At 73.6% G+C, this 41,972-nt stretch carries 36 protein-coding genes and 1 pseudogene; 18 read left to right on the top strand and 19 right to left on the bottom strand.

Annotated elements, in window-relative coordinates; genetic code table 11:
- Positions 1 to 53: 53 nt before the first annotated feature.
- Complete coding sequence (locus I6A81_RS24105) at positions 54 to 1,634, bottom strand: alpha/beta hydrolase domain-containing protein (RefSeq protein ID WP_203005172.1); 1,581 nt, start codon at positions 1,632 to 1,634, stop codon at positions 54 to 56.
- 226 nt (positions 1,635 to 1,860) lie between these two features.
- On the opposite strand from I6A81_RS24105, the gene I6A81_RS24100 reads away from it, so the two are divergent.
- Positions 1,861 to 3,066: a GAF domain-containing sensor histidine kinase gene (locus I6A81_RS24100; protein WP_203005171.1), complete on the top strand. Its 1,206-nt coding sequence runs from the start codon at positions 1,861 to 1,863 to the stop codon at positions 3,064 to 3,066.
- Positions 3,063 to 3,704, top strand: coding sequence for a response regulator transcription factor (locus tag I6A81_RS24095; protein ID WP_203005170.1), 642 nt, complete (start codon positions 3,063 to 3,065; stop codon positions 3,702 to 3,704). The genes I6A81_RS24100 and I6A81_RS24095 overlap by 4 nt, the downstream gene beginning before the upstream one ends.
- 243 nt (positions 3,705 to 3,947) lie before the next feature.
- On the opposite strand, the gene I6A81_RS24090 is transcribed toward I6A81_RS24095, so the two are convergent.
- Positions 3,948 to 6,662 (bottom strand): ABC transporter permease subunit, encoded by a 2,715-nt coding sequence (locus I6A81_RS24090; protein ID WP_203005169.1) that lies wholly within the window; start codon positions 6,660 to 6,662, stop codon positions 3,948 to 3,950.
- A gap of 149 nt (positions 6,663 to 6,811) precedes the next feature.
- On the opposite strand from I6A81_RS24090, the gene I6A81_RS24085 reads away from it, so the two are divergent.
- From I6A81_RS24085 to I6A81_RS24075, 3 genes are all read left to right on the top strand, one after another.
- A complete protein-coding gene (locus I6A81_RS24085) occupies positions 6,812 to 7,504 on the top strand; it encodes an ABC transporter ATP-binding protein (protein ID WP_203005168.1) in 693 nt (230 codons plus the stop codon).
- Positions 7,505 to 7,583: 79 nt separating this feature from the next.
- Positions 7,584 to 8,810 carry an ABC transporter substrate-binding protein gene (locus I6A81_RS24080; protein WP_203005167.1) on the top strand — a complete coding sequence of 409 codons (1,227 nt, stop codon included), beginning with the start codon at positions 7,584 to 7,586 and terminating at the stop codon, positions 8,808 to 8,810.
- Between the two features lie 259 nt (positions 8,811 to 9,069).
- Positions 9,070 to 9,630, top strand: coding sequence for a GNAT family N-acetyltransferase (locus I6A81_RS24075; protein WP_203005166.1), 561 nt, complete (start codon positions 9,070 to 9,072; stop codon positions 9,628 to 9,630).
- 19 nt (positions 9,631 to 9,649) lie between these two features.
- On the opposite strand, the gene I6A81_RS24070 is transcribed toward I6A81_RS24075, so the two are convergent.
- Together I6A81_RS24070 and I6A81_RS24065 are read right to left on the bottom strand one after the other, a co-directional pair.
- Entirely contained in the window at positions 9,650 to 10,228 is a 579-nt protein-coding gene (locus tag I6A81_RS24070) for a hypothetical protein (RefSeq protein WP_307874874.1), read from the bottom strand.
- A gap of 216 nt (positions 10,229 to 10,444) precedes the next feature.
- Complete coding sequence (locus I6A81_RS24065; RefSeq protein WP_307874873.1) at positions 10,445 to 11,686, bottom strand: aromatic ring-hydroxylating dioxygenase subunit alpha; 1,242 nt, start codon at positions 11,684 to 11,686, stop codon at positions 10,445 to 10,447.
- A 294-nt stretch (positions 11,687 to 11,980) separates the two neighbouring features.
- Between I6A81_RS24065 and I6A81_RS24060 the strand changes: the two genes are divergently transcribed.
- Both I6A81_RS24060 and I6A81_RS24055 read left to right on the top strand, forming a co-directional pair.
- Complete coding sequence (locus I6A81_RS24060) at positions 11,981 to 13,219, top strand: acyl-CoA dehydrogenase family protein (protein ID WP_238429794.1); 1,239 nt, start codon at positions 11,981 to 11,983, stop codon at positions 13,217 to 13,219.
- 14 nt (positions 13,220 to 13,233) lie between these two features.
- A complete protein-coding gene (locus tag I6A81_RS24055; protein WP_203005165.1) occupies positions 13,234 to 14,262 on the top strand; it encodes a phosphotransferase family protein in 1,029 nt (342 codons plus the stop codon).
- Positions 14,263 to 14,358: 96 nt separating this feature from the next.
- Here the strand turns inward: I6A81_RS24055 and I6A81_RS24050 are convergent, their stop codons facing one another.
- The 8 genes from I6A81_RS24050 to I6A81_RS24015 all read right to left on the bottom strand — a co-directional run bounded on the left by I6A81_RS24050 (position 14,359) and on the right by I6A81_RS24015 (position 25,481).
- Entirely contained in the window at positions 14,359 to 15,879 is a 1,521-nt protein-coding gene (locus I6A81_RS24050; protein WP_203005164.1) for an MFS transporter, read from the bottom strand.
- Between the two features lie 93 nt (positions 15,880 to 15,972).
- Complete coding sequence (locus I6A81_RS24045) at positions 15,973 to 17,499, bottom strand: toll/interleukin-1 receptor domain-containing protein (RefSeq protein WP_307874872.1); 1,527 nt, start codon at positions 17,497 to 17,499, stop codon at positions 15,973 to 15,975.
- Between the two features lie 169 nt (positions 17,500 to 17,668).
- Positions 17,669 to 18,802: an acyl-CoA dehydrogenase family protein gene (locus I6A81_RS24040; RefSeq protein ID WP_203005163.1), complete on the bottom strand. Its 1,134-nt coding sequence runs from the start codon at positions 18,800 to 18,802 to the stop codon at positions 17,669 to 17,671.
- A complete protein-coding gene (locus I6A81_RS24035; protein ID WP_238429795.1) occupies positions 18,799 to 20,643 on the bottom strand; it encodes an AMP-dependent synthetase/ligase in 1,845 nt (614 codons plus the stop codon). The genes I6A81_RS24040 and I6A81_RS24035 overlap by 4 nt, the downstream gene beginning before the upstream one ends.
- A gap of 2 nt (positions 20,644 to 20,645) precedes the next feature.
- A complete protein-coding gene (locus I6A81_RS24030) occupies positions 20,646 to 21,398 on the bottom strand; it encodes an ABC transporter ATP-binding protein (protein ID WP_203005162.1) in 753 nt (250 codons plus the stop codon).
- Positions 21,395 to 22,150 carry an ABC transporter ATP-binding protein gene (locus I6A81_RS24025; RefSeq protein ID WP_203005161.1) on the bottom strand — a complete coding sequence of 252 codons (756 nt, stop codon included), beginning with the start codon at positions 22,148 to 22,150 and terminating at the stop codon, positions 21,395 to 21,397. The genes I6A81_RS24030 and I6A81_RS24025 overlap by 4 nt, the downstream gene beginning before the upstream one ends.
- Complete coding sequence (locus I6A81_RS24020) at positions 22,140 to 24,170, bottom strand: ABC transporter permease (RefSeq protein ID WP_203005160.1); 2,031 nt, start codon at positions 24,168 to 24,170, stop codon at positions 22,140 to 22,142. The genes I6A81_RS24025 and I6A81_RS24020 overlap by 11 nt, the downstream gene beginning before the upstream one ends.
- A gap of 54 nt (positions 24,171 to 24,224) precedes the next feature.
- Complete coding sequence (locus I6A81_RS24015; RefSeq protein ID WP_203003671.1) at positions 24,225 to 25,481, bottom strand: ABC transporter substrate-binding protein; 1,257 nt, start codon at positions 25,479 to 25,481, stop codon at positions 24,225 to 24,227.
- Between the two features lie 252 nt (positions 25,482 to 25,733).
- Here I6A81_RS24015 and I6A81_RS24010 point away from each other — a divergent pair, with 252 nt between their 5' ends.
- From I6A81_RS24010 to I6A81_RS23995, 4 genes are all read left to right on the top strand, one after another.
- Entirely contained in the window at positions 25,734 to 26,444 is a 711-nt protein-coding gene (locus I6A81_RS24010; RefSeq protein ID WP_203003672.1) for a TetR/AcrR family transcriptional regulator, read from the top strand.
- Positions 26,445 to 26,745: 301 nt separating this feature from the next.
- On the top strand, positions 26,746 to 27,630 hold the full coding sequence (locus tag I6A81_RS24005; RefSeq protein ID WP_203003673.1) for a sigma-70 family RNA polymerase sigma factor: 885 nt from the start codon (positions 26,746 to 26,748) through the stop codon (positions 27,628 to 27,630).
- A 99-nt stretch (positions 27,631 to 27,729) separates the two neighbouring features.
- The gene (locus I6A81_RS24000) at positions 27,730 to 28,701 is read left to right on the top strand and encodes an LLM class flavin-dependent oxidoreductase (RefSeq protein ID WP_203003674.1); all 972 of its coding nucleotides are present in this window, start codon (positions 27,730 to 27,732) and stop codon (positions 28,699 to 28,701) included.
- Positions 28,702 to 28,899: 198 nt separating this feature from the next.
- Positions 28,900 to 29,679 carry a Clp protease N-terminal domain-containing protein gene (locus tag I6A81_RS23995; RefSeq protein ID WP_203003675.1) on the top strand — a complete coding sequence of 260 codons (780 nt, stop codon included), beginning with the start codon at positions 28,900 to 28,902 and terminating at the stop codon, positions 29,677 to 29,679.
- A gap of 10 nt (positions 29,680 to 29,689) precedes the next feature.
- Here the strand turns inward: I6A81_RS23995 and I6A81_RS23990 are convergent, their stop codons facing one another.
- Positions 29,690 to 30,868: a benzoate/H(+) symporter BenE family transporter gene (locus I6A81_RS23990; protein ID WP_203003676.1), complete on the bottom strand. Its 1,179-nt coding sequence runs from the start codon at positions 30,866 to 30,868 to the stop codon at positions 29,690 to 29,692.
- Positions 30,869 to 30,942: 74 nt separating this feature from the next.
- Between I6A81_RS23990 and I6A81_RS23985 the strand changes: the two genes are divergently transcribed.
- The 3 genes from I6A81_RS23985 (at position 30,943) to I6A81_RS23975 (ending at position 32,769) form a co-directional block, all read left to right on the top strand.
- Positions 30,943 to 31,491 carry a helix-turn-helix domain-containing protein gene (locus I6A81_RS23985; RefSeq protein WP_203003677.1) on the top strand — a complete coding sequence of 183 codons (549 nt, stop codon included), beginning with the start codon at positions 30,943 to 30,945 and terminating at the stop codon, positions 31,489 to 31,491.
- Between the two features lie 263 nt (positions 31,492 to 31,754).
- Complete coding sequence (locus tag I6A81_RS23980) at positions 31,755 to 32,243, top strand: DoxX family protein (RefSeq protein WP_203003678.1); 489 nt, start codon at positions 31,755 to 31,757, stop codon at positions 32,241 to 32,243.
- A gap of 103 nt (positions 32,244 to 32,346) precedes the next feature.
- Entirely contained in the window at positions 32,347 to 32,769 is a 423-nt protein-coding gene (locus I6A81_RS23975) for a GNAT family N-acetyltransferase (protein ID WP_203003679.1), read from the top strand.
- Between the two features lie 86 nt (positions 32,770 to 32,855).
- Here I6A81_RS23975 and I6A81_RS23970 read toward each other — a convergent pair whose 3' ends face one another.
- The 3 genes from I6A81_RS23970 to I6A81_RS23960 form a co-directional block, all read right to left on the bottom strand.
- A complete protein-coding gene (locus I6A81_RS23970) occupies positions 32,856 to 33,437 on the bottom strand; it encodes a 3'-5' exonuclease family protein (RefSeq protein ID WP_203003680.1) in 582 nt (193 codons plus the stop codon).
- A gap of 339 nt (positions 33,438 to 33,776) precedes the next feature.
- A complete protein-coding gene (locus tag I6A81_RS23965; protein WP_203003681.1) occupies positions 33,777 to 34,016 on the bottom strand; it encodes a DUF397 domain-containing protein in 240 nt (79 codons plus the stop codon).
- 1 nt (position 34,017) lies between these two features.
- Positions 34,018 to 34,878: a helix-turn-helix domain-containing protein gene (locus tag I6A81_RS23960; RefSeq protein ID WP_203003682.1), complete on the bottom strand. Its 861-nt coding sequence runs from the start codon at positions 34,876 to 34,878 to the stop codon at positions 34,018 to 34,020.
- Here I6A81_RS23960 and I6A81_RS23955 point away from each other — a divergent pair.
- The 3 genes from I6A81_RS23955 (at position 34,868) to I6A81_RS23945 (ending at position 37,643) form a co-directional block, all read left to right on the top strand.
- Complete coding sequence (locus I6A81_RS23955; RefSeq protein WP_203003683.1) at positions 34,868 to 35,461, top strand: hypothetical protein; 594 nt, start codon at positions 34,868 to 34,870, stop codon at positions 35,459 to 35,461. The two genes, I6A81_RS23960 and I6A81_RS23955, sit on opposite strands and share 11 nt — an antisense overlap.
- Positions 35,462 to 35,914: 453 nt before the next feature.
- Positions 35,915 to 36,670, top strand: a complete 756-nt coding sequence (locus tag I6A81_RS23950; RefSeq protein WP_307874869.1) for a TetR/AcrR family transcriptional regulator — start codon at positions 35,915 to 35,917, stop codon at positions 36,668 to 36,670.
- Positions 36,671 to 36,791: 121 nt separating this feature from the next.
- On the top strand, positions 36,792 to 37,643 hold the full coding sequence (locus tag I6A81_RS23945) for a VOC family protein (protein ID WP_307874868.1): 852 nt from the start codon (positions 36,792 to 36,794) through the stop codon (positions 37,641 to 37,643).
- Positions 37,644 to 37,703: 60 nt separating this feature from the next.
- On the opposite strand, the gene I6A81_RS45055 is transcribed toward I6A81_RS23945, so the two are convergent.
- The 3 genes from I6A81_RS45055 to I6A81_RS23930 all read right to left on the bottom strand — a co-directional run bounded on the left by I6A81_RS45055 (position 37,704) and on the right by I6A81_RS23930 (position 41,840).
- On the bottom strand, positions 37,704 to 39,323 hold the full coding sequence (locus I6A81_RS45055) for a serine/threonine-protein kinase (protein WP_203003685.1): 1,620 nt from the start codon (positions 39,321 to 39,323) through the stop codon (positions 37,704 to 37,706).
- Positions 39,324 to 39,480: 157 nt separating this feature from the next.
- On the bottom strand, positions 39,481 to 41,040 hold the full coding sequence (locus tag I6A81_RS23935) for a serine/threonine-protein kinase (RefSeq protein WP_203003686.1): 1,560 nt from the start codon (positions 41,038 to 41,040) through the stop codon (positions 39,481 to 39,483).
- 179 nt (positions 41,041 to 41,219) lie between these two features.
- Complete coding sequence (locus I6A81_RS23930; protein ID WP_238438824.1) at positions 41,220 to 41,840, bottom strand: alpha/beta fold hydrolase; 621 nt, start codon at positions 41,838 to 41,840, stop codon at positions 41,220 to 41,222.
- A gap of 48 nt (positions 41,841 to 41,888) precedes the next feature.
- Between I6A81_RS23930 and I6A81_RS43815 the strand changes: the two are divergent.
- Positions 41,889 to 41,972, top strand: a pseudogene (locus I6A81_RS43815) (LuxR C-terminal-related transcriptional regulator); the annotation flags it as partial.

Below are 41,972 nucleotides of genomic sequence, written 5' to 3'. Positions count from 1 at the left end.
GTATGCCCCGCCGCGTTCCCCAGCTGGTCGGCAGGTCGCCGGCGGCGGTGCCGTCAGCCGGCGACGAGCTCCGGCCTGGCGTAGCCCAGCAGGGCCGCGCGGTCCTCGGCGAGGACGAACCCCGCCGTGATCGCGGCGGCGGTGCCGGCGGTGTAGCGCTGCTCGTAGTCCGCCCGGGACGGGTAGAGCTGGGCGAGGCGCGCCGCGGGAAGCGGCTTGGTCGAGCCGATGAGCAGGCAGATCGCCGACAGGGCCGGCCCTGGCTCGCCGGACAGCGCGACGGCCGGGACGTCGACCGGCGGCGTCCGGACCCCGCCGAGGGCGATGCCGTCGGCGTCGCGGCGGACCGACGGGAACAGCCCCTCGTTCACGGTGACGCGCGCGGCGCTCGCCGGCGGCTGACCGGTGTCGAGCCAGGTCGTGAGCCCACGCAGCGCGGCCTTGGCGACCACGTGCATCGGCCCGTCGTTGATCGGGACACCGCAGTCGATGTTCGCCGCGTTCGCGCCGAGCAGGTGCTTGTCGGCGTGCGCGGTGCCGGCGATCTCCCACAGCCGGAAGCGGTCACTGTCGGGCTGCCGCGCCTTCGCGGAGCCGAGGATGCTGGTGAGATCCGACTCGGCCTGCACGTCCATCACCGGCGCGCGCTGATCGGTCCGGAAGGTGGTCGTGGTGCCGCCAAGCAGCGCGCCGGTCAGGTCCGCGTTCTGGCCGGGCCCGACCAGGGGCAGACCGGCCGCTCCCCGGCTGAGCACGTAGAAGCCGTCGAACGCGCCGGTCAGCGGCTGGACACCGTTGTAGTAGGTCGTCATCGCGAACGCCGACTGCGACTGGCCGGAGGCGATCAGCTTGCGCGGCGCCAGCCCGCCGATCCCCGCTCCGCCGCGCACGCCGCGGGCCACCTGGGTCAGGATGTCGTACGCGAAGCCGTCGCCGGGATGGTCCAGCGACCCGTAGCGGGCCGGGTCGATGGCCTTCAGGCCCTTGCCGGCCAGCTCGGAGCCCGGAGCGGGCACCGTGACGAGCACCTGCCCGCCGAGGACGCCGAGCCGCTGGGCCGACACGCCGACCCAGATGTGGCCCGCCCGGATGATCTCCTCGTGCAGCGTCGCCCACTCGGGATCGGCGTCGACGCCTCCGCTGACGTTGAGCCACTCGACGATGACCGTGCCGCTGAACCGCTCGGCGTCCGCCGGCTGGCGTACCAGCACCCGCGTGCGGTACGGCGCGGTCCCGTCCGGCTCGAACCTCCACCGGCCGTCGCCGCTGAGCCCGCCGACCGCCTTGTAGGAGGTCGCGGTACCCGCCGCGGCGTACTCGTGCTGCACGTAGCCCGCCGCCGGCAGGTCCACCGGGATCGCGGTGCCGATGAACGGCCCGCCTCCGCCCGTCAGCTCCTGGGACAGGTCCGCGGTGGGTCCCGGCACGGGCGTCGGCGCGGGGGTGGGGCCGCCGCCGGGGCCGCCGGGGCCACCCGGCATGCCTGGGCCGACGCAGGCCGTGAGCGGCAGCACCACGGCGCAGGCGATGGCGGCCACCGTCCGCCGGCGCCAGCGCGGCGCCCGCCGAGGCCGTGCGCCGCCGGCGCCAGGTAAGCCGGGTAAGACGCCTGGTTTGGATCCGGGAAGTTTCATGGACAACCGCTTTCTACTGGGACAAACCCACACGGGCTGGGCGCCGGTAGTCTGCCGCCGTTTTGGCGGTCGCACCATCCGCATCCGGAGACGCCAGATCGGGGGTCTCCATCTGGAGACCTCCGGACGTTTCACTCGGAAAGATGGCGGGTGACACTCTCCCCGTGGAGAATGCACCCCCGATGTCCGGACGGAGGACACAGGACCGGGTGGAGGAAAAGGCGTGGTGAGCGGCGGGCAGGCGCATCCGCCCACGTTCCGCGCCGACCCGCTGGCCGCTCTCCGCAAGAAGTACACCGAGATCGTCGCGTCGCTGGACCGTGACACGGCGATTCGCGGACTGGTCACGACCGTTCCGGGGGCGACCGGAGTCGATGTGGCATGGGTGGGCCTGCCCGCGGAGGCGGACGTGCTCGCGCTCGGGAACCCGGTGAATCTCGAAACGGATGTCCTGCGCGGCCTGGTCGTGCCGCGCGGGGTGGGCCTCGGCGGCCTGGTGATGGCGGCCCGCCGGCCGATGTGGGTCAGTGACTACCTCGGCGCGCAGGAGATCACGCATGATTTCGCGTGGCACGTCTCCCAGGAGCGCATCGTCTCGATGATCGCCGTTCCGGTCGTGTCCGACGGCAGGCTGCTCGGCGTCCTTTACGGGGCCAACCGCCAGAAGACCGAGTACAGCGATGTCATGGTCGGCGGATTGGAGACCGCCGCGAGCGCGCTGGCGACCGCGCAGATCGTCGCGGAACGTGCCCGGCACGCCGCCGAGGTGGCGGTCCATGAGGAGCGGCACCGGCTCGCGCTGGAACTGCACGACGGGGTCGGCGCGATGCTGTTCACGATCGGCGCCGGCATTCGGACGCTTTCCGCCGAACCCGACCTCGAGGCGGGCGTTCGCTCCCGGCTCGCCACCCTCGAGGCCCAGACCGCGCAGGCCGCGGCCGCCCTGCGCGGGTCCATGCGGGTGCTGTCCACCACGCCGCGGCGCCTCGCCCTGGGCGTCGCGCTGCGCGAGCACTGCCGCGCCTTCAGCGAGCGAACAGGAGTTCCCGCGCGCGTCCTCACCCTGACCGCCCTACCCGACCTGCCCGCCGCCTCGGCCCAGACCCTGGTGGACGTGACCCGAGAGGCCCTGGTGAACGTGGAGAAGCACGCCAGGGCGAGCTCCGTGGTCGTGTCCGTGTTCGCGATGGCCGACGGCGTCGCCGTCGCGGTCTCCGACGACGGCCTCGGTATCGACCCCTCGGTCGCCGCCGCGGCGACGGGCGCGGAACCAGCCACGGGCCCGGACGCGGGTCCGGGCATGGGGCACGGCCGGGGCCTGGGACTGGGCCTGGCGAGCATGACCGAACGCCTGGGACGGGTCGGCGGGACGCTGAAGATCGAGCAGAACGAGGACGGCGGCACGACGGTGCGCGCCTGGCTGCCGGCGTGAACGCGGCGTCGCCCCGGACGGTGCGGGTGCTCGTCGCCGACGACCACCCGATCGTCCTCGACGGCGTCACCCTCGCGCTGCGGCGCACCCCGTGGCTGGAGATCGTCGGCTACGCCCGCACCGGCCGGCACGCGATCGAGGCCGCGGCGCGGCTACAGCCCGACGTCGTCCTGCTCGACCTGCGCCTGCCGGACATGCTCGGCCCGGAGGCGACGGCCGGCCTGCTCGCCGAGGCGCCGTCTCTCAAGGTCATCCTGTTCACGGCCTACCCGGACCACGTCGCGATCGAGGCCGCGCTCGCCGCCGGGGCGCGGGGCGTCGTCGTGAAGGACACCGAACGGGCCGACCTGGTGGAGGTGATCCGCAAGGTCGTGGGTGGCGAGCGGGTCGTCGCCGCCGACCTCGGAGCCGACGGCGCCGCCGCGCCCCGCCGCGCCCTCGACGACCGCGGGATCACCCGCCGGGAGTACGACATCCTCCGCCGGGTCGCGATGGGCCAGACCAACCCCGAGATCGCCGACGCCCTCGGCCTGACCCGCAACACCGTGAAGACCTACCTGCAGCGCCTGCTGGAGAAACTCGGCGCCCGCAACCGCGTCGAGGCGCTCGCCCGCGCGAACGAACTCGGCATCCTCTGACCAGCCGAGGGGCCGCGACCAGCCGAGGGGGGTCGCGCCCTCCTGTCCAGGCAGGTCATCTTTGGAGGGCTGCCCCTGGACACCAGGGCGCGGCTGGCGGCCAGCGCCGCTCCGCCTGCCACGCATGATCGCCGTTTGTGCCCTGGGGAGGTCGTGGACAAGGGGCGGGGCGCGACCTCCGCGGGGCACAAACGGCGATCATGTTCGGTGCCGAGACAGGGCGGGCCTCGGGTGGGGTCGGGGTTAGTCGTTGGTGGCCTCGGTGAGCCGTGGGGTCGCCGGCTCGCTGGCCGTGGCCGGCGCGGTGGCCGGCGAACCTGCCGGCGCGGTGGCGAGTTCGGTCGGTTCGCCGAGGTAGGCCTCGCGGACGGCCGGGTTGGCCTGGATCTCGGCGGGGGTGCCGTCGGCGAGCACCTGGCCTTGGTGGAGGACGACGATGCGGTCGCAGGCCGACATGACCAGCGCCATGTCGTGGTCGACGACGAGCACGGTCAGGCCGGTGCCGTGGGCGAGGTCGCGCAGGCCGGCGGCGAGCTCGGTGATCTCCGTGATCGACAGGCCGGCGCCGGGCTCGTCGAGCAGGACGGCCGCCGGGTTGGCGGCCAGGGCGCGCGCGATGCCGACGAGCCGCCGCTTGGCCATCGGCAGCTCGGTGGGCAGGCGCAACAGGTCGTCGGCGAGGCCGAACCGCTCGAGCGCCGCCCGCGCCGGCTCGGGGAGCCGGCCGTCGGTGCGGCCGGCGTTCTCGGCCGCCACCCGCAGGTTCTGCGCGACGGTGAGGTCCTCGAACAGCTCGCCGGCCTGGAAGACGCGGCCGAGGCCGTGGCGCGCCCTGGCGTCGGGCGCCCGGCCGTGCAGCGGCCACTCGCCGAGCAGCACCTGGCCGCCCGTCGTCGGCGCGAAGCCGCCGATCGCGTCGAGCAGCGTCGTCTTGCCGGCGCCGTTGGGCCCGACGAGCCCGGTCACCTCGCCGGGCGCGGCCCGCAGCCGGGCGCCCGACACGGCGGTGACCCCGCCGAAGCGCACCGTCACGTCGTCGGCGACGAGCGGCTCGCCGGCCCGGGCCGGCACGTCGCCGGTGGGCAGCGGCGCCGGGTCGTACTGGGAGCGCTTGCGCCAGGCGACGCCGTTCTCGTGGACGATCACGGTGAGCACCAGGGCGGCGCCGAAGATCGTCGCGTAGTTCTCGGCGATGAAGCCGACGTGCAGCTCGGAGATCGCCAGGTAGACCAGGCCGCCGAACGCGAGGACGCCGCCGAGCAGGCCGCCGGAGATCGACGTCACGCCGGCGATCACGGCCAGGCTGACCAGGTTGATCGACTCGATGAACGAGAACTGCGTGAACGTGACCGACGAGCTGCGAAACGCCAGCAGCACGCCGGCCATGCCGGCGAGCGCCGACGAGATCACGAACGCGGACAGCTTGGCCCGCGCGACGCTGATGCCGACCGAGGCCGCGGCCCGCTCGTTCGTGCGCACGACGAGCAGCCGCCGCCCGAGACCCGAGCGCCGGACCGCGGCGACCGCGGCCCCCGCCAGCAGCAGCCAGAACAGGCAGTAGTACCCGTACCGGTCGGGATGGGTGGCCGCGTCGACGTCGAGGCCGAACACGGCGGGCAGCCGCGGCTGCATGCCGGTGATGCCGCCCGTGTAGTGCGTGCTGTCGAAGAGCACACCGGACACGGCGACCGCCATGCCCATCGTGAGGATCGCGAGGTTGACGCCGCGCACCCGCAGCGCGGGCAGCCCGACGAGCAGGCCCGCCAGCGCACCGACGGCCGCGCCCACGAGCGGCGCCAGCAGGAACGGCACGTGCGCGCCGATGTCGAGCCGCACGGCCACGTAGGCGCCGAGCCCGGCGACGGTCAGCTGGGCGAGGCTGATCTGGTTGGCGTACCCGATGAGCACGACCAGCGACAGCACCAGGATCGCGACGATGACGGTCGTGATCGCGGCGTCGCGCCACTTCGCGTCGCCAGTCGCGAGGATCGCGACGATCCCCGCGAACGCGACCGCGAGCGGGATCGGGCGGAACAGGCCGGCCGCGACCGGCGCGGCGGGCACCGCGGGCAGCCGGTTGCTGGCCTGGTCGCGCCGCAGGATCAGGATCGCCATGACGGCGACGAACGGGACTGTCTGCGGCCAGCCGATCTGGAAGCGCTCCGGCACGTGCTCGGCGACCAGGTGGGTGACGACGCCCTCGCCGACGCCGAGCGCGAGCCCGCCGCCGAGCGCCGGCAGGTAGCCGTCGAAGCGGCCGACGAGCGCGGCCGCGAGCGCGAAGGCCATGACGGTGAGCATCGCGGTGTCGAACTGCCCGACGATCGGGGCGACGAGGATGCCGGCGGCCGCCGCCAGCATCGAGCCGAGCCCCCAGTTGATGCTGCCGAGGGTGTGCGGTGAGGCGCCGAGCGCCTGGGCCGCGGACTCGTGCTCGGCCATCGCCTTGGTCATCAGCGGCAGCCGGGCCCAGGCCGACCACGCCGCGAGCCCGCCGACGACCACCACCGCGACCGCGAAGATGACGATCCGCTCCGTTGGCACGGTCAGGCCGAACAGGTGCGCGGCCGAGGACGGCAGCGAGGTGTTGGGCACGCGGGCCGCGTTCGGGAAGACGCTGTGGGCCAGCCCGACGAGCAGCCCGAGCAGGCCGAGTGTCGCGACCATCCGTGACAGCTGGGTCCGGTGGCGGATCGGCCGGATGACGAGCAGGTAGACGGCGGCGCCGAACAGCGCCGCGAGGACCAGCGTCACGACGGCGGCCGCCGCGGCCGGGAACCCGTGGTCGTCGCGCAGCCAATAGAACAGCAGGGCGCCCCACAACGCGATACCGGCGTGCGCCAGATTGATTGTCCGCGACCCTCGGTGGATCGCCACAATACCCACAGCACTCACCGCGTACACGCCGCCGACGCCCAGGCCTAACAGCGCGAACTGAAGGATGGTCCGTGCGTCCATACGCACCCCTAGCCATGTTTTCAGGCGAGCGGAGGCCCGGAGTGAGTCCTTCGCTTTCCATTGCGGGTTATTGTCCGCCGAGTGTAGGCTTGTGAGCGCTCACTCGCAACCCGGACGATGCAACCCGGACGATCCAGCCGGAGGACCAGATGGCGGACTTGGCGGAGTTAGCCCTCGAGGCGCGCGGGCTGTCGGCCGGCTACGGCCGGGTGCAGGTGCTGCGCGACGTCAACCTGACGGTCCGCCCGGGCGAGGTGGTCGCGCTGCTGGGCCCGAACGGCGCCGGCAAGACGACGCTGCTGCGCACGCTGGCCGGCTACCTGCGTCCCGCGGGCGGCGAGGTCCTGCTCTTCGGGGCGAGCTGCGGCCGGATGCCGGTCTACAAGCGGTGCCGGCAGGGGGTGTCGTTCATGGGGGAGGAGCGGCACGTCTTCCCCGGGCTCACCGTGCGCCAGTCGCTGCGGCTGGTGCGCGCCCAGGGCGAGCAGGCGGCGCTGTTCCCGGCGCTCGCGGACCGGGCCCGCCACCGCGGCGCGCTGCTGTCCGGCGGCGAGCAGCAGATGCTGGCCCTCACGCTCGCGCTGGCGCGCAAGCCCCGGCTGCTGCTGATCGACGAGCTGTCGCTCGGCCTCGCGCCGCTGGTACGTGAGCGCCTACTCGACACCGTGCGGACGACCGCCGACACCGGCGTCGGCGTGCTCGTCGTCGAGCAGAATGCCCGCTCCGTTCTCGACCGCGCGGACCGCGCCTATGTCATGCGGCGCGGCGAGGTCGTCGAGGAAAGGCCGGCCGACCATTGGCGGGCCGACCTGGACGGCCTGGCGGCGCTCTACCTCTCCTGATTCTTTTCCCTGAATCTTTTCCAGGTCCTGAAGGGCTTCTTCGGGCCGTTTCGCGAGTTAGTTCTCCGGGAGGATGACCATGTTCAGATCTCTGCGGTTCCTGCGCGGGCCGGCGGCGTTAGCGTCGCTCGCCGTGCTGGCCGTCGCCTGCGGAGGTGGCGGCGACGACACGTCGTCGGGCACGGCGGGCGGCCCGAGCGGCGACCCCATCAAGATCGCGGCGATCTCGGGGCTGTCCGGCGGCGTCAGCACCAACCCGGAGTACGCCTCCGGCGCGGACGCCGCGGTGAAGGCCATCAACGCGCGCGGTGGGATCAAGGGCCGGCCGCTGGAACTCACGCACTGCGACAACCACCAGAACGCCACCGACTCGGCGAAGTGCTACCGCGACATCCTGGCGGACAAGGACATCGTCGCGATCGCCGGCGGCTCGGACAACTACCACGACGCGACCGCGACCCAGATCGAGGCCGCCAAGCTGCCGATCATCGGGCAGTTCCCGGTCTCCAAGTTCGACCTCACCAACCCGCTGTCCTTCAACGTCAACGGCGCGGTCGTCGTCGGCTTCCACGGCCTCACCCAGGACGTCGTCGCCAGCGGCGCCAAGAAGGTCGGCCTGGTCACCCTCGACATCCCGACGGCCGACGTCATCCGCAAGTCGGTCGGTGACGTCCTTTCCAAGGCCGGCGTCGAGATCGTGAACAACGTGCGCATCGCGCCGTCCACGGCCGATCTGTCCGCGCCGGCCCAGCAGGTGACGCAGGACAACCCCGACGCCGTCATCTGGCTGACGTTCGCCGCGCAGACCAGCGTCGCGGTCAAGGCGCTGCGCTCCACCGGCTACAAGAAGACCGTCGCATTCGCCGGCAGCGCGTTCAACCGGGCGGACATCGAGGCCATGGGCGCCGGCGGCCCGCTGACCGTCGGGCTCGTCTTCCCACCGGCCTGGGACACCTCGACCACGTTCGGCAAGCAGTTCAACGAAGACATGAAGGCCTACTCGCCGGACGGCAAGATCGACGAGCTCAGCCTGGGCAGCTGGCTGGGCGTCCAGCTCTTCGCGCAGCTGGCGGCCACCCTGCCGACCATTGACAGGGCATCGGTGCTCGCCGGCCTGCAGAAGATGCCCAACGTGGACACCGGTGGCCTGACCCCGCCGATCAGCTTCGCGGACAAGAGCCCACTGCCCTACGCCTCGGTCTACAACCCCGCCTACTCGGTCGTGCACGTCACCGACGGCAAGGCGGACTGGGACGGCAACCTGTACGAGTTCGGCACCGCGAAGGTCATCGAGCCCGGCGCGTAGACCACGGACGGCCGGCGCCGGCGAAATGTCCGCCGTGGCGCGGTCCATGGCTCGCGGATCGGCGGACAGGTCGACGGTCCCGGCCGGCCCTCGGCCCTGGCCGTCCGGGATTGCCACGGCCCCCGGACCTGTCCGTCAGAGCGCGGTCCGCGGCCGCGTTCTGACGGACAGGCCGGGTGAACCGGGCGCCACGGGAGGTCGGCGCCCGGAGAGCGGAAAACCGCTGGTCGCGGTACCGCGGCTTTGACAGGGTCGGATTGTGGCAGACGAGGCCCCCGGCGACCTGACGACGCGGCGCCCCACCCCTGAAGACCATCGGCGGGTGCTCGCCGTCCTGGACGACTGGTGGGGCGGCTTCCAACGAGAGCACGGCTCGGCGCGGCGCAGGTCGCTGCTGCCACGGCTGTACTTCCAGCACTTCGCGGACAGCAGCTTCCTGGTCGAGCGGGACGGGCGACTGGTCGCGTTCCTCATCGGGTTCGTCTCGCAGTCGCGGCCGGACGTCGGCTACATCCACTTCGTCGGGGTCGACCCGGCGGCGCGCCGGACGGGGATCGCCGCGAGCCTGTACCGGCGCTTCTTCCAGCACGTCGCCGCCCGAGGCTGCCGCCAGGTCACCTGCATCACCACCCCCGGCAACCGACTGTCCGTGGCCTTCCACACCGGCATCGGTTTCGCGATCAGCCCCGGGGACACCGTGATCGACGGCGTCTCGGCCCACAGCGACTACGACGGGCCGGGGCTGCCGTGCGTCGTCTTCACCCGCGCACTCGACGACTTCCTGGACCCGGCGCCGGACCCGGTGGGGGTGGATCGCTGAAGCGAGCCGCGGGGCGCGGTCAGCCGCGGGTGGGCAGGCCCACGCGGTCGGGGACGACGCGGTCGATGCCGTCGAGCAGGCGTTCCGGGGGGTCGGGCCACCAGCGGCCGGCGGGCAGGGCCCGCAGGGCGCGGCGCAGCTCGCGGCTGTCGGACCGGACCGGCACCACCCGCGCGGGAGCGGCCGCGGCCAGCACCCCCAGATACCAGTGGCGACGGGTCGGCGGCCAGCCGTCCGGGTCGAGCAGCACCAGGCTGTCCGGCATGTCCACCTCGCCGCGGCGGAACCGGTCGGCCGCCGCGGCGACCGCGACCTCCAGGTCGCCGACCGCGCCGGCCTCGTCGTAGCGAGCCGTCCAGGCCGCCGCGACCTCGGCGAGCGGGTCGGCGTCGTGCACCACGTACGGGGTGGCGACGCCCCGGCACTCCCGCCAGGCCGCCGCCGCCCGGGCGCCGGGCGACATCGTGTCGTCCGGCAGCACGAGGGTCACGTTGGCGGCGCTGGCCAGCGGGGCGACGACCGACCGCGTCACCGTGTCCGGCGACGCCGTCGGGTCCGGCCCGACGACGCACACCACCGTCGAGGAGAGCCGATGCACCCCTCGACGCTACCGCCGTCCCCGGCGGCGACGCCCCTGCCCCCGCGCTCGACATGATCGCGGTTTGTGCCCTCGGGGTGTCGTGGACGCGGTCATTTCACGACCCCCCGAGGGCACAGTCGGCGATCACATGCGGCCAGTCGATGGTGGCGGTGGCGCGGCGCGGCGCGGTCGGCCTGGCGGTCGGGTCCGCGCGGGTCAGGCGTCCGGCGGGGGTCAGCCGGCGAAGCCGAGTTCGCGTAGTGCCTTGCGGTAGGCGACGCCGAGCGCGTCGAAGGCGCGGTGTATCTCGTCGGCGGCGAACACGCGGGCTGGGCGCTGGGACTCGACGATCACCTTGTCGGGCGCCCAGATGCGATCTTCCACTGCCTGCAGCCCCACGCCGTCCACCGGGCCGTCGCCGTAGACGGCCGGGTCGAAGGCGGCCATCCAGTACAGCCGCAGGGTCGTCGCCGACGTCGGGGCGCAGACGGAGAACAGGACGGTGCTGGGGCCGGTCGCGCCGCCGAGCCAGACCGCGAACGGCAGCTCGATGCGGTATTGGAAGGCGGTCTCGCCGACCGGGCGGCGCCCGTCGGGGCCGGGTTCGGCGACTGGGTTGACGCTTGGGTAGCGGTAGTCCGCCTCGACGGTCCACTCGGTCCGGCGGACCGGGTACGGGTCGACGGCCAGGACCTCGTCGTTGCCGAACGTGTCGGTGTGCAGCACCGAGAAATGGCCGATGTCGCAGAAGTTCTCGACCTGGCGGGCCGCCTGGCCGTTCCAGTTCTGGACGGTGCCGACGTAGTGCGGCCAGGCCAGGTCCTCGATCTCACCGAAACGCGGGCGGGGGCGGGCCTCGTCCGCCTCGTCGGCCAGGCAGGCCCAGACCAGCCCGGCCGCCTCGGCCACCCGCACCGGCCGCGCGGCGATCAGATCCGGGATCTTCTGACCGGGCTGCTGCGGAATGTCGACGCAGGCGCCGGCGCCGTCGAACGCCCACGAATGGTACGGACAGCGGACCCGGCCGTCGGCGTCGACCTGGCCGCCCGACAGCGGCACGCTCCGGTGCGGGCAGCGGTCGACCAGCGCGGCGACGGTGCCGGCCGCGCCGCCCGGGGCGGACGCCGGCCGGCGCCACAGGACGAGCGGGACGTCGCAGAGCTCGGCGCGGACCGGGGCGGCGCCGACGTCCGCCGCGCGCGCGACCGGGTGCCAGTACCGCGCCGAGGCGGCGAGGAAGGCGGCGTCCAGCGCGGCGTCGCGGTCCGTGGCCGCCGAGCCGCCCGTCGCCCATACGGCGTTGACCACGCTGTTGACAGCGCCGCCGCGGCCGGCGCCGGCCGGCTGGCCGTCGGGGCTCGCGGGCTCGGACGGGACGGCTGACGGCGCGGACACGGGCGGCGCCGTCGTGATCGGCGTGGCCGCGCCGACGTAACCGAGCAGGTCAGCCAGGGGAGCGGGATCGACGATGGTCACCAACGGACCGTAGGCGAGCCCCGTTGCGCCGGTGTTGCCCCCGAGCAACAGCCCCGGCGAGACGCCGGGCCGCCGACGGCGTCGCGCCGACCGCCACCGGCCATTGGCCATTGGCCATTGGCCACCGATCACTAACCATCGGGTCGCGTCGCGCCGACCGCCACCCGCGACGACCGATCGCCGACGACCGACCGCACTCACTCGTCATGGCATCGCGGGGAAGACGAGAGGCACCGCCAGCCGGCCGTGACGAAAGTGCGACAGTGCGCGGCCGATGGGGTAGACCCGTGGGTTATGACGTTCGGTTCAGCCATGTACCCGGCCTATCCGGCGCCGTCGGCCAAGGCCGTCGAGCTGTACGCGTCCCTGGTGGACTTCCTGCGGACGGAGGTGTTCCCGGCCGAGAAGGCCTACGAGGAGTACCGCGAGCAGGCCGGCCCGGGTGACCACACGCTGCCGCCGGTCGTCGAGGAGCTGAAGACCAAGGCGAAGGCCCGCGGGCTGTGGAACCTCTTCCTGCCGGCCGAGTCGGGCCTGACGCAGCTGGAGTACGCGCCGCTGGCGGAGCTGACCGGCTGGTCGACCGAGATCGCCCCCGAGGCGCTGAACTGCCAGGCCCCGGACACCGGGAACATGGAGCTGCTGCACCTGATCGGCACGCCGGACCAGCAGAAGGAGTGGCTCGAGCCGCTGCTGGACGGGTCGATCCGGTCCGCGTTCGCGATGACGGAGCCGGCGGTGGCCTCGTCGGACGCGACGAACATCGAGACCCGGATCGAGCGGGACGGCGACCATTATGTGATCAACGGCCGCAAGTGGTGGATCTCGGGGGCGGCCGACCCGCGCTGCCGGGTGCTCATCGTCATGGGCAAGACGGACCCGACCGGGCCGACCCACCGCCAGCAGACCATGGTGATCGTCCCGGTCGACACGCCCGGCGTCGCCATCGAGCGCTCCCTGCCGGTGTTCGGCCGGCAGGACCAGCACGGGCACTGCGTGCTCACGCTCACCGACGTGCGGGTGCCGGTCACGAACGTGCTGGGGGAGGAGGGCGGCGGTTTCGCGGCGGCGCAGATGCGGCTCGGCCCCGGCCGGATCCACCACGTGATGCGGGCGCTGGGGGCCGGCGAGCGGGCGCTCGCGCTGATGGTCGCCCGGGCCCAGAACCGGGTGGCGTTCGGCAAGCCACTGGCCGAGCAGGGCGCCGTGCGGGAGCGGATCGCCGAGTCGCGCATCGAGCTGGAGCAGGCCCGAGCCCTGTGCCACAAGGCGGCCTTCGTGATCGACAGCGAGGGGAACCGGGCGGCCCGCCACCTGGTCTCCGCCGCGAAGGTCGCGGTCCCCCGGGCGGTGCTCAGCGTCATCGACCGGGCGATCCAGCTCCACGGCGCCGCCGGCGTCAGCGACGTCACCCCGCTCGCGGCGCTCTACGCCCGGCACCGGGCGATGCGGATCTTCGACGGTCCGGACGAGGTCCACCTGGGCACGCTGGCCCGGCGCGAGCTCGGCGGCGAGCCGCTGTTCACCTTCTGACCCGGGAGCCGGGCATGCCTGAGTCGCCGGTCGGGCTCGACCTCGACCACCTGGAAGGCTTCCTCAAGGAACACCTGGAGCTCGCGGGGCCGCTCTCGGCACGGCTGATCGCCGGCGGGCGGTCCAACCTGACCTACGGCGTGACCGACGGGCGGCGGCGCTGGGTCGTACGCCGCCCGCCGCTGGGCCACGTGCTCGCGAGCGCCCACGACATGGGCCGGGAGTTCCGCGTCCTGTCGGCGCTCGCGGACTCGCCGGTGCCGGTGCCGCGCGTGGTGGTCCGCTGCGTCGACCCAGAGGTCGTCGGGGCCGAGTTCTACGTCATGGACCACGTCGACGGGCTCGTCATCCGCACCGCCGCCCAGCTCGCCGAGATACACGCGGGCGGCGGCGGCGAGGCCGTGCCGCGCGTCCTCGCGACGACGCTCGCGACGCTGCACGCGGTCGACCCGGCCGAGGTGGGTCTCGCGGACTTCGGCCGTCCCGAGGGGTACGCCGAGCGGCAGGTGCGCACCTGGCGGCGCCAGCTCGCCGCGTCGCGGTCGCGGGAGATCCCGGGCCTGGACGCGCTGGCGGACCGGCTGGCGGCGGCGGTGCCGGTGGCGGCGCGGTCGGGCATCGTGCACGGCGACTACCGGCTCGACAACTGCATGCTGGACGAGTCGCTGACCCGGGTGGCCGCGGTGCTGGACTGGGAGATGGCCACGCTGGGCGACCCGCTGGCCGACGTCGGCTCGCTGTGCATGTGGTGGGACGGCCTGGTCGGGCTCGACAGCCCGACGGCCGCCGCTCCCGGGGAGCATCTCGGCGTCTCCTCCGACGTGGCGCTCACCGCCTATGCCGCCGCGGCGGGGTGGGAGGAGGCCGAGCTGCGTTCGCGGATGCGCTGGTATCTCGGTTTCTCCTACTTCAAGCTCGCGGCGATCGCCGAGGGCATCCACTTCCGTTTCCTGCGTGGTGAGACCGTGGGCGCGGGTTTCGACCGGATCGGCGCGATGACGGCTCCCCTGGTCGTCCGGGGCCACGCCGCCCTGGACGCCTGACCGGCCGCGGACCGGCGACGCGGCCCGAGCCCTGGGGAAAATTCCCGGCCCCGGGCCGCGTCACCCGGTCTGGTCTGTCGGTCCGCGGCTTCGTCGTCACCGTTGCCTGATCGCGGGGGACGGTGCCACCGGGGTCGCGTCGAGCGCGCAGCAGTGCGGAGGGCGCGCCCGCTCACCGGAGAACGCCGGCGCGGCGGCCGGGGCCGGTTCGGCGGGGCGCGCCGGGTTGCGGATGCCCGCGACGGCGGCCAGGCCGCCGGCGGCGCAGAGGGCCGCGCAGATCCACACGGCGACGCGAAAGCCGCGGTCGAAGACGGCGGCGTCGAGGTAGGCGGCCCCGGCGAGCCCCGCGGCCGCGGGAAGTACGGCGACCGCCAGCAGCTGGGCGGTGCGGGCGACGTCGTTGTTCACGGCGGAGGCCACCCCGGCGTGCTCGGCCGGCGCCGCGCCCAGCGCCGTCGACGTCAGCGGCGCGACGGTGATCGCCAGACCGAGGCCCAGCACCGCGACGGCGGGCAGGACGTCGCGCAGGTACCCGTCGCTCTGCCCGGCTCTCGACAGCAGCGCGAGCCCGGCGGCGGCGACCAGCGGGCCTGCGCTCATCTGCAGCCGTGGGCCGATCCGGTCGGCGAGCGCGCCGGAACGGGAAGACAGCGCGAGCATGAGGATCGTGACGGGGAGCAGCGCGGTGCCAGCGGCTATCGGCGAGTACCCGTCGACCTGCTGCAACTGGATCGGAAGCAGGAACAACGCGCCGCCGAGCGCCGCGTAGACCGCGAAGGTGACCAGGTTCGCCGCGGTGAACTGCCGGGACGAGAACAGGCCCGGCGGAAGCATCGGCTCGGCCGTCCGCCGTTCCGCGACGACGAACGCGGCGAGCAGCAGGACTCCCAGCAGCAGCGGCACGATCACCAGCGGCGACGTCCAGCCGCTCGCTGGTCCCTCGATGAGCCCGTAGGACAGCCCGACCAGCCCGAGCGTCACCAGGCCCGCGCCGGTCAGGTCGATCCGGCGAGGCGCGGCCGGATCGGTCGACTCCGGGACGTGCCGGGCCGCGACCGCGATGACCACGACGGCGAGCGGCAGGTTGATGAAGAAGATGAGCCGCCAGGAGACCGCCGACACCAGCCAGCCGCCGAGGAACGGGCCCACCGCGGTGGTCACGCCGGACAGGCCGGACCAGGCGCCGATCGCGCGGGAACGGTCGCGCTCGGCGAACGACGCCTGCAGGATCGCCAGGCTGCCCGGGGTGAGCAGCGCCGCGCCGACGCCCTGCAGCGCCCGCGCGCCGATCAGCGCCGACGCGTTCGGCGCGAGCCCGCACAGCAGCGACGCGACCGCGAACCAGCCGACTCCGAGGGTGAACACCCGCCGCCGGCCATACCGGTCACCGAGCGAGCCGCCCACGAGCAGCAACCCGGCGAGAGTGAGCGTGTAGGCCGTCACGACCCACTGCAGCGAGGCGAGATCGGTGTCGAAGTCCCGGCCGATCGCCGGCAGCGCGACGCCGACGGCGGTCGCGTCGATCGCGGCGAGCCCGGACCCGAGCACGGTCGCGAGCAGCACCCACCGCCCCGGCGCCGACGAGAACGTCAACCCGCCCGGCGGCTCTGGCACACCCGGACCCTACGTCCGGCCCCAGCCGCTGTCCTGGGCGCCGAGGCCGGCCGCGCCGGCGCGGCCGGGAGCCGCTCAGGGCATCGAGCTGCTTCAGGCCATCCGCCAGAGCCGTACCGTCTTGTCGTGGCTGCCGGTGGCCAGGATGCGTCCGTCCGCCGTCAGCGCCATCGATGCCACGCCGTTGGTGTGGCCGGTGAGTGGCTGGCCGATCTGCTGGGGCCGGGCGGGATCGGTGAGATCCCACAGGCGCACTGTCTTGTCGACGCCACCGGTCGCGAGAGCGCGTCCGTCCGCCGACAGCGCCACCGACGCCACGGCGGCGGTATGCCCGGTGAGTGGTTCGCCGATCTGCTGGGGTCGGCGGGGATCGGCGACGTTCCACAGGCGTACCGTCCGGTCGTCGCTGCCGGTGGCGAGGGTGTGTCCGTTCGCCGTGAACGCCATCGACGCCACGCTACTGGCATGGCCGGCCAGTGGCTGGCTGGCCCGCCGGACCTGGGCGGGGTCGGCGACGTCCCACAGCCGCACCGTCCGATCGGTGGCACTGGTGGCGAGGGTGCGCCCGTCCGCCGTGAACGCCACCGTCCAGATGGTGGCGGTGTGGCCGATGAGTGGCCGGCCGATCTGCTGGGGTCGGGTGGGGTCGGTGAGATCCCACAGCCGCACCGTCCGATCCCAGCTGCCGGTGGCGAGGGTGCGTCCGTCCGCTGTCAACGCCATCGACGCGACGCTGCTGGTGTGGCCGGTCAGTGGCTGGCCGATCTGCTGGGGTCGGGTGGGGTCGGCGACGTCCCACAGCCGTACCGTCCGGTCGGCGCAACCGGTCGCGAGGATGCGCCCCTCCGCCGCGAACACCACTGACCAGATGCCGTAGCCGCGGTCGGCGAGAGGCTGGCCGATCCGGCGGGGTCGGGCGGGGTCCGTGACGTCCCACAGCCGTACCGTCCGGTCGTCGCCGCCGGTGGCGAGGATGAGTCCGTCCGCCGTGAACGCCACCGACCGAACGGCGCCGGTGTGGCCGGTGAGAGGTCCGCCGACCGGCCCGGAACCGGTCGACAGGGCGGGTGCCGGCCGAGGGGGAGCGGGCGCCGGCCGAGGCGGAGGAGGAAAGGCCGGCTCGTCGACGGGCGGGGTGCCGCGCGCCGGTACGGGGAAGGTGGGGGCGGTCGCGGGTTTGGCGCGGCCGGTCAGGCTGCCGCGGATCTGGTCGAGCAGATGGCGGTGGGCGTCGTCGGCCGGCCGGTCGAACAGGTCGATGGACACGACGGCGCCGAGCAGACCCGGGCGGGGGCAGTCCTCGACCCGGATGGGCAGGAGCTTGCGGCCGAAACCGGTCGGGTCGGCGGCGTGGGCGGCCTGCCACTCCTGCTTTCCGTACATCGACTTCAGGTAGGACGCGGACAGGATGGCGATGGTCCGTTCCGCGTGCTGGACGCCTTCGTCCATCCGGAACCGCCAGTTGTGTCCGGGGACGAAGTCCCAGGCCTGGATCAGGACCCGGTATCCGGCATCCTCCAACTGCCAGGCCACCCACTCGGCCCAGGCCCGGTCGACGCCCGTGTAGGAGACGAAGAAGTCCCACCCTTCCGCGCCGGCCGTGCGCCCCGTGATCGTCACAGGCCCGATCTTCGCATCGCCGGACGCCCGCCCTGCGCAGGTCGGTCACGTCGCGGCTGAGCTGTGCGGGAACAGGCCGCCCTCGCGTCCCGCTCCTTCCCGGCGACCGGACTCCGGGTACCGACACTCGTGGTGAGCCCATCGGCGGCCTGTAGCCGCCTCGCGGCGGCTACAGGCCGTAGGAGCGGCCGATGATGTCGCGCTGGATCTCGCTGGTGCCGCCGTAGACGGTCGACACGATGGTGGCCCGCAGGTGGGACTCCATGTCGAACTCGGTGGTGTAGCCGTAGCCGCCCATCATCTGCATGCCCTCGATCGCGACCTTCTTGGCGGTCTCGGTGGCCTTGAGCTTGGCCATCGACGCCTCGCGGGGCAGCTGCGTCTCCGGGTCCGCGTCGACCCTGGCCGCGACGTCGTAGACCAGCAGGTCGGCGCAGGCGAGTTCGGTGGCGAGGTCGGCGAGGCGGTGCCGCAGGGCCTGGAACGAGCCGATCGGCTGGCCGAACTGCGTCCGCTCGCGCACGTAGGCGACCGTGTCGTCGAAGGCCCGCCTGGCGCGGCCGAGCATGGTGGCCGCGAGGATCAGCCGTTCGCTGTTGAGCCCGGCCATCAGCTGCGGCCAGGCGCGGTCCACGGCGCCGACGACCGCGTCGGCCGGCAGGAAGCAGTTGGTGAGGAAGAGGTCGTTGACCTCCCGCCCGCCCATGGTGGGGATGCCCCGGACGGTCAGGCCGGCGACCCCGGCCGGGACGCAGAACATCGTCAGCCCGGCGTGCCGGTCGCCGTGGGTGGACGTGCGGGCCACGAGCAGGATGTGGTCGGCGAGGTGCGCGTTGGAACACCAGGTCTTCTGGCCGTTGATCACATACCCGCCGTCGACGGCCTCGGCGCGGCAGCGGATGGCGGCGGCGTCCGACCCGGCGCCGGGCTCGGAGATCGAGATCGCCTCGACGGCGCCGTTCGCGGCGCCGGTGACCACGGACTTGCGCTGCTGCTCGGTGCCGAACCGCAGGTAGGGCCCGACCGCGACCATGGAGGTGACGAACCCGCCCAGCGGGGCGAGGCCGTAGGCGATCCGCTCGGCGAAGATCGCGGTCTCCGTCATGCCGCCGCCGGCGCCTCCGTAGGCCTCCGGCAGGCCCGCGCCGAGCCAGCCGAGCCGGGCGCAGGCGGCGTAGAGCCCGGGGTTGTGCGGGTGCTGGCCGTGCTCGCTCAGCGCGTCGCGCTGCTCGCGCGTGCCGGCGTGGGCGCGGCAGAAGTCGTCGACGGCCTCGGCGAACGCGTGCTGTTCGGCGGTCTTCACGGGGCGACTCCGGCCGGGGTGTACAGCCCGGCGATCTCGTCGGCGTAGCGGTCCAGGATGACCCGCCTGCGCAGTTTCAGGGTGGGGGTGAGCTCGCCGGACTCCGGCGACCAGGTCTGGGGCAGCAGCTCGTACCGCTTGATCTGCTCGGCGCGGGCCAGCCGCTCGTTGACGGTCTGGACGAGCCGGTCGAGCTCGTCGCGGACGGCCGGCTCGGCGGCCAGCTCCCCGGCCGTCACGGCGGCGAGCCCCTGGGCCTTCGCCCACAGCGGCGCCGCCTCCTCGTCGAGCGTGATCAGAGCGGTGACGTAGGGGCGGCGGTCACCGACGGCGACCGCCTGGCCGACCAGCGGATGCGCGCGCAGCAGGCCCTCGATCTTGCTGGGCGCGATGTTCTTGCCGCTCGAGGTGATCAGCAGTTCCTTCTTGCGGTCGGTGATGGTGAGGAACCCGTCGGCGTCGAAGGTGCCGATGTCGCCGGTCGCGAGCCAGCCGTCCTCGTCCACCGCCGGCGCGATCCGGCCGTCGGCGTCCAGGTAGCCGAGGAAGACGATCGGGCCGCGGACGAGGATCTCGCCGTCGTCGGCGAGCCGGACGTCGACGCCGGGGATGGCCCGGCCCACCGCGCCGACGCGGAAGGCGTCCGGCCGGTTCACCGTGGCGCAGCCGGTCGTCTCGCTCATGCCCCAGACCTCGAGCACGCGGATGCCGAACCCGGCCAGGTACTCCAGCACCTCGACCGGGATCGGCGCCGACCCGCTGCTGGCCCACCGCAGCTCCTCCAGGCCCAGGCGGGTGCGCAGCGGCCGCAGGACCGCCTGTTCGGCCTCGGCGAGCGCCGCCGCCCGCTCGGCGCCGAGCGTCCCGCCGGAGCCCTCGACGCGGAACGCCTCGGCCGCCACGGCGTGCGCCCGCAGGATCGCGGACCGCTGGGGCTCGGCCAGCGCGCCGACCTGCATCCGCAGGCCGGCGGCCAGCTTCTCCCAGACGCGCGGCACGCCGAAGAACGCGGGCGGCCGGGTGCGTGCCAGGGCGGGGACCACCTGCGCCGGGTCGGCGCAGACCGTCACGTGCAGCGCCTTGTAGGCGGCGCGGTAGATGCCGAGCTCGCGCTCGCCGATGTGCGCCAGCGGCAGGTAGGCGATCGAGGCGGCGTGCATGGGGGTCGGCGCCGCGAGGTCGACCGCTGCCGCCTCGTAGAAGGCGTTGCGGTGGCTGAGCACGACCCCCTTGGGGTCTCCGGTCGTGCCCGACGTGTAGAGCATGCACAGCGGGTCGTCCGGGGTGATCGTCGGCCAGGTGTCCTCGATGACGGCCGGGTCGGCCGCGTGCAGCCGCCGGCCGGTGTCGAGCAGGTCGGCCCAGGACGTGAAGCGGCCGTCCCCGGCCGGGACAGCGGCCGGGTCCACCACCACGACCGCGCGCAGGGCGGGCAGCGCGTCGAGCGCCGGCGCCCAGCGGCGCACCTCGTCGGCGCCTTCGAGGACGACGACGGTGGCGCCGCTGTGGTGGGCCACGTAACCGATCTGCTCGGCGGACAGCGTCTGGTAGGCCGTGCAGCCGATCGCCGCGAGATGCGCCGCGCCGAGGTCGACGACCCAGTGCTCCACCCGGGGAGACATCATGATCATCATTCGGTCGCCGCGGCGCAGGCCGAGCGCGCGCAGGCCGCGCGCCGCGGCGAGCGCGTCGGCGCGCAGCTGTGCCCAGGTCAGGGTCACGTCGCCGGCGGTCAGCGCCGGTAACGCGCCGAACTCCTCGGCGTTGCGGCGCAGCAGCAGCGGAAGGGTCAGATCGCGGACGACCTCGGCGACCTCGGTGGCCGTCGGATCGGCGGACAGCGTCACGGTGCGCTCCCTGAGGGCTCGAAGGGTGAAGCGGGGTCGGTGTGCCCGAAGTAGGCCGCCTCCACGAGGTCGCGGCGCTCGCGCAGCTCGGCGGCCCGGCCGGCGAGCGCGACCCGGCCGTGGTGCAGCACCACGGCCCGGTCGGCGACCGACAGCGCGAGGTCCAGGTGCTGCTCCACCAGCACCACCGCCATGCGCCGCTCGTCGGCCAGCGCGCGGATGGTCGGCAGCAGGCCCCGCACCGCCAGCGGCGCGAGCCCGAGGCTCAGTTCGTCGACGAGCAGGACGCGCGGCCCGGCCAGCAGCGCCTTGGCCAGCGCCAGCATCTGCTGCTCGCCACCGGAGAGCAGCCCGCAGCGGCGTCCCAGCAGGGGGCGCAGCGGGGGAAAGTGGCCGAGCGTCTCGTCCAGGTCGGCGCCGCCGCGCCGCCGGGCCAGCCGCAGGTTCTCGGCCACCGTGAGCTGGTGGAAGACCCCGCGCCCCGCGGGCACCAGGCTGACCCCGGCGCGCGCGGTCCGCTCGACCCGCCGCCCGCGCAGCGGCGTGCCGAGCGCGACGACGCTGCCGCGCAGGGCGGGCAGCAGACCGACCGCGGCCAGCAGGGTGGTGGTCTTGCCGGCGCCGTTCGGGCCGAGCAGGGCCAGCACCTCGCCCTGGGCCACACTGATCGACAGGTCACGGACCGCCGGCACGCCGTTGTAGCCCGCGCTCAGGCCGGAGATCTCCAGGGCCGCTGGTGGTGGGGTCATTCCGCGACCGCGCTTCCGAGATAGGCGGCGATGACCGCCGGGTCGTCGCGGATCGCCGCCGGTGGGCCCGACGCGATCACCTTGCCGAAGTCGAGGACGTAGACGCGGTCGCAGACGTCGAGCACCAGCGTCATGTCGTGGTCGATGAGCAGCACGCCGACGCCGGTGGCCGCGATCCGGCGCAGCTCGGCACCGAACTGGCCGCTCTCGTGGGTGTCCAGCCCCGCGGCCGGCTCGTCGAGCAGCAGCATGGCCGTGCCGCCGACCAGGGCGCGGGCCACCCCGACGAGCTTCTGCTGGCCGAGCGACAGCTCCGTCGGCCGCCGGTCGGCCGCGTCGCCGAGGCCGAGCATCTCCAGGGCCGCCTGGATGCCGTCGGCGTCCGGACGCCGACGGCCGAAGACGTCGCCGACCACGGTGCGCCACCCCGGCCGCTCGATGGCGACCGCCAGGTTCTGCGCCACGGTCAGGTCGGTGAACAGCTCGCCCGCCTGCCAGGTGCGGGCCAGGCCCGCGGCGCGGCGCCGGTGCGGCCCGGCGCCGTCGAGGCGGCGGCCCGCGAGCGTCACCGCGCCGGTGGCCGGGGCGAAGCCGCTGACCGCGTCGACCAACGTGGTCTTGCCCGCGCCGTTCGGGCCGATGAGCCCGACGATCTCACCGCGATCCACGGTCAGCGTGACGCGGTCGTTGGCCAGGACGCCGCCGTAGCGGACGGTCAGCGCGTCGGTGGCGAACAGCGGGTCAGGCGGCATGGCTGGGCTCCGGGCTGGTCGGGACGGTACCGGCCGGCTCGGTGCCGGTCGGGGCGGCCGCGCCCGGCGGCGGCGCCTCGGGCGGGCGCCGCCGGCGCGACAGCCACGCGCGCGCGTGGTGCCCGGTCGTGCCCGCGAGGCCGAGCGGGTTGAGCACCGCGGTCACCAGCAGGCCGCCGGCGGCGATGAGCTGGTAGTACCGGCCGGCCTCGACGGTCTGGGTGAGGAACGTGTAGAGCACGCCGAGCGGGCCGATCAGCCCGGCGATGATCGCGCCGCTGACGCTCGTGATGCCACCGACGTAGGCCATGGCCAGCAGCGTGAGGCCGGCCAGCACCGTGAACGAGGCGTCGGACAGCTGCCCGCGGCTGTACCCGATCAGGCAGCCGCCGATCCCGGCGAGGAACGCGGACAGGCCGAAGCCGAGCAGCTTGGTCGCGGCCACGTTGATGCCGGCCGCGGCGGCCGCCCGCTCGTTGGACCGCACTGCCAGGAAGCCCCGCCCGGTGGCGCCGGCCATGAGCCGCGCGACGGCGAGGGTCAGCAGCGCGACGATCACCAGCACCGTCAGGGCGAACCGGGCGGTGGTCAGGTCGGTGCCGCTGCGGACGGCCAGGCTCAGCCCGAACAGCGACGGGTCCCGGATCAGGTTGCCCTCGAACGGGGTGAGCGCCGGGTTGCTGAAGACGAAGCTCTGGACGGCGATCGCCGCCGCGAGGGTGACGACGGCCAGCTGCGCGCCGCGGATGCGCAGCGCGGGGATGCCGACCACGACGCCGACCGCGGTCGCGACCATCGCCGAGATCAGGATGGAGAACGGGAACGGTACGTGCGCGCTGGTGGTCAGCTTCGACAGCGCGAACCCGGCGGTGCCGGCGAAGGCCATCGTGGCCAGCGAGATCTGGCCCAGGTAGCCGGTGAGCAGCACCAGCGACATCGCGAGCAGGGTCAGGATCGCCGAGGTCACGACGCCGAAGCGCCAGGCGCCCGAGGTGAGCAGGGTCGCCGCGGTGGCCGCGGCGAGCACCAGCGCGACCGGCGCGGGGCGCAGCCGCGGGATGGTCACCGCGGCCAGCCGGGTCTCGGTGACCTCGCCGCGCGACGGGATCCGCCCGCCGAGCAGGAACAGCGCCACGATGACGACGACGAACGGCAGCGCGTCACCGAGGCCGGCCTGCGCCCAGCCCGGCCACCAGGACTTCGTGCCGAGCCACAGGATGACGGTCTGGAACGACCCGAGCAGCAGGCCGGCGGCGCAGGCCAGGCCGATCGAGGCCAGCCGGCCGACCAGCGCCGCGGCGAGCGCCGGCACGACGTAGAACGTGTAGGAGGTGGGGTCCAGGCCGATCGTCGGCGCCGCCAGCACGGCGACCAGGCCGCAGACACCGCCGGTGATGGCCCAGACGACGGCGGCGAGCCGGTCGGGCGACAGGCCCATCAGCCGGGCGGCCCGCTCGTCCTCGGCCCCGGCCCGGGTGGCGATGCCCGGCCGGGTGAACCGGAAGTAGGCCCACAGCAGGGCGGCGACCGCGACGGCCGCCCCGGCGAGGACGAGGTCGCTGACGTTGACGTGCGCGCCGGCGAAGGTCAGCACCTTGGCCGGCAGGAGCGGAAGCGCCTGCAGGCTGGTGGTGTCGAACCGCAGCGTGACCAGCGCCTGCAGGAAGATCATGAGGCCGACGGACGCGACGACCTGACCCAGCACCGGCGCGCGGCGCAGCGGGCGGAACACCAGCAGGTGCGCCAGCAGCGCCCAGACCACGGCCGAGGCCACCCCGATCGCGACCGCCGGCACCCGGTCCATCGGCCCCGACCCGAGCCCGACGCTGCCGACCGGCAGGACCAGCGTCCCGTCGGCGCGCAGGGCGGCGACCGCCCAGACCGCCCACAGCGCGATCGAGCCCTGGGCGAAGTTGACGATTCCGGTGGCCGCGTAGACGCCGACCAGCGACGACGCGAGCACGGCGTAGACCGCGCCGGTCGACAGGCCCAGGAAGACGAACTGCAGGAACTCACCCATCAGCGGACCTTTCCGTGCCCGCGGGCCGCCCGGTGGCGGCCCGCGGGCGACCGCTCAGCTCGCGCCAGGGATCCTGGCGAGAATGTCGGGCAGGGCGGTGAGGAAGGTGCCGGTGACCGGCTTGGTCGTGCCGTCGGGCTGCACCTCGAACAGCAGGATCTGGGTGGTGCAGTTGGGCGAGGTGGCCTTGCCGCAGGTGAGCTCCGGGCCGAGGAAGCCCGGGAACGCCGTCAGTCCCTTGAGCGTGGCGAGGATGCCCTGGCCCGTCAGCTCCGCCGCCGGCGCGGTCGCGAGGCCCTTGGCGAAGTCGGCGAACAGCGAGAACGTCCCGTAGGCGTAGTAGTCGGCGGTGCCGTTCTCGGCGTCGATGTACTTGCTGGCGATCTTCAGCTCCTCCTGGCTGTTGGCCGGCGCGTGGGTGGACGCGGTCGGCAGCCAGGTGGACGAGTAGATCGCCGAGTTGGCGGCCTGCGCCGGTGCCTGCTTGATGAAGCCGGTGCAGGCGGCGAGCAGGACCGTGCCCTGGTATCCGAGCTGGCGCATGTTCTGCAGCAGCCGGGTGCAGGTGGCGTCGTTCGGCGAGGCGATCAGGCCGCCGACGTCCGGGTCGGAGGACACGATGGACGAGGCGAGCGCGGTGAAGTTCGGGTTGGTGGGGGAGTAGTACAGGCCGGTCACGTCGATGCCCAGCGCGGCGCCGATGGGCTTGAGCACCATGTCGATGGTCTGGTGCGACGACGGCGTGTCGGCCAGCACCAGGACCGCCGACTTCTTGCCCTGCTGCTGGAAGGCCTGCAGGGCGCCGATCAGGTAGGCGGCCTGTGGGGCACCGAAGTAGACGCGGTTGGTCGCCTCGGAGCCGGTGACCGAGTCGAACGGGATCATGCCGACGAGCGGGATCCCGGCCGGGGTGAGGATCGGCAGCGTGGCGCTCGAGGTGAGGTTGTAGCCGTCGAGGGCGGCGACCACGCGCTCGGAGACGAACTTGTTGGCGCAGGAGATCGACGTCTCGGGGGTGCCGTCGACCGCGCAGTCGATCACCTCGATCGGGTGGCCGTTGACGCCGCCCAGGTCGGAGTTGATGTACTTCACCGCCGCCTTCGACCCGGTCCCCACACCCGGCGAGGCCAGCGGCCCCGTCGAGGGGTTGAAGAAGCCGACCCTGATCGGTGTCCCCGTCGGGACGCTCGCGCCTGGCGCGCCGGGGGAGTCGGACGAGCCGTCGTCGCTACCGCCGCAGGCGGCGAGGCTCGCGGCCACGCAGACCGCGGCGACCAGTCCCGTCGCTAATCGGACAGCTCTGCGCTGCATGTTCGGTGGTCCCTTCTGCGGCAGTTTCGCGGCCGCGCACCGTGCCTGGTGGCGGCGGATGCGAGCCGCGGGTAGGCCGGTCTCGGCTCATCCGCGGGTGTGACTGGCGTCACGCCGGACGCTAGCTAATAATGAGGATGACGTCAACCTTTCCCTTTGGGAGGTGTCGCCCCGTGCCATGGCGCTGGTCAGGCGCCACCGGGCACGCCGCCGCGGCATGAAAGGCTCGGAACATGGCAGTGGAGGTGCGTAATGGCCCGACCTAGGCAGGCGCCGCGGGAGACCCCGCCCGCGAGCGCGCCGGCGCGGCGCACCCGCAACGATCCACGCCGGGAACAGACGCCGAAGAAGCTGATGGCGGCGGCGCGGGTGGTGTTCGAGCGGGACGGCTTCTACAACGCGCGGCTGTCCGACATCACCGCCGAGGCGAACCTCGCCGCCGGCACGCTCTACAACTACTACCGGTCCAAGCACGACCTCTTCCACGACGTGATGAAGGAGGTCGTCGCCGAGATCACCGCGATCGCGCCGGGCCACGTCAGCGGCCAGGTCGACCCGGTGCGCCGCCTCGAGGAGGTCAACCGGGTCTACGTGCAGGCGTTCCGCCGCAACGCGCGGCTGCTCAACCTGCTCTACCAGGCGCGCGACGACGACCAGCGGCTGCGCGACGAGTGGGACCAGATCGCCAGCTACTTCCAGGACAAGGTGGTCGCCGCCATCAGGTCCTGGCAGGCCGCGGGGCTGGCCTATCCCGACCTGGACCCCCTGCACACCGCGCACGCGCTGACCTTCATGGTCGAGCGCCTGGTCATGGCCTGGTCCTACGACGGCGTCGACTACGACGAGGAGACGCTGATCGACACGGTGAACAAGATCTGGGTCCGCGCCCTCGGTCTGTCCACCGGCCCGCACTCGCCCGCCAGGCCGGCTCCCGCCGCGGGCACGGCGGCCGCCTCCCCCTAGCGCCGCCCGCCGGCCCGCCATGCGCGAGGCGCGAGGCGCGGGCCCGGCAACTGGGCCGGGCACCCTCCTGGGCGCGGCCGGCCCGTCGGACCCGGCCGACCCGGCCGACCGTCCCAGGCCGATCGTCGGGTGGACGGTGGCGTGCCCTTCAGGGCGCGCGGCATCTGGTGGGCGATGTCGGCGCGGGAGATGGTGAATCCGCCACGGATGTCGCGGCCGGGCGCGGCGTGGCAGGTGCCGGCCGGTGTCAGATGTGCCCGCCGGGATTCGTCATAGGCATGACGGAGCCGGAAGGGGAGACATGACCGAGGCGCACGACGTACTTGCCGAGCGGTTCGAGGAGCAGCGGCCCCGCCTGCGCGCGATGGCCTACCGGATGCTCGGCTCGCTGGCCGAGGCGGACGACGCGGTGCAGGAGGCGTGGCTGCGGCTGGCGCGCGCCGAGGCCGGCGAGGTCGCCAACCTGGGAGGTTGGCTGACCACCGTCGTCGCCCGGGTCTGCCTGGACACGCTGCGCACGCGCCGGACGCGGCGTGAGGAGCCGTTCGGCGTCTCCCTGCCCGACCCGGTGGTCGGGCGGGAGGACGCCGTGAACCCCGAACAGGAGGCGCTGCTCGCCGACGCCGTCGGCCTCGCCCTGCTGGTGGTGCTGGACACGCTCACCCCCGCCGAGCGGCTCGCGTTCGTGCTGCACGACATGTTCGGGGTGCCGTTCGCCGAGATCGGCGCGCTCGTCGGGCGGTCGCCGGCGGCCGCGACCCAGCTCGCCAGCCGCGCCCGGCGCCGGGTGCGCGGCGCCCGCGTGACCTCGGACGTGGACCGCGCCCGGCACCGGGAGCTCGTCACCGCGTTCCAGGTCGCCGCGCGTGACGGCGACCTCGACGGCCTGCTCGCGGTGCTCGACCCGGACGTGGTGCTGCGCGCGGACCCGGGGGCGGCGGCGGGCGGCCTGGCCGAGGCCCACGGCGCCCAGGTCGTGGCCGAGCGGGTGTCGACCTTCGCGTCCCAGGCTCCGTTCGGGCGGCCGGCGCTGGTGAACGGCCTGCCGGGCGTGGTGGTCATCCGGGCGGGGGTGTCGCCGGCCGCGGTTCTCAGCTTCGCCGTCCACGGCGGCCGGATCGTCGAGATCGACGTCCTGGCCGACCCGGACCGCCTCCGCCACCTCGACCTCACCGGCCTCGCGTAACCGCCCGCCGAGGTGGCCGGCAGGCTCGACAATCCGCGCTGAAAATTTGGCCAAGTCAAACTATGGCTCGGAGACTCCCAGCTCTCGTAGCATGCCGCCATGCATTTCGGCCTGCACTTCGACTTCCGCAACCCGGCCTTCGCGGGGACCGCGACGGCGGACCGCTACGCGGCCGCCCTCGACATGGCGGAGTGGGCGGACCGGCTGGGCTGCGTCACCATCACCGTCGCGGAGCACCACGGATCGGCGGACGGCTACTTACCCAGCCCGATCCCGATGCTCGCCGCGATGGCGGCGCGCACCACGAACGCCCGGTTCACCATCGCCGCGCTCATCGCGCCGTTCCACGATCCGCTGCGGCTGGCCGAGGACCTGATCGTGCTCGACAACCTGAGCAGGGGGCGGGTCGACCTCATCGTGGCCGCCGGCTACGTGCGCGAGGAGTTCGCGATGTTCGACGTGCCGATGAAGGAGCGCCCGCGGCGGGTCACCGAGGTGGTCTCGACGCTGAAGGCGGCCTTCACCGGCGAGCCGTTCGACTACCGCGGCCGCCGGGTGCACCTCACGCCCGCGCCGTTCCGGCCGGGCGGCCCCTCGGTCTCACTCGGGGGGAGCAGCGAGCCCGCGGCGCGGCGCGCGGCGCGGATCGCCGACGGCTTCGTCCCCTCGGACCCGCGGGTCTGGGAGTTCTACCGCGACGAGGTCCAGCGCCTCGGGCGTCCGGACCCAGGTGCCAGCCCGATGGGTTCGGCCGGGACCGTGGCGCTCGCGGAAGACGCCGAACTGGGCTGGCGGCAGATGGCGCCCTTCTTCCTGCACCACACGAACGCGTACGGCGCCTGGCAGGCCCAGGACGACGTCGCGAGCCCCTATCGCACGGTGCCGGACGTCGACGCGCTGCGCGCGACCGGGCGCTTCCGCGTGCTGAAGCCCGCCCAGTACGTCGAGGAGCTGAAGGCCGCCGCGACCCCCTTCGCGCATTTTCATCCGCTCTGCGGCGGGATGCCGATCGACGTGGCCTGGTCGAGCCTGCGGTTGTTCGAGCGCGAGGTTCTGCCCGCGTTCGGTTAGCGGGCCCACGCCGGTCGAGGCCGCCGCATACCGGGCTCGCTCGACGCTGGGCATCGGCTTGGCCGATGCCGGTGGGCTCACCAGATCGTCACCAACACGTTGGCGACCGCGGCGGGCCGCTGGCTGGCCGGCTGACGAGGTGCGTCAGGCGTCAACTCGAGGTTGACGAAGAGGTTGGCGTCAACCTATGGTTGACGCATGGTAGATCCAGTGCAGGTGACCACCCCCGTTCGACTCGACGACCTCATCGATGGGATCAAGCAGACGCACACGGGCGTCCTCGACCAGCTGTCCGGCGCGGTCATCGTGGCCGACCACCTCGGCGACGTCGCCGACCATCTGATTGGGCACTTCGTGGATCAGGCGCGGCGCTCGGGCGCGTCCTGGACGGAGATCGGCCGCAGCATGGGCGTGACCAAGCAGGCGGCCCAGAAGCGGTTCGTCCCGAAGGACCCCGGTGAGGCGACCGACCTCGACCCGAGCCAGGGTTTCGCCCGCTTCACGCCGCGGGCGCGCAACGTCGTCGTGGCGGCGCAGAACGAGGCGAGCGCGGCCGGCAACGAGCAGATCACCCCCGAGCACCTCGTGCTGGGCCTGCTGGCCGAGCCGGATGGCATCGGCGCCCGCGCGCTGGTCGCCCAGGGGGCGGCGCTCGACACGGTCCGGGCGGCCGCCGCCGCCGCGCTGCCGGCGGGCGACGGCGAGCGGCGGGAACTGATCCCGTTCGACGCGCGCTCCAAGAAGGCGCTGACGCTCACCTTCCGGGAGGCGCTGCGCCTCGGCCACAACTACGTCGGCACCGAACACCTCCTGCTCGCCCTGCTGGAGCTGGAGGAGCAGGAGGCCCCGGAGCGTGGCTCACGGCTGCTCGGCGACCTGGGCCTGACCAAGCCGGCGACGGAGTCCTACATCGAGACCGCGCTCGCCGCGCTGGTGACCAACCTCGCGGCCATCGACGAGGCCGAGGCCGCCGGCTGAGCCGGCGTCCCTACCCGGCCGGCTCGGGCGGGGCCGGCCGGGCGAAGGGGCGCAGCGTCGCGCGCACGACGAGGCCCGCGGCCAGCGACCAGAAGGCCGCGCCGATGCCGAGCAGAGTCATGCCGCTCGCGGCGACCGCGAAGGTCACGACGGCCGCCTGCCGGTCGGCGGGCTCGGCCAGGGCCGCGTTCAGGGACGAGGCGAGCGTTCCGAGCAGCGCGAGGCCCGCGACCGCCGTCATCACCCCGGCCGGCGCCGCGGTGATGACGGTGACGAGCGCGGTCGTGAGCAGGGCCAGGACGAGGTGGGTCCAGCCGGCGAGGTTGGCGACCAGCCAGCGTCGTCTCGGGTCCGGGTGGGCCTCGGGGCTGGCGGCCAGCGCCGCGGTGATGGCCGCCAGGTTGATGGCGTGGCCGCCGGCGAACGCGCCGGCGACCGTGCCGACGCCGGTGACCGTCATCGACTCGCGCCAGGGGACGGTGTAGCCGTAGGAGGCCAGCACCGCCACTCCCGGGACGTTCTGTGACGCCATCGTGACGATGTAGAGCGGGACCGCGAGCGACAGCACCGAGGCCCAGGTCAGGGTGGGCGCGGTCAGGTCGACGCGCGGAAGCAGCGGGCCGTCCGGGCCGCCGTGGCGGGCGAGCCAGATCCCGATCGCGACCATGGCGACGGCGAACGCCGCCGGCACCGCCCAGCGGGGCGCGAGCCGGGACAGCGCGAGCCACGTGACGACGGCCGGCGCGACGAGCGCCGGGTGGTCGAGCAGCCCGTGCACGGGCGCGAGGCAGAGCGCGAACAGCACCCCGGCGAGCATGGCCTGCGCGATCGCGGCCGGGATCGCGGCGATCAGCGCGCCGAGCCGCGGCCACAGCGCGGTGAGCAGGATCAGCCCGCCGACGACCAGGAACGCCCCGACGGCGGCCGGCCAGCCGCCGTCGACCGCTCCGGTCGACGCCAGCAGCGCGGCGCCCGGGGTCGACCAGGCGAGCACCACCGGGATGCGATGGCGGCGGGACAGCAGCACCGTGCCGAGCCCCTGGGCGACGGTGACGGCGAGCAGGCCGGAGGCCGCCTGCGCGGGGCTCGCGCCGACGGCCCGCAGCCCCGTCAGCACCACCACCGACGCGCTGGCGAAGCCGACCAGCGCCGCGACGACACCGGCGCTCGCGAGGTGCATCCGTTCCATATACGGAACACTAGTCATAGGGTTCCATATATGGAACGCATCGGCGATAGGGAACACATCGGCGGGCCCGGCGCGTGAACCCCCAGGTGGCGGCCGCCGTCGGCGCCCGGCTGCGCGAGACCCGGCGGGTCAGGGCCCTGTCGGTCGGCGCGCTCGCGGCGCGGGCTGGCGTCGGCAAGGGCTCGCTGTCGGAGATCGAGAACGGCGTCCGCAACCCGACGCTGTCGACCCTCTACGCGCTCGCCGGCGCGCTCGGCGTGCCGCTCGCGACCCTGCTCGCCGAGCGGGCCGGCGCCGAGATCGCCTCCCCGGGCATCGTCGCGCGGCTGCTCGACGCCACCCGGCACGCCGACGGGACGACGGTCGAGGTCTACCTGCTCCACCTCGACCCGGGCGCCCGCCACCCTTCGACCGCCCACGGCCCCGGGGTCGTCGAACACCTGCTGGTCACGCACGGCCGCGTCCGTGCCGGCCCGTCCGGCCGCGAGACCGAGGCCGGCCCCGGCGAGACCCTCACCTGGGAGAGCGCCACCACCCACGCCTACCGGTCCCTGGGGGACACCCCCGCCGAGGCCGTCCTCACCATCCGCTCACCGTCCCGGGACGACGACCAGCGCGAGTAGCGCTCTCGGGGGTTCGCCGGCTGGGTGTGCCTTGGTGCCGAAGAGCGTCCTGGTCATCCCCGCTGGTCACGCCCAGATCCCACGGCTGGCCGCCAGGCCGGGAACGGCCACGTCCGTTGACGCGCGTCGGTGGGCCGCTTCGGCTCGCGAGGAGAGGCGATCTGGCGTGCCGGTTCCTACGCTGCGCCTTGTGGGCGGGGCGCGGTGAGCGCTCCGCCGGGCTCTCGGCTGGCGGCTCGGCGGAACTGGGAGGGGGCGGCCGGATGCGGGACGTCGTCGGCACGCTCAGGGCCGACGGGCCTGGGGCGATGATTCTGGTTCGGCTGCTCGTCGGGGCGGTGTTCCTGTCCGAAGGCATCCAGAAGTTCCTGTTCCCGGACAAGCTCGGGCCGGGACGGTTTGAGAAGATCGGCATTCCGGCACCGGGATTCTTCGCCTACCTGGACGGAACGGTGGAGATCGTCTGTGGGCTGCTGGTGCTGCTCGGCCTGCTGACTCGGCTGGCCTGTATCCCACTGCTCGTCGACATCTGTCTCGCGATCGCGTTGACGAAGCTGCGCGCGTTGGCTCCCGGCGGCTTCCAGGGCGTCTCCGGCTTCTGGGGCGTTGCCCATGAGGCCCGCACCGACTGGTCGATGCTGTTCGGCCTGCTGTTCCTGCTGGTCAGTGGACCCGGCAGGTACTCGCTCGACGCCCGCCTCGCCCGGCGCCTCACCCCCGGGACGCTAGATGTGGGCCGTCCCGGGAGCTGAGGCCCCACCGCCGCGACCTGTACGGAGTAGTCGGCGCCGGTTGCCGGCGTCGCCGCCAAAAGGGCGTGCGGAGCGGCGTCAGGGTCTGCCAGAGTCACGGCGCATGGCCGCTGTGGAGGGGTTTGTGCTGGATGACGACCGCGACAGAGTCGACCGGGACGCCGTCTGGGCGTTCCTGTCGACCGAGGCCTACTGGGGCCGGTGGCGCCGGCGCGCCGACTGGGAGGCCCAGGTGGACGGTGCCTGGCGGGTCGTCGGCGCGTACGAGGCCTCGACCGGCCGGCTGGTCGGGTTCGCGCGGGCGGTCTCCGACGGGGTCGCGTTCGCCTATCTCGCGGACGTGTTCGTGGCGGAGGAGGCGCGCGGGCACGGTCTCGGCGCGGCGCTCGTCGCCACCATGATCGACGAGGGGCCCGGGGTTTGTTTCCGGTGGATGCTGCACACCGACGACGCGCACGGCCTGTACCGGCGGTTCGGCTTCGCCCCGCCCGACGGGACCTGCCTGGAGCGCCGGCCACGCCGGTAGCCCGGCCCGATTCGCCCAGCCGGCGGCTGGCCGTCGGCTGGGCCTTCCCTCGGGCGCTGGGCCGAGGTCCTCCCTCGGGCGGCCGGTTACGCGTCCCGTGCGCCGGGCTCGGGGAGCCGGCCGTGGGCCCGCAGCATGGTCTCGAAGATCAGAGCGAGCTCCGCGGCGTCGTCGCCGGCGTGATGGGTGTGCGCGACGCCGGCCAGCCCGAGCGTCCGCTTGATCTTCTTCTTGCTGGTGCCGGCCCAGTCGCTGCCGGTCAGCCCCATCCAGTAGCTGCGCAGGTCCACCCCGGAGCCGGTGGCCCCGAAGGGGCTGTGACCGAGGAAGCGCAGGAAGTACCAGTGAACGAACATGCCGTCCCAGACGGCGGGGGCGGCGAGGAACACGGGCCGGCCGATCGGGCGTAGCTCGTCGACCCAGTGCGCGGCCGCCTTCATCGCGTCCTCGGCGCTGGGTGCCTCGCGCAGCAGCCGGTCGCGGTCGAGGCCGGAGACGGCGAGCGCCTCCGGCACGAAGTCCGCCGAGATGGGGCGCAGCTCCGTGTAGAACGTCAGGTCGGTCCGGCCGGCGACCATCATGCCGAGCGACAGCATGCTGTAGGGCCCGGGGATGGGCCCGTCCGCTTCCACGTCAACGGCGATATAGAGCTCTGGCAACCCACCCACGCCATGAGTCTCCTATATCCCCGTCCGGGACGTTGCCGGGCCGTCGTACCACGCGCGGCCGCTCCGCCCCGCCGCCACCACCATCGGCGGCTGACCACCAGACACCACCCCCCACCACCGCACAGGGCCTCCCGGGATCTCCGGGAGGCCCTGTGCGGTGGTGGGGCACTCCTGCTCGCCGAGCGCCCCGGGCGGTGGGTGTTCTTGGCGGGGGTGCGCCCTGGCCAGGCGTTCGGTGTCGGTGGTGGTCAACCGCGACGCGCGAGTGCCGCTGACCGCCTCCGGCGCGATATGCGCGCGACGCCCTCCTCGAGCCGTGTGGACCGCGGGTCCGTGGATTTACAGGTCGAACTCGTTGTCGCGGACGCCGGCCAGGAAGGCCGACCATTCTGCCGGGGTGAAGTACAGCACGGGTCCGGCGGGATTCTTGGAGTCGCGCACCGCGCGGCCGCCGTCCGGCAGCGGGGCGACTTCAACGCAGTTGCCCCCGGTGCCGCCGGAATAGCTGCTCTTGCGCCAGGTCAGGGGAGTGAAGCGGGCGGAGAACGGAAAAGCGGGGATATACGTGTGCGTGGTCATGTCACATGTCCTTGGCTATGGCTGCGAGCAGTGAACGGGTATTGTCGGGATTATGGGCAGTACCACGGAGCTGGTTCATCCAGCTCTCATAACGGCGGACTTCGGTCGATTTTTCCAGGTAGAGACTGCCGGTCGGGGCCTCTATATAGACAGTCTCCGGGGCTCCGCCGGTGTCAGCGAACCCGATGAGGGTGAAATTGGAGATCATGCCGGCGTGCGCGCCGGCACTGTACGGTACGACCTGCAAAGTGATCCCAGGCTGCTCGGATAACGAGCGGAGTGCCTCGAGCTGGCGGCGCATGACGGCCGCGCCGCCCACGTGGCGGTGGATCACGCCCTCGTCGACGATCGCCCAGAAGTCGAGCGGTGGGACGGTGGTGAGCACCTGTTGGCGGGTGAGGCGTAGCTCGACCGCGCGATCGACCTCGGTGGCCGACAGGGACGGGCTGGCAGCGCGGATGACGGCGCGAGCATAGTCGGCGGTCTGAAGGAGACCGGGCACCAGCAGGCCCTCGAAGGTGGAGATCGCGGAAGCCTCGGCCTCCAGGCCGATGTAGATCTGGAACCAGCGGGGGACGGCGTCCCCGTAGGAGTGCCACCAGGCGGGGCGGCGCGACTCCTTCGCGAGCGCGAGCAAGGCCTGGCGCTGGTCCGGGTCCTGGAGGCCGTAGAGGTCGAGCAGCTCGGCGACGTTGCGGGGCACGAACCGGAACTGGCCCGCCTCCATGCGGCTGATGGTCGGACCAGAGCGATGGATGTGCTCACCGGCCTGGTCGACGGTGAGGTCGCTCGCCTCGCGCAGGCGGCGCAGCTCGGCGCCGAGGCGGCGGCGCCGCACGGTCGGTCCCGGGATGCTCGGCATCGCCTCTCCTCTCGCCGAGATCGTGATCGCTCGTTCGGCCGCAGTCTGCCAGGTCGCTCGGTGGGCTGACGATCGCCCCATGGGGAATGCCCGGTTACGCATCGCGCGTACGTACTTGCGTATGCATGTGCCCGGAGTAGATTCTGACGCGGGCCGTAATCAGGTGGTAGCGGTCGAGCACGGCATCTCCATCTACGCGGCCGGCGTGTCGCGGGAGAGAGGGTGGGCCGGGATGGACGATTCCCCGTTTGCCGTCTGGGACGCCCAGGGCCGGACCCTGGGCGCCTTCGATGACTTCGACACCGCGCATCGTCGGGCTCACCAATGGGCCGCTGGCCTGGCCGTTCTCCTGCCGCTGACGGTTGATGACCGTCTGGCAAGAGTAAGTCGCCGGATCTGGTCCGCCCGTTGTGAACTGATCGCCTGGGCCGAGTTCGCGGTCCTGCCCGGTTGCGACCAGTCCGCGACTTCGGTGGCCGCCGGCTCGGTGGCCGCCCCCGGCGAGCCGTCCGAGGCCGGCGTCTCCGGCGGCCGTCCGTGCCCCGCGGCCGCGCCGTCCGGCCACGGCCGGCGCGCCGGCTGACGGGAAGGCCGCCGACGGCGCCGCTCGGAGCGCGAGCGAACGCGGGCGCGATCGTCCGGGGCGCTCATGGGGCCGATCGTCGAGTGGCGATCCTGACGGCACGGATCCCGTCGACCTCGCCGAGGCCGACGGCTTCGCTCGCCACCTTGGCGTCCTTGGGGGCGTTACGCCGGGTTCGCGCGACTCTTCGCGATCAGGTGACGTTCGGAAGTCGGGCTCTACGAAGAGGCGCTACTATGTGCTCCCAGTAGCGAGAGCGGCATTCTACAGCTGTGATCCTTCTGCTGTCGGCGGGTACGGCGTCGGCGGTCCGATGCGCGGGGGAGACACACCGGTGGAGGTGGGTGCGCGCGACGGGGCGGGAGCACCGCCGCGGCCGGCCCGCGAGGCGACCCCCGTCCCGCCACGGCGCCGTCGTCGTGGGCGCCGGTGACCTCCTGGGCGGAGCGCGCCGTGGACCAGCCGTCACTGGCGCGACGGTCGCGGACGGGCGGCGCGCGGCAGACGAGGATCATCGTCGAGGCCGCCAGGCGGCTGATCGCGACCAAGGGTGCCTCCTTCACGACCCAGGAGCTCGTGAAGGAGGCCGGCATCGCGATGCAGACCTTCTACCGCCACTTCCCCAGCAAGGACCAGCTTCTGGTCACAGTCATCGAGAACATGGTCACCGAGCAGGTCGCGCGCTACGACGAGGCGGCTCGTGACCTGCCCGACCCCGTCGCCCGACTGCGCCGCCATGTCGTCGCGGTGCTGTCCGAACTGGACGGCCAGGACCGCGCGGGCGCGGGCCCGAGGTTCATCACCAGCGAGCACTGGCGCCTGCACCAGCTGTTCCCGGAGGAGATGGCGCGAGCGACCCGGCCCTACGCCGACCTCGTCGCCCGGGAGCTGCGGGCCGCCAGGGAGGCCGGCCTGCTCGCCCCGGCGGACGTGGACCGCGACGCCGCGCTCGTCGCGGGGCTCCTCCTGTCGATGTACCACCACCACGCCTTCGCGCCGGCCACCGAGCCGGCGGAGGCGATCGCCGAGCACGTGTGGGCGTTCTGCCTGGGCGGCCTCGGCGCGGCTTCCGGGGCCGTGACCGGCCCGGGCTCGACGACCGGCCCGCGCTCGACGACCGGCCGGGGCTCGACGGTCACGGAGGAGCCCGGCGGATCCGTCCCGGCGAAGCCATCGGCGCCGCGGCCGCGCGACGACGAGCGGACCTGAGACGGCGGGGCCGGATCCTGGCCGCCGCCGGCCGGCGCGGGTTCCAGGCCGGCCGCCCGGGTCGCCGGCGGGATGACGACGCGGCGGGATGACGACGTGGCGGGCCGAGGACGCGCCGGGCGTGGCGGAGTCTGTCACAGCCGGCCGCTACGGTGGCGGCGTCGCGGCCCGCCGTCCGAAGGAGCACGCCATGGCCGAGATCAACGCCGCCGTCCCGAACACACCCGTCTGGATGGACGTCGCCAGCCCCGACCTGGACGCGACCGTCGCGTTCTACTGCGCGCTGTTCGGCTGGGAGGCACGCCGATCGCCGGACCCGGCCGCGGGTGGCCACACCGAGTTCACCCTGCGCGGGCGCCGCGTGGCCGGCGCGGGCCCGGACTTCTACGGCCAGCCGAACGTCTGGACCACCTACCTCGGGGTGAGCGACGCCGACGAGGCCGTACGCCGCGCGCGGGCCGCCGGCGGCAAGACCCTCGTCGAGCCGATGGACGTGCTCGACGCCGGCCGGCTCGCCGTCCTCACCGACCCCGTAGGCGCGCCGATCGGGCTCTGGCAGCCCCGAGCCAACTCCGGGGTCGAGCTTCTCGACGAGCCGGGCGCGATGTGCTGGAACGAGCTGGCCGCCCGGGACGACGCCGCCGCGCGCGCCTTCTACCAGGACGTCTTCGGGTGGGCGGCCGACACCCAGTCATGGGGTGACGACGTGACCTACACCCGGTGGTCCCTCGACGGCCGGCTGGTCGCCGGCCTCATGCGGATGAACGACGCCTGGCCGGCCGAGATCCCGTCGCACTGGATGGTCTATCTCGCCGTCGACGACACCGACGCCTGCGCCGAGAAGATCCTCAGCCTGGGCGGCTCCGTCCCGGTGCCGCCCACCGACATCCCCCCGGGCCGTTTCGCCGTCGTCAACGACCCTCTGGGCGCCCACTTCTCGATCATCAAGCCGAACGTCCCGCTTCGCGGTTGACCCGCCATGAGGCGGGGGTAAAGCGGTGGCTGGCCGACGGCGTCTGGGCTGGCGCCGAGATCAGTGGTAGGCGGCGCAGACGGGGACGCCGGGGATGGGCTCGTTCTGGCCGCCCTGGGCGACGGCCGTGGCCGGGAGGTAACCCCAGGCCTTGGTGTAGCCGAAGGCGTTCGCCCGCGTGTCGTCGCCCTTGGTATAGAGCCACCAGGTGTTCGTGTTGCCGCGGATGACCGGGTTGCCTCGGCCCTGGAGCTGGCAGATCACCCATACCTGGTCGGCGGTCTTCATGAAGCCGGAATCGTCCAGCGGCCGGCTGTCGTCGGCGCCCACGTTGGCGTAGACGGGGGCGTCGGCATAGGTCCGGCAGACGTAGCGGGCGGGCCATCGCCGGCCCTGGTAGTCCTCGGTCGCGGTCGCCTGCCGCGGGCAGGACGCGCCCGGTGGGGGCGGCGAGACCGGCGGGGGCGCGGCGTCGGACGTCGTCTGTCCCGGTTCCGGCCGACGGCTGGTCGTCGCGGTCGTCGCGGTCGTCGCGGTCGGCCCGGGGCCCGTCGCGGACACGATCGTGACGGTTCCCGCGCCCGCCGTCCCGCCCGAGCCGTCGTCCCGGTCTCGTAGCGCGAGCGCGATCGCCCCGAGCGCGACCAGTAGCGCGACGGCGCCGGCGGCGACCCCGACGAACGCGCCGCCGCGCCGGGTACGGGTGGGGCTCGGCGCCGAGCCGCGCACCGGCGAGGGAGCGGGCCCGGGAGGCGGCGACGGAGCGGGCCCGGGCGGCGGTGGGGGTGTCGGCAGGGGTGTCGGCCCGGGCAGCGCGGGCAGCGGCGGCACCGGCTGGACGACGGTGGTCGTGTCCGGCGGGGCCGCCACCGCGGCCGGCGCGTTCGGCGCGGGCGCCAGGGCGGTCAGCCGGTCGGTGATCTCGGTCCAGCCGGGTCGGCGGTCGGGGTCGGCGGCGAGCAGGTCCTGGATGAGCGCGTCCAGGTCGGGCGGGACGTCCGGCCGGCCGAGGGGGGTGATGTCGCCGGCGACGATGCTCCGCAGGATCTGCAGGGGCGCCCGGCCGGGGAACGGGGTGCTCCCGGCGAGCAGGGTGTAGAGGGTGACGCCGAAGGCGAAGACGTCGGTCGCCGGCCCGGGTGTCTCCCCGGACAGCGCCTCGGGCGCCGCGTAGGCGGGGGTGAACGCGGCGGCGGTCGTCGCCTGGTCGGCGCCGTCGAACAGCCGGGCGATCCCGAAGTCGGACAGGACGGGGTCGTCCGGGCCGCGCAGCAGAATGTTGGCCGGTTTCAGGTCGCGGTGCAGGATGCCGGCGCGGTGCGCCGTCGCGAGCGCGTCGGCCACCGCGAGCATCAGGCCGACGGCCGTGGCGACGGGCAGCGGCCCCTCGTTCATGATCCGGTCGCGCAGCGAGCCACCGGGGAAGTACTCCATGGCCAGGTAGGGGCGGTTCTCCTGGGTGGTGCCGGCGTCGAAGACCGTGATGACGTGGGGATGGCCAGTGAGCCGCCCGGTGGTGCGGCATTCGCGGATGAACCGGCGCCGGGCGTCCTCGTCGTGCAGGTCGGCGTGCAGCACCTTGACCGCCACGTACCGGTCGAAGATCTCCTGGTAGGCGAGATAGACGGTGCTGAATCCGCCGCGCCCGACCGGCTCGAACGCGCTGTATCCGTCGATCATCGGGCGGCTTCCTGCCAGTGGCGGTTCAGGCCGGGCGATGTTCCCTCGGGCCGTCCGGCCCGATTCCCAGCGGTGCCCAGTAGGTGTCCGCGCCCGGCGGCGATGTCCGTGCCGCCGGGCGTCAGGCGGGTCTCTGACGGGACCGGGAGGTCAAAGATCAAGGGTAGTCGTCGCATGTGGGAATTCCGGGGACCGACCCGTCCTGACCGGCCCGCGCGACGGCAGTCGCGGGAAGGTAGCCCCAGCCGTGGGTGTAGTCGTGGGTGTTGGGGAGGGCCCTGTCGCCCTGGGTGTAGAGCCACCAGCCGGTGACGGCCGAGGTGCCCTCGCCGGGGGTGGTGCCGGGGGTGTTGCCGCGGCCCTCGAGCTGGCAGATCACCCAGATCTGGTCGGCGGCGAACATGTAGCCGGAGTCGTCGAGCGGCTGGTCGTCGGCGGCGGCGACGTTGGCGTAGACGGAGGAGCCGGTTCGGATCTCGCAGACATAGTGGGTGGACCACAGCCGGCCCCGGTAGTCCCGGGTGGCGGTGGCCTCCTGCCGGCAGGACCCACCCGCCGTGGGCGAGGCCGACGAACTCGGCGGGGTCGGGGAGATCCGCGTCGCGTCGGCGTCCGGTCCGGCGTCGGTGGGCTCGTCGTCGTCCCCGCCGAGCGGGAACAGCGCGAGCGCCGCGGCGGCGAGCGCCAGCAGCGCGGTGAGCGACAGCGCCAGGAGAAGACGGGCGCGCCGGGGCCGAGCCCGCGCGGGTTCGGGCGACGACGGCGGCCGCGGCGTCGAAGAGGGCGGCGCCGAAGCGGGCGATGCCGGGGAGAGCAGCGTCGGGGAGAGCGGCGTCGAGGAGGGCCGCGCGGGGGAGGGCGGCATGGGGGAGGGTCGAGTCGAGGAAGGCGGCGTCGGCGATGGTCGCGCCGGGCCCGCGGCCCTCCCCGGCGCCAGGGCGGTCAGCCGGTCGGTGATCTCGGCCCAGCCGGGGCGGCGGTCGGGGTCGGCGGCGAGCAGGTCCTGGATGAGCGCGTCCAGGTCGGGCGGGACGTCCGGCCGGCCGATCGGGAGGCGATCGTCGGCGAGGATCCGGAGCAGGAGCTGGACCGGTACCTCACCCGCGAACGGCGTGGTCGCGGTGAGCAGGTTGTACAGGGTGGCGCCGAACGAGAACATGTCGGAGGCCGGGCCGTGCGTCTCGCCGGAGAGCACCTCGGGGGCGGCGTAGCGGGGAGTGCACGCCGCCGTCGTGGTCGCCTGGTCGGTCCCGTCGAACACGCTCGCGATCCCGAAGTCGGACAGGACGGGGTCGTGCGGGCCGCGCAGCAGGATGTTGGCCGGTTTCAGGTCGCGGTGCAGCACACCCGCCCTGTGGGCGGTCGCGAGCGCGTCGGCCACCGGAAGCATCAGGCCGACGGCCGTGGCGACCGGCAGCGGTCCTTCTGCCTTGATCCGGTCGCGCAGCGAGCCGCCCTCGATGCGCTCCATGGCGAGGAAGGGCCGGTTGTCCCAGGTCGCGCCCGTCCGGTAGACCGTGATGATGTGCGGGTGCCCGGTGAGCCGCCCGGTCGCGCGGCGCTCGCGGTCGAACCGCCGCTGGGTGTCGCCGTCGCGCAGGTCCGCGTGCAGAACCTTGATCGCCACGTGCCGGTCGAGGTCCGGTTCGTAGGCGAGATAGACGGTGCTGAAGCCGCCGTGCCCGATCGGCTCGAACGAGCTGTACCCGTCGATCATCGGACGGCTCCCTGCCGGTGATCGGGTCATCACGGCCACGCTACAACAGGGCAACCCAACCGATAACGGACAGCGCCGATGATCTGGAGGGAAGCCTGGCGCGCCGGGCTCGCGGCCGCCCGACCCGGCGGTCCTGCCCGCGTGAGACCACGGACGGGACCGCCAGGTCCGGAGCCGACTCAGCGACGGGCGAGGGCGAGCTCACGCTGGTAGGTGTCGAGACGGGCGGCGAGGGCGGCGGGTTGGCTCAGCGCGGTCAGGTGGCCGCCGGGGAGCTCGTCGAACGGGACGGTGGGGCCAAGGCGCTCGGCGACGACGCGGCGCTGGAACGCCAACGGGAAGAACCGGTCGTCGCGGCCCTGCAGGAAACGGGTCGGCACCGCCGGCCAGGCGGGCAGGGGCCAGGGCTCGACGAACATGGTCTCCGACGGGCCGTGCGGGGGCGGACCCGCGAACGCCTCCTCGACGATCCGCGCGGGCACGTCGTGGAAGAACTCGACGCGCGCGTCGAAGTCGGCGTCCGGTGTCCTGCCGGCCCGGGCGGCGTCGGCGGCGCGGGCCGCCTCGTGGCCGACGTTGTCCCACCACGCCTGCGCCGACTCGCCGGGGCGCGGCACCATCGCGTTCAGCAGGACCAGCAGGTCGACGTCGACCCGCGCGCAGACCAGCGGCGCGATGAACCCGCCGAGCGACTGCGCGACGACGACCAGCGGCCCCTCGCCGCCACCCGCCTCGATCGCGTCGACGGCGGCGTCGGCATACCGGTCGAGCCCGGCGGCCGGGTCGGTCGGGTAGTCCATCGTCACGGCCGTGGGGGCGCGCGCCCCCCCCGCGACACCGCGTTGCCCGCGGCGCTCGCCCGCGGCGGGACCAACGCCGAGATCGCCCGCGAGCTGTTCATCGGCGAGGCCACCGTCAAGACCCACCTGCTG

The sequence above is a fragment of the Frankia nepalensis genome, from assembly GCF_016786325.1.
In the GTDB taxonomy this organism is placed as follows: Bacteria; Actinomycetota; Actinomycetes; order Frankiales; family Frankiaceae; genus Pseudofrankia; species Pseudofrankia nepalensis.
The sequence above is the reverse complement of the archived record's forward strand: the minus strand, read 5'-3'. Positions and strand labels throughout refer to the sequence as shown.

Coding starts and splice junctions, on each gene's coding strand:
- I6A81_RS24105 (WP_203005172.1), bottom strand. CDS start 1,634: ATGAAACTTCCCGGATCCAAACCAGGCGTCTTACCCGGCTTACCTGGC.
- I6A81_RS24090 (WP_203005169.1), bottom strand. CDS start 6,662: ATGGACGCACGGACCATCCTTCAGTTCGCGCTGTTAGGCCTGGGCGTC.
- I6A81_RS24085 (WP_203005168.1), top strand. CDS start 6,812: ATGGCGGACTTGGCGGAGTTAGCCCTCGAGGCGCGCGGGCTGTCGGCC.
- I6A81_RS24080 (WP_203005167.1), top strand. CDS start 7,584: ATGTTCAGATCTCTGCGGTTCCTGCGCGGGCCGGCGGCGTTAGCGTCG.
- I6A81_RS24060 (WP_238429794.1), top strand. CDS start 11,981: ATGACGTTCGGTTCAGCCATGTACCCGGCCTATCCGGCGCCGTCGGCC.
- I6A81_RS24055 (WP_203005165.1), top strand. CDS start 13,234: ATGCCTGAGTCGCCGGTCGGGCTCGACCTCGACCACCTGGAAGGCTTC.
- I6A81_RS24030 (WP_203005162.1), bottom strand. CDS start 21,398: ATGACCCCACCACCAGCGGCCCTGGAGATCTCCGGCCTGAGCGCGGGC.
- I6A81_RS24025 (WP_203005161.1), bottom strand. CDS start 22,150: ATGCCGCCTGACCCGCTGTTCGCCACCGACGCGCTGACCGTCCGCTAC.
- I6A81_RS24020 (WP_203005160.1), bottom strand. CDS start 24,170: ATGGGTGAGTTCCTGCAGTTCGTCTTCCTGGGCCTGTCGACCGGCGCG.
- I6A81_RS24015 (WP_203003671.1), bottom strand. CDS start 25,481: ATGCAGCGCAGAGCTGTCCGATTAGCGACGGGACTGGTCGCCGCGGTC.
- I6A81_RS24010 (WP_203003672.1), top strand. CDS start 25,734: ATGGCCCGACCTAGGCAGGCGCCGCGGGAGACCCCGCCCGCGAGCGCG.
- I6A81_RS24005 (WP_203003673.1), top strand. CDS start 26,746: ATGACCGAGGCGCACGACGTACTTGCCGAGCGGTTCGAGGAGCAGCGG.
- I6A81_RS24000 (WP_203003674.1), top strand. CDS start 27,730: ATGCATTTCGGCCTGCACTTCGACTTCCGCAACCCGGCCTTCGCGGGG.
- I6A81_RS23995 (WP_203003675.1), top strand. CDS start 28,900: ATGGTAGATCCAGTGCAGGTGACCACCCCCGTTCGACTCGACGACCTC.
- I6A81_RS23990 (WP_203003676.1), bottom strand. CDS start 30,868: ATGGAACGGATGCACCTCGCGAGCGCCGGTGTCGTCGCGGCGCTGGTC.
- I6A81_RS23980 (WP_203003678.1), top strand. CDS start 31,755: ATGCGGGACGTCGTCGGCACGCTCAGGGCCGACGGGCCTGGGGCGATG.
- I6A81_RS23975 (WP_203003679.1), top strand. CDS start 32,347: ATGGCCGCTGTGGAGGGGTTTGTGCTGGATGACGACCGCGACAGAGTC.
- I6A81_RS23965 (WP_203003681.1), bottom strand. CDS start 34,016: ATGACCACGCACACGTATATCCCCGCTTTTCCGTTCTCCGCCCGCTTC.
- I6A81_RS23955 (WP_203003683.1), top strand. CDS start 34,868: ATGCTCGGCATCGCCTCTCCTCTCGCCGAGATCGTGATCGCTCGTTCG.
- I6A81_RS23960 (WP_203003682.1), bottom strand. CDS start 34,878: ATGCCGAGCATCCCGGGACCGACCGTGCGGCGCCGCCGCCTCGGCGCC.
- I6A81_RS45055 (WP_203003685.1), bottom strand. CDS start 39,323: ATGATCGACGGATACAGCGCGTTCGAGCCGGTCGGGCGCGGCGGATTC.
- I6A81_RS23935 (WP_203003686.1), bottom strand. CDS start 41,040: ATGATCGACGGGTACAGCTCGTTCGAGCCGATCGGGCACGGCGGCTTC.
- I6A81_RS23930 (WP_238438824.1), bottom strand. CDS start 41,840: ATGGACTACCCGACCGACCCGGCCGCCGGGCTCGACCGGTATGCCGAC.